Here is a 56,919-nt window from a genome sequence, read left to right as displayed (position 1 = left end):
GCGCGGGCCGAGCACGCCGTGGTCGGCGAGGAGCCGGGTGGGGGTGCGGCCGTGGGCCTCACGGCAGGCGTCGTTCTCGGCGGTCTGCTCCGAGAGGTGCACATGCAGCGGGGCCCGCCGCTGTTCGGCCCAGGCGGCGACGGTCGCCAGCTGGTCGGCGGGCACGGCCCGCACCGAGTGGATCGCCGCTCCGATCCGTGCGTGATCGTGTTCCTTGAGAAGTGAACAGCGTTCGGCCCAGGCCGCGGCGGTGCCGTCGGAGAAGCGCAGCTGGTGGGCGCTCGGCGCGGCGCCGAATCCGGCGGACAGGTAGCAGGTGTCCAGCAGGGTGATGCGGATACCGGCCTCGGCGGCGGCGGCGATCAGCGCCTCGCCCATGGCGTTGGGGTCGGTGTAGGGGGTGCCGCCGGGGGCGTGGTGGACGTAGTGGAACTCGCCGACGGCCGTGATGCCGGCCAGCGCCATCTCGGCGTACACCGCGCGGGCGAGGGCGTGGTAGGTGTCGGGGGTGAGCCGGTCGGCGACGGAGTACATCACCTCGCGCCAGGTCCAGAAGGTGCCGGAGCCGACCTGCACGGTGCCGCGCAGGGCCCGGTGGAAGGCGTGGCTGTGCGCGTTGGCTAGACCGGGCAGGGTCAGTCCGCGCAGGACCTCGGCGCCGGGCGGCGGGATGGCGACGCCGGTGTGGACGGCGGTGATGCGGCCGTCCGTGATGTCGAGGGCGACGCCCGGCTCGACGTTCGTGTCGAGCCAGGCGTGTTCCAGCCAGTACGTCCCGTGGGTCACCGGCAGGCCAGTCCTTCCAGTACGTCGGCGAGGGCGTGCACTCCGGCCACGCAGTCGTCCTCGGCGGCGGACTCGGCCGGGGAGTGCGAGACGCCCGTGGGGTTGCGTACGAACAGCATGGCGGTCGGGATGCTCCCGGACAGGATCCCGGCGTCGTGTCCCGCGCCCGTGCCGAGGACGGGCACGGTCAGCTCGCCGTCGTGGCCGAGGAGGCGGGCGAGTTCGTCGCGCAGGGCGTGGTCGAACTCGACGACGGGCGTGAAGGACTCACGGACCACGTCCAGGTCGACGCCGTGGGCGTCGGCGTACTCGCGGGCCGCCTTCTCGATGCCGGCGAGGACGGTGTCGAGGGTGTCCTGGCCGGGGGCGCGGGAGTCGAGCCAGCCGCGTACCAGGGAGGGGATGGCGTTGACGCCGTTCGGCTCGACGGCGATCTTGCCGAAGGTGGCCACGGCGCCGGCGAGTTCGGCCTCGCGGCGGGCGGCGAGGACCGTCTGCGCGTACGGCAGCATCGGGTCGCGGCGGTCCGCGAGCCGGGTGGTGCCGGCGTGGTTGGCCTCGCCGCGGAAGTCGAACCGCCAGCGGCCGTGCGGCCAGATGGCGCTGGCCACGCCGACGGCGTCGCCGCTCAGGTCGAGGGCGCGGCCCTGCTCGACGTGGAGTTCGACGAAGGCGCCGATGCGGGCGAGCCGCTCGGGGTCGGCTCCGATGGCGTCGGGGTCGTAGCCGGCGGCTTCCATGGCCTTCGCCAGGGTGACGCCGTCGCCGTCGGTGAGGCGGTGGGCCTGCTCTCGGGTGAGCTGTCCGGCGGTGAGCCGGGAGCCGACGCAGGCGAGGCCGAAGCGGGCGCCCTCCTCGTCACCGAAGTTGACCAGGGCGAGGGGCTTGGTGAACTGCGCTCCCCGGTCGCGCAGTTCGTCCAGGGCGGCGAAGGAGGACACCACGCCGAGGGGCCCGTCGAAGGCGCCGCCGTCGGGGACGGAGTCCAGGTGGGAGCCGGTGACGACGGCGTCCCCGGCGTTCGGGTCGCCGAGCCACGCCCACTGGTTGCCGTTGCGGTCGGTCTCGTAGGTCAGACCCCGGTCCAGCGCCTGCTGCCGGAACCAGGCCCGGCAGTCGGCGTCGGCGCCGGTCCAGGCGTAGCGCCGGTAGCCGCCGGAGGCGGAGTCGCGGCCGATCGGCAGCAACTCCGCCCACATGCTGTGGAAGCTCACGCCCCGTCACCCTCACGCATCGGCACCCGCACGCCGCGCTCGTCGGCGACGGACTCGGCGATGTCGTAGCCGGCGTCGACGTGCCGGATGACGCCCATGCCGGGGTCGTTGGTCAGGACGCGGCGGATCTTCTCGCCGGCGAGCGGCGTGCCGTCGGCGACGGTGACCTGGCCGGCGTGGATGGAGCGGCCCATGCCGACGCCGCCGCCGTGGTGCAGCGACACCCAGGAGGCGCCGGAGGCCACGTTGACCATGGCGTTCAGCAGCGGCCAGTCGGCGATGGCGTCGGAGCCGTCGAGCATGGCCTCGGTCTCCCGGTAGGGGGAGGCGACGGAGCCGCAGTCGAGGTGGTCGCGGCCGATGACGATCGGCGCGGCCAGCTCACCGGAGGCGACCATGTCGTTGAAGCGCTCGCCGGCCTTGTCGCGCTCGCCGTAGCCGAGCCAGCAGATGCGGGCGGGCAGGCCCTGGAAGTGGACGCGCTCACCGGCCATCTTGATCCAGCGGGCCAGCGACTCGTTCTCCGGGAACAGGTCGAGGATCGCCTTGTCGGTCTTGGCGATGTCGGCCGGGTCGCCGGACAGGGCGGCCCAGCGGAAGGGGCCCTTGCCCTCGCAGAACAGGGGGCGGATGTAGGCGGGGACGAAGCCGGGGAAGGCGAAGGCGCGGTCGTAGCCGGCGAGCTGGGCCTCGCCGCGGATGGAGTTGCCGTAGTCGAAGACCTCGGCGCCGGCGTCCATGAAGCCGACCATCGCCTCGACGTGCTTCGCCATGGACTCGCGAGCGCGGGTGGTGAAGCCCGCCGGGTCCTTGGCGGCGGCGTCGGCCATGTCCTCGAAGGCGATGCCGACGGGCAGGTAGGCCAGCGGGTCGTGGGCGGAGGTCTGGTCGGTGACGATGTCGATGGGGGCGCCCATCGCGAGCAGCTGCGGGACCAGCTCGGCGGCGTTGCCGAGGACGCCGATGGACAGCGGCTTGCGCTGGTCGCGGGCCTCGGTGGCGAGCGTCAGGGCGTGGTCGAGGGAGTCGGCCCGCACATCGAGGTAGCGGTGCTCGATGCGGCGGTCGATGGCGCGCGGGTCGCAGTCGATGCAGATGGCGACGCCGTCGTTCATCGTCACGGCCAGCGGCTGGGCGCCGCCCATGCCGCCGAGGCCGGCGGTGAGGGTGATGGTCCCGGCGAGGGTGCCACCGAACTTCTTCGCGGCGACGGCGGCGAAGGTCTCGTAGGTGCCCTGGAGGATGCCCTGGGTGCCGATGTAGATCCAGGAGCCGGCGGTCATCTGGCCGTACATGGTCAGGCCGAGCTGCTCCAGGCGGCGGAACTCCTCCCAGTTGGCCCAGTCGCCGACCAGGTTGGAGTTGGCGATGAGGACGCGCGGGGCCCACTCGTGGGTCTGCATGACGCCGACCGGGCGGCCGGACTGGACCAGCATGGTCTCGTCCGCCTTGAGGCCCTGGAGGGTGCGCACCATCGCGTCGAAGGAGCGCCAGTCGCGGGCGGCCTTGCCGGTGCCGCCGTAGACGACGAGCTTGTCGGGGTGCTCGGCGACCTCGGGGTCGAGGTTGTTCTGCAGCATGCGCAGGGCGGCCTCCTGCTGCCAGCCCTGCGCGCTCAGCTCGGTGCCGCGCGGTGCTCGTACGGGGCGGGGTCCCGACATGGTCTGCCTCCTGCTGGTACTACGACTATTCACATCCTCGCTTTCTGAATAGAACTAGTCAACACCGTGGAGCGGCCGCGTCCGCGCGCCGCGGGTGTTTGGCTGGAGACAGGCCCGGCAGGCACGGCGGGCACGTCGGGAAGAGACACCGGGACGGCAGGAGGGGCGATCCGTGGAGCACGACATCGACACCGACATCGACACCGGCGCTCGGGAGCGCGGGGCGCGGCGGGACGAGGCGGTAGCGGCGGCAGTGGAGCAGGGGCTGCTGGGCCCCGGCGCACCGCTGGTGGGGCTGCTCGACGTCACCGGCATCCGGGAGTCGGCGGCCGAGCTGCGGGCGGCGTTCGAGGCGGTGGCCGCGCCGGGCACCCCGGTGCTGCACGCCTTCGCGGTGAAGGCGACCCCGCTGGTGCCCGTGCTGCGGCTGCTGTGGGAGGAGGGCGTCGGGGCGGAGGTGGCGAGCCCGGGTGAACTGGCGCTGGCGCGGGCGGCCGGGGTGCCGTCCACGGCGACGGTGCTGGACTCGCCGGCCAAGACGCCGGCCGAGCTGCGCGAGGCGCTGGCGCTGGGCGTCGCGGTCAACGCCGACAACCCGCAGGAACTGGACCGCCTGGATGCCCTGATGCGGACCGCCTCCAGCGGCTCACCGCTCGGCATCCGGGTGAACCCGCAGGTCGGCGGAGGTTCCATCGAGGCGCTGTCGACGGCGACGGCCACCTCGAAGTTCGGCGTGGCGCTGCGCGACGAGGGTGCCCGTCAGTGGGTGGTGCGGGCGTATCTGGAGCGGCCGTGGCTGACCCGGCTGCACGCGCACACCGGGTCGCAGGGCATCCCGCTGACGCTGATGGCCCATGGGGTGGCCGAGACCTACGCACTCGCGGAGGAGATCAACGCGCGGGTGGGACGGCGGCAGATCGACACCCTCGACATCGGCGGGGGGCTGCCGGTGAACTTCGCCTCCGACGCGGCGACGCCGACGTACGCCGAGTACGCGCGGCTGCTGGCCGAGACCGTGCCGGGGCTGTTCGACGGGCGGTACGGGCTGGTCACCGAGTTCGGCCGGTCGCTGCTGGCCAAGCACGGCACGGTGGTGGCGCGGGTGGAGTACGCCAAGAGCGCGGGCGGGCGGCCGGTGGCGGTGACGCACGCGGGCGTGCAGGTGGCCACGCGCACCGTGTACGCGCCGGGCGCCTGGCCGCTCAGGATCGCCGCGTACGACGCGAAGGGGCGCCCGAAGGAGGGCCCGGCCGTCGTGCAGGACGTGGCGGGGCCGGCCTGCTTCGCCGGGGACCTGCTGGCCCGGGAGCAGGCCCTGCCCCTGCTGGAGCAGGGGGATCACGCGGCGGCGCTGGACACGGGTGCGTACTACTTCGCGCACCACTACGCCTACAACTCCCTGGCCCGGCCCGGCATCTACGGCTTCGCGCCCGAAGGGGAGAAAGGCGTGGCCTTCGCGGTCGTGCGGGAGCCGCAGACGCTCGCCGAGATCGTCGCCGAGTCCGGCGGGGCGCACGCCGAGGCGCTCACCACCCTGCGAGCTTCGGGGCGCGGCTGAACACCCCTCCCCCGAACGGGTCAACAGACCCGAACATGCGCTCAGTTGACCCACACTAGTCCGCGCTCCGCATGTTCCGCTGGAAAATGCCAGAACGCTCACCGGCCCTCCGTACGGTGCGTAGTGTCGTCGTCACTCGCCCGGATGCCAGGCGGAGGGGAGCGACGTGCCCGGAATCGACGAGTGCTTGCTGGAGGCCATGCGGCTGCCCGGCGCGCGCGGTGCGGCCCTGGTCGACTGGACCAGCGGACTGGCGCTGGGCGTGGTCGGGGAGTTCCCCGGGGGCGACCCCGAGGCCGCCGCCGCGGAGGTGGCGGAGCTGGCCCGGCTGGCCGCCGAACAGCCGGCCTTCGCCGCCGAGGACACCGGGGGCGGCGGGACGGACGACGCCGACCCGCCGGTGGAGGACGTGATCGTCAGCAACCGGGACGGCTACCACCTGCTGCGGTTCGTCCCGGCACCGTTCGACAGTGGCGCCGTGCTGCACCTGTGGCTGGGCCGCGCCGACGGCAATCTCGCCCTGGCCCGCATCCGGCTGGGCGAGATGGCCGGCCGGCTGGTGCTGGGATGACCGTGGTCGAGGCCCCTCCCCCGCTGCCGGTCCGGGACAAGGCGATGCACGAGCCCGCGGGCGGGGTGTCGCCGATGCTGACCCGGCTCGCCGCGGAGCGCGCCACCGGGGTCCTGGTCCGCGAGGGCGGCACGCTGCATCTCGCGGACGGGATGGTGGTGCACGCGGAGAGCCCCTACGCACCGGGCCCGGGCGTACTGCTCACCGCGCAGGGCGCGATCAGCGCCGAGCAGTGGTGGGCGGCGGCCGGCGTGGCGGGCGATCCCGCGGGCACCGCGCGGCTGCTGGTGGACGCCGGTCATCTGTCCTGGGCCGGGATGGAGATCTGCCACTTACAGGCGCTGTACGACGCCGCCTACTTCGCCCTCGCGCCGAGCAGCAGCCCGGGCCGCTTCCACTACGCCACCACGGCGCGGACCGGCACGCGGGCCGACGCGCGAGCCGACGACACGTGGGCAGACGAACGGGGCGGCGCACGACCCGACGACGCACTGCCCGGCGCACGACCGGGCGAGGCGCGGCTTGGCGCACGACCCGGCGACGCACTGCCCGGCGACGCGCTGCCCGTCCCACGAACCGGCGAGGCACAACTCGGCGACGCGCTGCCCGCGGTGCCGGTCGCCGCCGTGGAGCGGGAGGTGCTGCGCCGGCGGGCGCTGCTGCACCGGCTGTGGCCGGACCCGCTCGCCGACGGCGCGCCGCTGGTGCGCACCGACCCGGTCGCGGCACCGGCGGTCACCGCCCGCCAGGCGGCCGTACTGGCCCTGGTCGACGGGGTGCGCACGGCGCCGGACATCGCGCTGGCGCTGGGGCGGCGGGCCTTCCCGACGCTGGTGGAGGTGCGCCGGCTGGCCGCAGCGGGGCTGCTCTCGCCGCCGCCGCAGCCGCCGCCCGCGGCCGCGCCGCCGCCGGCCGTCGTCTCCGACGACTTCGATCCCCACATCGCCTTGCTGAAGAGGGTCAGGGATGCGCTGGAGGCCCTTTGACCGGCCACGCCCCCGTGGAGAGCCCACCACCGACTCACCGACCGAGAGGAGACACCTGATGGCGGCCGAGCCAGAGATCCTCGCCGAGCTCCACCGGCTGCGCGCCCGCCTCCCCCAGTTGACCGGCGCCATCGCCGCCGGGCGCGACGGCCTGGTCCTCGCCCATGACGCCCCCGGCGTCGAACCCGACGGGCTGTCCGCGCTCACCGCCACCACGCTCGCGGTCGCGATCCGCATGACCGACGCGACCGGCCGGGGCGAGTTCCGCGAACTGCTGATCCGCGGTGCGCAGGGCTACGTCGCGACCTACGCGGCCGGCCGTACCGCCGTGCTGACCCTGCTCACCGAGGACCGCGTCAACGTCGGCCGGCTGCATCTGGAGGGCCGCCGCGCCGGCGCCCGTGTCGGCGAACTGGTCGACGCCCACGAGGCGCTGGCACAGGCGCCCGCCCGTCCCTCGATCCCACCCCAGGAAACCGCGCGCCCGCTGCCCGTCCGGGCGGTCGATCCGCGCGCCACCACCGAAAGCTGAGAGGTAACCACCGTCATGGCCACCACTGAGACCGCGCTGAAGGAAGCCCTCGCCTCGATCGAAGGCGCGACCGGTGTCGCCCTCGTCGACTACACCAGCGGTATGGCGCTGGGCACGATGGGCGGCAGCAAGACGTTCGACCTCAACGTCGCCGCCGCCGGCAACACCGATGTGATCCGCGCCAAGATGCGCACCATGGAGATGCTCGGCCTCAAGACGGAGATCGAGGACATCCTGATCACGCTGTCCGACCAGTACCACCTGATCCGCCTGCTGAGCGGCCGCAGCGGCAACGGGCTCTTCCTCTACCTGGTGCTGGACGCCAAGCGGGCCAACCTGGCGATGGCCCGCCACCAGCTGAAGAAGATCGAGCAGGAGCTCGAGGTCTGAGAACCCGGTCGCTCAGACCAGCGCCGCGGGACGGCGACGGGCCCCGCCCGGGGCCGCGTCGCCGGCCGCGATGCCCGTGCCGCGCCAGGCCCTGACCACCGGGCCGGCGGGCCGCCCGCCGCGCCGGTCGAGCCAGTCCACGCGCACCCACAGCAGCGCTTCCCCGGCCCGCTCCCGCCGCCCGAGCCAGGCGGCCTTCAGCCACAGCCCGGTGCCGCACCCGGCGAGCAGCAGCCCGCCGGCGACCGGCACGGCGAACGCGGAGCCGAGGGCGGCGGCGAAGGCGAGCAGCAGCCACCAGCGGTGTCCCCGGCGCCAGGCGCGCACGGTCACCGCGCGGTCCCGCAGGATGTCGTACTTGCCCGCGCGGGCGGCCCCGCGGGCGAGGGCGGCGTAGCGCCCACGGCGGGCGAGTGCCACCCCGGCCGCGGCGAGCAGATACAGCGCCGCACCCGCGAACAGCCCGATCCGGCGGCCGGTCAGCCCCTGCGGCACCGCCCCGGCCCCGGCCGCGATCAGTCCGAGCCAGCCCAGTGGTGCCGCTCCCGCCCGTACGACGACGGCGACCCGGGCGAGTCCCTGTCCTCCGCGCGCCACGTCAGCCTCCCGTGTCACGTTCCTTCAAGCCGCCGGAAAAGGTAGCGGCAGAACGTGAGACGAATCTGAGAACGGGCGGAACTGCCGGGTCGTCACTCCACGAACAGCCCGCGCGCCGCGGCCTTCGCGTCGAAGTCCTCCAACCGGGCCTGCGCATCGGGGAGTTCGTCGGCCATCGCCTCCAGCAGCACCCGTCCGAGCAGCATCGGCGCGCAGGCGGTGTCGAAGGCGAGCCCGGTGCCGACGGCGGCCGGCAGCAGCAGGTCGGAGACCTTGGCGACCGGCGCGAAGGCGGAGTCGGCGACCGTGACCACGGTCAGTCCGGCCTCCCGGGCGTACTCCAGGGATTCGATGACCTCGCGCGGATGGCGGGGCAGCGCGAAGCACAGCAGGGCCGTGGCGCCGGCGTGCACGGCCGCGTCGACCCGGTCGTGGATCATCGTGCCGCCCTCGTTGAGCAGCCGGACGTCCGGGTGGACCTTGGCGGCGAAGTAGGCGAAGCCGTACGCCTGGGAGGCGGCGGCGCGCAGGCCCAGCACCGGCAGCGGCCGGGACGCGGCGAGGACACGGCCGGCCTTCTGCACGGGGCGCGGGTCGGCGAGGAGGTCGGCGAGGTGCCGGAGGTTCGCGATCTCCGCCTCGACGGCCTGCTGGTACTCGTTGTACGACGCGGAGTCGGCGGCCGGTTCGGCGGGGACGACCTCGCGCAGGTGCCGGCGCAGCGCCGGGTAGCCGTCGAAGCCGAGGGCGACGGCGAAGCGGGTCACCGACGGCTGGCTGACCCCGGCCAGTTCGGCCAGCTCCACGCTGGACAGGAAGGGCACGTCGGCGGCGCGGCGGACCATGCTGTGCGCGATGCGCCGCTGGGTCGGTGTGAGCCGGTGCCCTTCGAAGAGGGCCTGCAACCGGCTCGCCGGGCTGTCGGTCGCGCTCATGACGTGCTCCCCCTTCGGTTGGTCCTCGCCGCCTCGGGAGAGTACAGCGCCGAGGCATTGACAATTTATTCAGTCTAAGTGAACCCTGCATACGGTTATACAGCCCGACCGGGGAGTACGCATGGCTCAACTCGTCGAACTGCGCTCCATCGACGTCGTACCGGACGAGGAACGGCACGGCACGGCCTTCAGCCAGTTCACCCTCTGGCTCGGCGCCAACCTGCAGATCACCGCCGTCGTCACCGGCGCGCTGGCCGTCGTCTTCGGCGGCGACGTCGTCTGGTCGCTGGTGGGCCTGGTGCTCGGCAACCTGCTCGGCGGCGCGGTGATGGCCCTGCACTCCGCGCAGGGACCCAAGCTGGGCCTGCCGCAGATGATCCAGTCCCGCGCCCAGTTCGGCGTGCGCGGCGCGGTGGTCCCGCTGCTGCTGGTGATCGTGATGTACGTCGGCTTCTTCGCCTCCGGCAGCGTGCTCGCCGGACAGGCGGTGGGCCGGCTGACGCACACGGACGACACCACCGGCATCATCGTGTTCGCCCTGGTCACCGGGGTCATGGCGACCGTCGGCTACCGGATCATCCACACCCTCGGCCGGATCGCGAGCACCATCTGCGCGCTCGCCTTCGTCTATCTCGGCATCCGGCTCTTGGACCGCGCCGACCTGACCGCCCTGCTGCACGACGCGCACTTCTCGCTGCCGATGTTCCTGCTGGCGATGTCCCTGTCGGCGTCCTGGCAGCTGGCGTTCGGCCCGTACGTGGCGGACTACTCGCGCTATCTGCCGCGCACCACCTCCGCGAAGGCCACCTTCTGGTGGACGCTGTCCGGCTCGGCGCTGGGCAGCCAGTGGTCGATGACGTTCGGCGTGCTGGTCGCGGCGACGGCGGGCGAGAAGTTCCTGGACAGCCAGGTCGGCTATGTCGTCGCGCTCGGCGGCACCGGCATGGTGGCGTCCTTCTTCTACTTCGTCATCGCGCTCGGCAAGCTGACCATCAACGTGCTCAACACCTACGGCGGTTTCATGTCGATGGTGACCAGCGTCAGCGGCTTCAGCGGCAGGGCGGTGCTGTCACGGCGCGGCCGGGCCGCCTACATCGCGCTGATCATGGTGGCGGGCACCGCGGTCGCCCTCGCCGGCAAGGACAGCTTCCTGGCCTCCTTCAAGGACTTCCTGCTGTTCCTGCTGACCTTCTTCACCCCGTGGTCGGCGATCAACCTCGCCGACTACTACCTGGTCTCCCGCGAGCGCTACGACATCCCCGCCCTGTTCGACGCACGGGGCCGCTACGGCGCCTGGCGCTGGGGCACCCTCGCGGTCTACGGGGCGGGACTGGTGGCGCAGCTGCCGTTCCTGGCCACCGGCTTCTACACCGGCCCGCTGGTCGAGCCGCTCGGCGGCGCCGACATCTCCTGGATCGTCGGCCTGGTCGTCCCGGCCGTACTGTTCCTGCTGATCTCCCGGCGCCCGGCGGACCCCCGGGCGAAGACGGGGGTTGTCCCCAGTGCGCGGGAGGCCCGCACTCCCTAGCGTGGACGCCGGACCACGCGACGGGAGACGGTGATGGACGCCCACGACACGGAGCTGAAGAAGGAACTCGACGCCACCTTGCACGCGCGCAGGGAACTGGGCGAGGAGTACGAGTCGGCGCTGGTCGACTCCTTCCTGGAGAAGGTCGACCAGCGGGTCGACGCGGCCGTGGACCGCCGGGTGCGCCGGCAGCTGGCCGAGCAGCAGATGGCGCAGGCGCGCGGCGCCCGCTCGGCGCCGGCGTCGGACTCCTGGGCGGAGCGTTTCGGCTTCGGGATCATCTCGCTCGTGCTCGCCATCCCGCTGTCCGCGATCGCGGCCACCCAGGCAGGGCTGAGCGGCCTGGTCGTCTCCTGGGCGGGCGTCGTCGGGGTCAACTTCGTGCAGGCGGCCCGCTCGAACGCCGCCCTGTTCGGCCGCCGCCGTGCCGAGCGGGACTCCGACTGGCAGGAGTAGCGAACCCCGGCAGGAGGAGGGCAGGAGGAGCGGACCCGCTCCCGGCTCACGCCTGGCGGGTGGGCAGCACCATGATCTGCCGCAGGTTGATGTGCCGGGCGCGGCTGGTGACGTAGGCGACGACATCGGCGACCTCCTCGGCCGCCAGGCCGCCGAGCGCCTCGAACATGCCGTCCAGCTGCGTGGCCAGCTCCGCGTGGCTCACGTGCGTCTTCAGCTCGGTCTGGGTCAGCCCCGGCTCGATGTTGGTCACCCGCACGTCGCGCGGCCCGAACTCGGTGCGCAGGGACTGCGAGAGATAGGTGACCGCCGCCTTGGTGGCGCCGTAGACGGCGTAGTCGGGGAACGGGATGTGCGCGCCGATGGAGGAGATGTTCACCAGGTCCGCGGTGGCGCCCTCGGCGGCCGCTGCGACCAGGTCGGCGGTGAAGGCGCGGATCACCCGCAGCACCCCGGTGACGTTGGTGTCGAGCATGCGCTGCCACTCGTCGATGCGGCCGTCCTCGACGGGCCCGGGCAGCATGACACCGGCGTTGTTCACGACCAGGTCGACGCGGCCGTAAGCGGCGCGCACCGCGTCGGCGGCACGCGCCACGGACTCCTCGTCGGTGACGTCGGCGACGACGGCGAGGGCCTCGCCCCCGTCGGCGCGGATCTTCTCCACGACCGCCTCCAGCCGGTCCCCGCGCCGCGCCCACAGCGCGACCCGCGCGCCCTGGGCGGCCAGCAGCGCGGCGACGGCCTGCCCGATCCCGCTGGCGGCCCCGGTGACGACGGCGGTACGGCCGGAGAGGTTCTCGTACGACATGCGGTGCTCCTCGTGATCCGCGGCCGGGGCCTCTCCCCGGCGGCATGTGATCACTGTGGCGTCCCGCGCCCGCCGCACCCAGGGCTGCGCTCTTCCTGGGTCTGCCAGTACCAGGTTGCGGCCCCCCGGGCGCGCCTAGGATCGGCGCCATGAACGGGGACTGGACCACAGCCGGCATCGGTGACTTCCTGCGCTCGCGGCGCGCCCGCATCCAGCCGGAGGAGGTGGGGCTGCCCCCGCACGGCCGGCGCCGGGTGCCCGGCCTGCGCCGCGAGGAGGTGGCGCAGCTGGCCGGGGTGAGCGTCGACTACTACATCCGGCTGGAGCAGGGGCGCGGCAGCAACGTGAGCGATGCGGTGCTCGACGCCGTCGCCCGCGTGCTGCGCCTGGACGAGACCGAACACGCCTATCTGCGCACGGTGGCCCGCCCGCGCGACCGGCGCGCCGCCGCCCGCCCCCGCGCGCCCCGCGTGCGCCGTGGCGTGCAACTGGTGCTGGACGCCATGGAACGCAGCCCTGCCTTCATCCTGAACCAGCGGATGGAGGTCCTGGCCTGGAACACCCTGGCGGACGCGCTGAACGGCTTCAGCCGCATGGCGCCCGAGGAGCGCTGCGTCCCGCGCCAGGTGTTCCTCGACCCGGCGGGCCGGGAGCTGTACCCGGAGTGGCACGCGGTCGCCGCGCAGACCGTGGCGCATCTGCGGCTGAGCGCCGGTCTGCACGCGGACGATCCCGAGCTGTGCGCGCTGGTCGGGGAACTCTCCCTCAAGAGCGAGGACTTCCGCCGCCTGTGGGCCGATCACGAGGTGGCGGAGTGCGCGTGGGGGGTGAAGAAGATCCACCACCCGGTCACGGGCCTGCTCACCCTGCCGTACGAGACGCTGGTCCTGCCCGCGGATCCGGACCTGACGGTCGTCGTCTACACGCCCGAGCCGGGCTCGGAGAGCGCGCAGCGTCTGGCCCTGCTGGGCAGTTGGGTCTCAGCCGTCCCCGAAGCCACGGAACGTGCCTGAGGGGTCGGCCGCGTCGGCGAAGTCGGCGAAGTCGAGGTTGGCGATGGAGAGGTTGGCGGCGATCTCCGGGTACCAGCGCACCGGGACCCGGAAGGTGCGGCCCGGCTCGTCGTAGAGGTCGACGGCGAGCAGCGGCAGTTCGGGGTCGGCAAGGGTGGTGGCGTCGGCGACGAACACCTCGCAGATCCGCTCGTCCTCCTTGGCCGCCAGCTCCTCGTCGAGCAGCGCCTGGACGCTCGCCCCGGAGAACCGGGGGTCGCTGACGCGGCTCGCGCCGTCGGCGGAGTCGAGCGCCGCGCACAGGGCGTCCCAGGCGGTGTCGTCGGAGAAGTCGGTGCGCAGGACGAGCGTGGCGAGGTCGTCGGGCTGGGGAAGGGCCATGCCGGTGATCCTCTCACCCGGCACTGACAGCGACGGCCGGGGAAAGGGCACGGAAGAGTCGCGGATCCGTTCCGAAAACGTCATGCGCGGGGACGGAAGCATCCTGCCCGGGACGCGCGGGGACACAAGCGCCGTACGCGGCGAAAGGGGGACGCGCCGGGGGAAGTCGCGCGGGGCACGTCCGGGGCGCTGCGCGCGGGCGCGACGGGGGGTAGTTGCCGGCGGGCACGCCGGGGGACGTTGCGCACGGGCACGTCCGGGTCGTTGCGCCGGGGCGCGCTTTGGGACGCTGCGCCGGGCCGCGTCCGGGGCGTTGCACGCGGGCACGAGGGGGAAGTTGCCGGCGGGTGCGACGGCGGGAAGTTGCGCGCGGGCGCGACGGCGGGACATTGCCGGCGGGCACGCTGGGCCACGTTGCGCGCGGGCACGTCCGGGGCGTCGCGCGCCGGCGCGACGGCGGGCGTTGCGCCGGGGCGCGCAGGGGACGTTGTGCGCGGGGACCGCCGCACCCCCGTTGCCGGGGGGCGGGACGACGGCGGTCCCCGCGGGGACGCGGGCCGGGTCAGGACCGGGCTCCTGCGTCCATGGCGTCCGTGGAGGTCCGGGAGCCGCTCCGGAGGTCCGTGACGCCGTTTCACGCCGGTGAGGGGACGGGGAGCCGCTCCCGTCTCCTCCTTGCCGACACCCACTACTGTGCCGGGCGCTTGTTAAGCCGGTGCTGCGCGGACGTGTCGCCCTCGTACCACTTCCGCGACGGCCCGATCGGCCCAGGTCACCCCGAGTTCGCCGCCGTGGGCGGCGGTTCACCCGGGGTTCACCGTCTCGTTCAGTCCTTGGCGAGGAACGCCAGCAGGTCCTGCCGGGAGACGACCCCGGTCGGCTTGCCCTCGACCAGGACGATCGCCGCGTCGGCCTTGCCGAGCACGCTCATCAGGTCCGCGACGGGCTCGCCGGAGCCGACCTGCGGCAGCGGCGCCGACATGTGCTTCTCCAGCGGGTCCTCCAGCGAGGCCCGCTTGCTGAACAGGGCGTCCAGCAGCTCGCGTTCGACGACCGAGCCGACGACCTCGGCGGCCATCACGTCCGGGTGACCGGCGCCCGGCTTGACCACGGGCATCTGCGAGACGCCGTACTCGCGCAGCACCTCGATGGCCTGCCCGACGGTCTCCTCGGGGTGCATGTGCACGAGGGACGGGATCGCGCCGTGCTCCTTGTCGTTGAGGACGTCGCCGACGCGGGCGCTCGGACCCTCGTCCTCCAGGAAGCCGTAGTCGGCCATCCACTCGTCGTTGAAGATCTTGCTGAGGTAGCCGCGGCCGCTGTCCGGCAGCAGGACGACGACGACGTCGTCCTCGGTGAGCCGGGCGGCCACCTCCAGCGCCGCGACGACCGCCATGCCGCAGGAACCGCCGACGAGGAGGCCCTCCTCCTTGGCGAGGCGGCGGGTCATCTGGAAGGAGTCCTTGTCGGACACGGCGACGATCTCGTCGGCGACGTCGCGGTCGTAGGCGGTCGGCCAGAAGTCCTCACCGACGCCCTCGACGAGGTACGGCCGGCCGGAGCCGCCGGAGTAGACGGACCCCTCCGGGTCGGCGCCGACGACCTTCACCCGGCCGTCGCTGGCCTCCTTCAGGTAGCGCCCGGTGCCGGAGATGGTGCCGCCGGTGCCGACGCCCGCCACGAAGTGGGTGATCTTCCCCTCCGTCTGCTCCCACAGCTCGGGACCGGTGGAGTGGTAGTGGGAGAGCGGGTTGTTGGGGTTGGAGTACTGGTCGGGCTTCCAGGCCCCCGGCGTCTCGCGCACGAGGCGGTCGGAGACGTTGTAGTAGGAGTCGGGGTGCTCCGGCGCCACGGCGGTCGGGCAGACCACGACCTCCGCGCCGTACGCCCGCAGCACGTTGATCTTGTCGGTGCTCACCTTGTCGGGGCACACGAAGATGCACTTGTAGCCCTTCTGCTGGGCCACGATGGCGAGTCCGACGCCTGTGTTGCCGCTGGTCGGCTCGACGATCGTGCCGCCCGGCTTGAGCTCGCCGCTCTGCTCGGCCGCCTCGATCATGCGCAGGGCGATGCGGTCCTTCACCGACCCGCCCGGGTTGAAGTACTCCACCTTGGCAAGGACGGTCGCCTTGATGCCCTTGGTCACGCTGTTGAGCCGCACCAGCGGGGTGTTGCCGACGAGGCTGATCATCGAGTCGTGGAATTGCACCGTTGTCTCCGGATGCTGCAAAAGATGTGGTCGTGGTGTTCCGCCAGCCTATGGCCTGTGCGGCGTCCATGACGGGCGTTCACTCCTGGTGGAGATTGGACCACGGTCCGTACGGGGCAAGGAGTGGGTGAGGGCGCTTCGAGGAGGTGGCGGCGACGCATGACGAGCATGTCGAGGGCGCGGGTGGCCCGTCGCATCGCGGCGGGCGCCGCCTACGGCGGTGGCGGCATCGGACTGGCGGGCGCGGCCCTGGTCGGTCTGCTGGTCGCCGAGGCCCAGATGGCGCGCCGCCAGGTGAGCAACGGCACCACCAACCATGTACCGAACGCCGAGGGCCTGTACGGCCTGTCCTACGACACCCCGGGTGAACCCCCGCTGCGGCTGCTGATGCTGGGCGACTCCACCGCCGCCGGGCAGGGCGTCCACCGGGCCGGGCAGACGCCGGGCGCGCTGCTGGCGTCGGGGCTCGCGGCGGTCGCCGAACGTCCGGTGCACCTGCGCAACGTCGCCCTGCCCGGCGCCCGCTCCGACGACCTGGACCGCCAGGTGGGCCTGGCCCTGGCGGACCCGGGCCTGGTCCCCGACATCTGCGTGATCATGGTCGGCGCGAACGACGTCACCCACCGGATGCCGCCGACCCGCTCGGTGCGCCACCTGGCATCGGCGGTACGGCGGCTGCGCACCGCCGGCGCGGAGGTGGTCGTCGGCACGTGCCCGGATCTCGGCACCATCGAGCCGGTGCAGCAGCCCCTGCGCTGGCTGGCCCGGCGTGCCTCGCGGCAGCTGGCGGCGGCGCAGACGATCGGGGTCGTCGAGCAGGGGGGCCGCACCGTGTCCCTGGGCGACCTGCTGGGCCCGGAGTTCGCGGCGAACCCGCGTGAGCTGTTCGGCCCCGACAGCTACCACCCCTCCGCCGAGGGCTATGCGACGGCGGCGATGGCGGTGCTGCCGACGGTCTGCGCGACGCTGGGGCTGTGGCCGGCGGAGGAGGAGCGGCCGGACGTCACGCGCCGCGAGGGCATCCTGCCGGTCGCCAAAGCGGCGGCGGAGGCGGCGTCGGAAGCCGGCACGGAGGTCGCGGCGGCGCGTGGGCCCTGGGCGGTACTGAAGCGCCGGCGGCGCCGCCGGGTCCCCGAAACAGAGCCCCAGCCCGCGACCCCGTCGCCGTAGGCGGCGGGTGCGCCTGGACCGCGCGACGGGTACCCGTTACGGCGGTGGGCGGCGCGGGCCGCGCAGCCCGCCCCAAGGGGTCCCGCGCCTCAAGACGCAGGGCACCGCAGCCCACCCAGGGGCGCGGGGAACTGCGCGACCGGCCGCCCACCGACCCGCGCAGACAACGCACCGTCCGCCCCACGCACCCCACCCAGGGAGCCGTCGGCAGACAAAAAGCAAGCGCTTAGAAAGTTGCGGTCAAGGTCACACCTCGCCGCCCGTGACCTGAACCATACGGAGGGGTAACTTCCCTGGAAGTCCGCCCGATCCCCGCAAGCCCCTGGAGCCGTGATGCCCGAAGCCGTCATCGTCTCGACCGCCCGCTCCCCCATCGGCCGCGCCTTCAAGGGCTCCCTGAAGGACCTGCGCCCGGACGACCTGACCGCCACGATCATCCAGGCGGCCCTCGCCAAGGTCCCCGAACTGGACCCCAGGGACATCGACGACCTGATGCTCGGCTGCGGCCTGCCCGGCGGGGAGCAGGGCAACAACCTCGGCCGCATCGTCGCCGTACAGATGGGCATGGACCACCTGCCCGGCTGCACGATCACCCGCTACTGCTCCTCCTCCCTGCAGACCTCCCGCATGGCGCTGCACGCCATCAAGGCCGGCGAGGGCGACGTCTTCATCTCGGCCGGTGTCGAGACGGTGTCCCGGTTCACCAAGGGCAACTCCGACAGCCTCCCGGACACGCACAACCCGCTCTTCGCCGAGGCCGAGGCCCGCACCGCCGAGGTCGCCCAGCAGGAGGGCACCACCTGGCACGACCCGCGTGAGGACGGCCTGCTGCCCGACGCGTACATCGCGATGGGCCAGACCGCCGAGAACCTCGCCCGCCTCAAGGGCATCAGCCGCCAGGAGATGGACGAGTTCGGCGTCCGCTCGCAGAACCTCGCCGAGGAAGCCATCAAGAACGGCTTCTGGGAGCGCGAGATCACCCCGGTCACCCTCCCCGACGGCACGGTCGTCTCCAAGGACGACGGCCCCCGCGCCGGCGTCACCCTGGAGGGCGTCCAGGGCCTGAAGCCGGTCTTCCGCCCCGACGGCCTCGTCACCGCCGCCAACTGCTGCCCGCTCAACGACGGTGCCGCGGCTCTCGTCATCATGTCGGACACCAAGGCCCGCGAGCTGGGCCTGACCCCGCTGGCCCGGATCGTCTCCACCGGCGTCTCCGGCCTCTCCCCCGAGATCATGGGCCTCGGCCCGGTCGAGGCGAGCAAGCAGGCGCTGCGCCGCGCCGGTCTGGGCATCGGCGACATCGACCTGGTCGAGATCAACGAGGCGTTCGCCGCCCAGGTGATCCCCTCCTACCAGGAGCTCGGCATCGACCTCGACAAGCTGAACGTCAACGGCGGCGCCATCGCCGTCGGCCACCCCTTCGGCATGACCGGCGCCCGCATCACCGGCACGCTCATCAACTCCCTGCAGTGGCACGACAAGCAGTTCGGCCTGGAGACGATGTGCGTCGGCGGCGGCCAGGGCATGGCGATGGTCATCGAGCGCCTCAGCTGACCCCTGTGTAACCGGCGGGACACCTTGTGTGAGCCCATGGCCCGGAGTCCGCGAACTCACGCGGCTCCGGGCCGTTTTGTGATCCAATCTCCCCCATGATGTGACCTATATCCCTCCACCAGGGGAAAGCCGCAGGTCATCGTGGTCACACCAGCCACCGACGGCACAACGCCCTGTCCGTTTCGTGACGTTACGCACTGACAACTTGATGGTCCACCCTTCAAGCTGATGTAGGAAGTCGGGGGTCGACTTTGAACCTGGGAGTACGTCAGTGAGCGCCATGCCGATCGCGTTGCTGGTCACCACGGCCGCCACGGGCGCCGTGGGCCTCGCCGTCCTGCGCACCCTCGTCCTGCTGCGCCGGCAGGTGGCGGCCCTGCACACGCAGCTGACCGCGAACCACTCCGCGACCCACGGGCTGCTGCCCGCCGCACGCGCCGCGGCCGACGCGGAGGAGATACGCGCCGCCGTGGCCGACGCCCTCGCCGAGGAGCGCGAGCGCGAACTCGCCGAGGCGCGGGCGTTCTGGGCGGCGCAGGAGGCCCGCGACGCCTCCGACGCGCCCTCCCTGCTGGGTCTGGCCGACAGTGAGCTGTTCCTGCCCCGCCAGGTGGACTTCGTGGGCCTGGAGCCGGTGACCGAGCACGGCCCGGAGGCCGACGAGTTCTCCGGCGAGTCCCCGGAACTGGCAGCGGCCCGCCGCCGCCACCCCTCCCACCCGGACTTCGTGCCGATGCAGTCACCGATCGTGAACGACCATGAGCGCACGGTGGCCATCCTGGAGGAACTGGCCGCGGACCGCGTCCAGCTGACCGACGTCCGCCCCGGCCCGCTCGGCACGCTCGACGTCTATGTCTTCGCCGACGGCACCACGCTGTGCATGACCCCGGGCCACCGCGACACCGCGGACCGCCTGGCGGCCGCCCTGCGCGCCGGCGGCGCCCCGTACCTGCTCGGCGGCTCCGGCATCTCGGGCGCGTACACCCTGACCTTCGCCTGCGGCGAGGACAACGTCTACATCCTGGCGGACCGGGTCATAGCGAGCCTGTAGAGGCAGGGCGCGCAGGCGCCCGGAACAAAGGGGCGCGAGGGACGGCGCGACCGGCCACAGGCACCCCGCACCCGGCGACGCGGCCTCAGATCCCCGCCCTCTTCTGCGCCTCCTCCACCAACCGCACCGCCCGCTCCACGTCGGCCGGGGAGCCGAGCACCAGGGCCAGGTCCCGGCCGGCGACGGTCACCTGGTCGGCAGCCGCGAACATCCCCGCGTCGGGCATCTCCCGGGGTTCCTCCCCCGGAGACTCGACGGTCTGCGCCCACCCGGCCAGCTCCCTGGCCAGCGCCAGCGCCTCCGCGGCGGCTCCTCGTTGCAGACGGGACTGCGGTGCTGCCCGCAACCGGTCGGCGAAGTGATCAACAGCTCGGGTCAGAGACGTCGTATCCACCACGGCGTGAGCCTACGCGCCCGCTCGGGACTGTTGCCAACGAGCGAACACTCAGGCACGGTGACCTGAAGGACCGGCTTACATCCCATGCGTCCGGAGGCGCCGATGTCCCATGTCCTCTCCGAGGAGACCCACCGCAACATTCTCGCCCGCATCCCCCACTGCACCGGTCGTGAGATCGCCGACTGGCTGCGCACCGTCGAAGAAGGCCCCGCCCTCCGTTTCGAGGAGAAGGTCAGCTGGCTGCGGCACGAGCACAATCTCGCGTACGGCCACGCCAAGGCGATCATCCATGAGTACGAGCTGAGGAGGGCCGCGCGGAAGCTGCGCTGACCGCTCCGCTCCCCGTGAGCGAGCGTCGCGCGCACCCGTCGCCACACGCCGAAGGGCCCCGGGACACGCGTCCCGGGGCCCTTCCCGACGTCGGCCGGCGAGTGCCGGCCCGCGTCAGTCGTTGCTGCTGAAGATCGCCACCAGACGCAGCATCTCCAGGTAGATCCACACCAGGGTCATGGTGAGACCGAACGCGGCCAGCCACGCCTCGTTGCGCGGGGCGCCGTAGGCGATGCCGTCCTCGATCTGCTTGAAGTCGAGGGTCAGGAAGAACGCGCCGATCAGGATCGCGATGATGCCCACGACCGCGCCCAGCGGGCCCATGCTGCGCAGACCGCCGTCCCCGGCGACGCCGAACGCCACCAGCAGCAGGTTGACCGCCATGACCACCACGAACGCGATGGCGATGGCCATGCCGATGCGGGCGTAGCGCGCCGTGACGCGGATCCAGCCGGCCTTGTACACGAGCAGCGTGGCGCCGGAGACCGCCATGGTGCCGAGCACCGCCTGGAACGGGGCGCCGCTCCACGCGCTGTTGTACATCTCGCTGATCACGCCGAGGAAGACACCCTCGAACGCGGCGTAGCCCAGGATCAGCGCGGGCGACGGGGTGCGCTTGAAGCTCTGCACCATCGCCAGGACGAAGGCGATGAGCGCCGAGCCGATCGCGAGGCCGTAGGAACCGGGCGAGACCGGCAGGACGGCCCAGGCGAGGACCGCGCCGAGGACGACCACGCCGAGCGTGGTGGCCGAGCGCACGACGACGTCGTCCATCGTCATCCGGCCGGTGGTGGCCGGGGCCTGCGGGGCGCCGTACTGCGTGTCCTGCTGGGCGTACGGGTTGGTCGCGTAGGGGTTCTGCGCGTAGGGGTTGCCGCCCTGGGCGTACTGATCGCCCTGAGCGTAGGGGTTGCCCTGTGCGTACCCGGCCTGCGGTGCGGTGTTGAAGCCCGCGTAGCCGTTGTCGCGGCTGAACCCCCGTCGCGAGAAGACCGGGTTGCTGCTCCTCATTTCACTCCTCCATGGCCACCGAGCGTGGCCTTGGCTCAAGAGTAATGGAAAGGCAAAGGATCGACCCTAATACCTGGGAAGGATCTTTCCCGCCCTGTGCTGCGCAACACGCTACGCGCAGGGGTGATTCCCGCCACCGCCGGGCCCGGTTCATGACGAAGCCGGTACACGTCCGGAATCGACCGGAGATCCACCCGCCCGGCGGCTCAGTCGAGCGGGAAGCCGGTGTACGCCTCGGCGAGGTCGGTCCCGGCCGCGCGACGGCCGGCGATGCGCTCCGGGCGGGCGATCTCGTCCCAGACCGCCGCGTCGCTCCAGGACCGCGCGCCGGTGTCCGACGCAGGCGCGGTCGCGGCTCTCCGCGACCTGCCGTCGCCGTCACCCGCTGTCAAGGGGTGCGCGTCGCGTCGGGAAGGGTGCGGCCGAGGGTCGGAGGTGCCCGGAGCCGGACTTGAACCGGCACGCCCGCGAAGGGGCAGCGAGGTTTAAGCTCGCCGTGTCTGCATTCCACCATCCGGGCAGGCCATGGGCTCCGCATCGAGACTCCGACCCTATCGGCAGACGCCCCACGCACAGGGGGCGGGTAGCCCGATGTTGTCTTATTTTATTGAGGTCTGAGGGAGCATCAGCCACCGGAACGCGCCGTCCGCACTTGCCAACACCCTTGCGTGCGACGCCCCGCCGCGTACGCGAAATGACGGAATTTCACCGTACGAACGAGGGTGCGCCACCTGTTCTCACCATGACCCGTCCGGCCCGGCTTCTCAGGGACGTCCGTCATCCCCAGGTATGACACGCACACCCCGGGTCCGACCGCAGTCGGCCCCGGGAACCGGAACAGCGGGTGACTACAGGGCGTCGAACCGCCGGAACGATGGAACACGTCCCCTCGACCACCGTCGTATCCGCAAGGAGAGCTCTCCCGTGACCACCACATCCGCCGTCGGCCGGACCAGCGCCGCCGTGGCCGCACGCGCCACGGACCTGTCGAAGATCTACGGCCAGGGCGAGACCCAGGTGGTCGCCCTCGACCGGGTCTCGGTCGACTTCCACCAGGCCCAGTTCACCGCCATCATGGGCCCCTCCGGCTCCGGCAAGTCCACCCTGATGCACTGTGTCGCGGGTCTGGACACCTTCTCCTCCGGCTCCGTGCGCATCGGCGACACCGAGCTGGGCTCGCTGAAGGACAAGCAGCTGACCAAGCTGCGCCGCGACAAGATCGGCTTCATCTTCCAGGCGTTCAACCTGCTGCCGACGCTGACCGCGCTGGAGAACATCACCCTCCCGATGGACATCGCGGGCCGCAAGCCCGACCAGCAGTGGCTGGACGCGGTGATCAGGATGGTGGGCCTGGCGGACCGGCTCGGGCACCGCCCCTCGCAGCTCTCCGGCGGCCAGCAGCAGCGCGTCGCCGTCGCCCGCGCGCTCGCCTCCAAGCCGGAGATCATCTTCGGTGACGAGCCGACCGGCAACCTCGACTCGCGCGCCGGCGCCGAGGTCCTCGGCTTCCTGCGCAACTCCGTGCGCGAGCTGGGCCAGACCGTCGTGATGGTCACCCACGACCCGGTCGCCGCCTCCTACGCGGACCGGGTCGTCTTCCTCGCCGACGGCCGCATCGTCGACGAGATGATCCGCCCCACCGCGGACGCCGTCCTCGACTACATGCGTGTCCTTCCCGGTGGCGCCCCCCAGACCGCCGCGTCCGACGTGAAGGGCCGCACCCGCTGATGTTCCGCACCGCGCTGCGCAACGTCCTCGCGCACAAGGCCCGCCTGCTGATGACCGTCCTCGCCGTGATGCTCGGCGTGGCGTTCGTCTCCGGCACCCTCGTCTTCACCAACACCGTCTCCCACGCCTACCAGCAGAGCTCCGCCAAGGGCTTCGACCACGTCGACGTCGCCGTCGAGCCCCGCTCGAAGGCCGACACCGGCAACACCGTGGGCAAGCGTCCCGAGCTGACCCAGGCGGAGCTGGACACCAGCGCCGAGGTGCCCGGCGCCGCCTCCGCGATCGGGGTCGTCCAGGGCTTCACCGCCATCGCCGACCAGCACGGCAAGCTCATCGGCGGCGGCTTCCGCTCCGAGGGCGGCAACTACTGGGGGACCAAGGACCCGCGCTACCCGCTCGTCGAGGGCCGCGCCCCCACCGGCAAGGACCAGGTCCTCATCGACGCCAGGACCGCGGAGCGGGCCGGCTACGAGGTCGGCGACACCGTGCGCATCTCCGTCGACGGCCCGGTCCTGACCCCGGTGATCACGGGCATCTTCACCACCGACGACGGCAATGTGGCCGCCGGCGGCAGCCTCGCGCTGTTCGACACGGCGACCGCGCAGCGGCTGTTCGGCAAGGCGGGCACCTACGACGAGATCGACGTCAAGGCCGCCCCCGGCACCTCCCAGACCGCGCTGCGGGCCGCGCTGGACAAGGCGCTGCCGAAGGACGCCGTGGAGACCACCACCGGCAAGCAGCTCGCCGACGACCAGGCGCGGATGATCTCCTCGCAGATGGGCGGGATGCAGCAGGCGCTGCTGGTCTTCGCCGGCATCGCCCTGTTCGTCGGCACCTTCATCATCGCCAACACCTTCACCATGCTGGTCGCCCAGCGCACCAAGGAACTCGCCCTGCTGCGCGCGGTCGGCGCCTCCCGCCGGCAGGTCACGCGCTCGGTGCTGATCGAGGCGCTGGTGGTCGGCACGGTGGCCGGGGTGGCCGGTCTGGTCGCCGGCATCGGCATCGGGGCCGGGCTCCGGTCCCTGATGGGCGCCTTCGACGCGACGGTCCCGGACGGCCCGCTGGTGATCTCCCCGGGCACCGTGGTCGCCGCGCTCGTCGTCGGTGTCGTGGTGACCATGCTGGCCGCCTGGCTGCCCGCCCGGCGGGCCGCGAAGATCCCCCCGGTGGCGGCGATGAGCAGCGTCCACGCCAAGGCGTCCACCAAGTCGCTGGTGCTGCGCAACACCCTCGGCGCCCTGTTCGCCGCGGCCGGGGTCGCGGTGGTGCTCGCGGCCACCTCGATGGACGCCGACGCCGCCCAGGCGCCCATGGGGCTCGGCGCGGTGCTGCTGATCATCGGCGTGTTCGTGCTCACCCCGCTGCTGTCCCGGCCGCTGATCGCGGCCGCCGCGCCGGTGCTGCGCGCGTTCGGGGTGTCGGGCAAGCTCGCCCGGCAGAACTCGGTGCGCAACCCGCGGCGCACCGCCGCCACGGCCTCCGCCCTGATGATCGGGCTCACCCTGATCACCGGCATGACGGTGATGGCGGGCAGCCTGCAGACGTCGATCGACAAGATGGCCTCGGCGGCGATCCGCGCCGACTACGTCGTCTCCATGGCGAACGGCAACGAGCTGTCGCCGGGCGTCGAGAAGACGCTGCGCACGACCGAAGGCGTCACGGACGTCAGCCCGTTGCGCAACGCGCCCTCACGCATCGACGGGCGGACCGAGTACCTGACCGGGGTCCACGGCGCCGCGATCGGCAAGCTCACCGCGCTCAAGACCGAGGACGGCTCCTTCACCGTCGGCGGCGACAAGGTCGTCGTCGACCGGGACACCGCGAAGGACCACGGCTGGCGCGCCGGTTCCGGCTTCACGGTGCACTACGAGGACGGCAAGGCGCAGCGGCTGACGGTCGCCGGGGTGTACGAGGGCAACGACATGCTCCGCGGGATCATGCTCGACACCACCGCCCTCGCCCCGCACCAGCCGGCCGACGCCGGTGACATGCAGGTCATGGTGAAGACGGCCGACGGCACATCGGCCGCGACCAAGGACCGCCTGGTGAAGGCGCTGGGCGACAACCCGGCGATCAGGGTCCAGGACAAGCAGGACGTCTCCGACGAGATCGCGCAGATCTTCACGCTGATGCTGAACATGCTCTACGGCCTGCTCGGCATGGCGGTGATCGTCGCGGTGCTCGGTGTCGTCAACACCCTGGCGATGAGCGTCTTCGAGCGTGCGCAGGAGATCGGCATGCTGCGGGCGATCGGCCTGGACCGCTCGGGCATCAAGCGGATGGTCCGCCTGGAGTCCCTGGTGATCTCCCTGTTCGGCGGCGTGCTCGGCATCGGCCTCGGCGTGTTCTTCGGCTGGGCGGCCGGTGAACTGCTCGGCACCAAGATGCCGACGTACGAGCTGGTGCTGCCGTGGGCGCGGATGGCGCTGTTCCTGGCGGGAGCCGCCCTGGTGGGCGTCCTCGCGGCCCTGTGGCCGGCCCGCCGCGCGGCCCGCCTGAACATGCTGCAGGCCATCAAGGCGGAGTAGCGGGTACGGCATCGAGGGGCCCCGCTTCCTTCCGGGAGCGGGGCCCCTCGTGCCGGGTCAGTTCCAGGTGCGGGCGCGCAGCGGCATCCCGGAGGCGCCGGAGTCGGGTGTCTTCACGGCGAGGACCTGGTTGACGCCGATGCGGTTGCGCTCGAAGGACACCGCCGACGCGGCCATGTACAGCCGCCACACCCGGGCCCGGCCCGGGCTGGTCAGCCGGACCGCCCGGTCCCACTGCGCCTCCAGGTTGGCGACCCAGCCGCGCAGGGTGAGCGCGTAGTGCTCGCGGATCGACTCCACGTCGCGCACCTCGAAACCGGCCCGCTCCAGCTGGGTGACCGTGGTGCCGATGGGCTGCAGCTCGCCGTCGGGGAAGACGTAGGCGTCGATGAAGGCGTCCACGTCGTAGGCGCCCTCGTCGCGCTGCGGGCGGCGGCCGATCTGGTGGTTGAGCAGGCGGCCGCCGGGCCTGAGCAGGGCGTGCAGGCTCCGGGCGTACTCCAGATAGCGCTCGGCGCCGACGTGCTCGGCCATGCCGATGGAGGAGATCGCGTCGTACGGCCCGTCCCGCACGTCCCGGTAGTCCTGCACCCGGATCTCGATCCGGTCGGTCAGGCCCTCGTCGGCGGCCCGCTTGCGGGCGTAGGCGGCCTGCTCCTGGGAGAGCGTGATGCCGACGACGCTCACACCGTGCTCACGGGCCGCGTGGAGCGCCATGGACCCCCAGCCGCAGCCGACGTCGAGCAGCCGCTGACCCGGCTTCAGGGCGAGCTTGCGGCTGACGAGTTCGAGCTTGTCGCGCTGGGCGGTCTCCAACGTGGCGTCGGGGGCGGGCCAGTAGGCGCAGGAGTACACCATGGACGGGCCGAGGACCAGCTCGTAGAAGTCGTTGCCGACGTCGTAGTGGTGGCTGATGGCCTTCTTGTCGGTGCGGCGGGTGTGCAGATGGCCGCGGCGCCGGCGGACCTCCTCGGGGGGCGGCGCGGGCGGCAGCGGCGGCCCCGCGAGCTTCACCAGGCCGCGCACGGCCTGGCGTACGGACGGATCGCGCAGGGCCTCGCCGAGGGTTCGCGCGTCCTCGCCGCGGTCCCAGATCAGCTCGGCGAGCAGGTCGAGCGCGGCGTACAGGTCGCCCTCGATCTCCAGGTCGCCGGCCACCCAGGCACGGGCCAGGCCCAGTTCGCCCGGTTTGAACAGCAGCCGGCGCAGCGCGCGACGGTTGCGCACGACCAGTGTCGGGGCGCCGGGGGGACCGGCCTGTGAGCCGTCCCAGGCGCGGATACGGACCGGGAGCGGCACTCCCAGCAACTGCTCGAGCAGGCGCGTGAGCCGCAGCGCGGCGTCGGCCATGGTGCAACACCTCCGTGACAAGCGATCCCGGAATGTCGTGCACCACGTAAACACCTGCGCGGCGGCGCCGCAGTCCCCCACGCGCGTCACGGCTGGGTAAACCCTCCTAAGGGGCGGGTGGTCTCTTGGACACCGGGTCGAGTTCGTGGGTGCGCACCACGGGGTGCTTGCCCGCGCCGGAGGCCTCGACCAGCCAGATGTGCGGGATGCCCGCGGCGGCGTACTTCAGCAGTTCGATCATCCTGGCGTGGAAACGCCGCTGCGGACTGACGAGGACCAGGCTCCCGTCGATCGGCTCGGTGTGCGGCGGGAGGTCGGGCACGCCGAAGGGGCCGCCCGCACCACGGATGGCGGGCGGCCCCTTCGGGCTGTTCAGCGGCTGACCGGGAGGCCGGGCGGCTCGGCCTCGAGGGTCAGGAGGCCTTGGCCTTCTCCTCGGTCTTCACGGCGGCCTTGGCGGGAGCCGGGGCCGGCTTGGCGGCCTCGTAGAACTCCTCGCGCGGGGACTCCAGCGCGCCGAGGGAGACGACCTCGCGCTTGAGGAACATGCCGAGCGTCCAGTCGGCGAAGACCCGGATCTTGCGGTTCCAGGTCGGCATCGCCAGACCGTGGTAGCCGCGGTGCATGTACCAGGCGAGACGGCCCTTGAGCTTGATCTTCATCTTGCCCATGACGATCATCGCGACGCCCTTGTGCAGGCCGAGGCCCGCCACCGCGCCCTTGTTGGCGTGGCTGTACTCCTTCTGCGGGAAGCCCCGCAGGCCGGAGAGGACGTTGTCGCCGAGCACCCGGGCCTGGCGCAGCGCGTGCTGGGCGTTCGGCGGGCACCAGGCGTTCTCGTTGCCCGCCTTGCGGCCGACGAGGTCCGGGACCTGGGCGTTGTCGCCGGCGGCCCAGATGTAGTCGGTGCCCTGCACCTGGAGGGTGGGCGCGCAGTCGACGTGACCGCGCGGGCCCAGCGGCAGGCCGTAGCGGGCCAGGACCGGGTTGGGCTTGACGCCGGCGGTCCACACGATCGTGTTGGCGTCGACCTCGAGGCCGTTCTTCAGCACCACGTGGCCGTCGACGCAGGAGTCCATGGAGGTGGACAGGTAGACCTCGACACCGCGGGACTCGAGGTGCTCCTTGCCGTACTGGCCGAGCTTCGGGCCGACCTCGGGAAGGATCTTGTCGGCGGCGTCGACGAGGATGAAGCGCATGTCCTCGCGGGACACGTTGGTGTAGTACTTGGCCGCGTCCCGGGCCATGTCCTCGACCTCGCCGATGGTCTCGGCGCCGGCGAAGCCACCACCGACGAAGACGAAGGTGAGCGCCTTGCGGCGGATCTCCTCGTCCGTCGTGGAGTCGGCCTTGTCGAGCTGCTCCAGCACGTGGTTGCGCAGGCCGATGGCCTCCTCGATGCCCTTCATGCCGATGCCCTGCTCGGCGAGGCCGGGGATCGGGAAGGTGCGGGAGACCGCGCCGAGCGCGATGACCAGGTAGTCGAAGGGCAGCTCGTACGCCTCGCCGACCAGCGGGGCGATCGTGGCGACCTTGCGGTCCTGGTCGATGGTGGTGACCCGGCCGGTGAGGACCTCCGCCTTGGGAAGCACACGTCGCAGCGGGACGACGACGTGGCGCGGGGAGATGCTGCCGGCGGCGGTTTCGGGGAGGAAGGGCTGGTAGGTCATGTACGACCGGGGGTCGACGACCGTGACGGTCGCCTCTCCGTAGCGCATCTTCTTGAGAATGCGCCGAGCTGCGTACAGGCCTACGTACCCACCGCCTACTACGAGGATCCTGGGACGCTCCGTGGTGCTCATGGCATCGAGTATCCACCCGGTTGGAGGGGGTGGCTCGTGCGCCCCTTCACAAGCTCCGACACTACCTGTGCTACACTCCGCGGCCCGCGTGACGCAGGTCATGCCGGGCGACGGGAACCGTTGTCCGGTACAACCCGTTGTCAATGCCGCGTGAGCTGCCTCTCTGGGCGTCGGACGGCACCGTGAGCGAGCCGCGAGGCCCTGTCGGACGCGTGATCCGAAGGCGCGCCGGCCACCCCTTCTGAACATGTTCAAAGGCGAGTTCGGCCCCCGAAGGGGTGATCCGAAGGCGTTCGGGGGGCCTGCGGGACGGAATTCCTTGTGAAGAACTTCACGAACTTTCCCGACGGGCTGTGTCGCGGACCTGGGGACGCCTCTCATCTGCCGGGTTCGACTGCCCGGCGGGTGCGGGCCGGGGGTGGCTCGCCGGGCGGTTCCCCGCGCCCCTGACGGCGTTGCGGCGGCCCCCGCCACCGCAGCCCCGGGGCGCCGGCGGGGACGACCCGCCGGCGCCCCGGACGGCCCCTACCGGTGGCCCGGGCCCATGCCGCCGCGGTCGTCGCGGCCCATGCGGTCGCCGTACTCGTCGGTCTCCTCGGCGCTGCTCTCGATGCGCTCCTTGCGCACCTGTCCGCGCACCGTCTCCTGCTCGGTGTGCTCCTCGGTGGTCAGGCGTACCCGCTCCACCGGCACGGCCTCGGTCTCCACGACCGGCCGCTCCTCGTGCAGCACCACCTCGTGCTCGGCCTCGCCGATCTCCTGCCCGGAGAGCGCGGCGTCGCGGTTCGCCTCGGTGATCGGCTCCCGTTCGACGCGCACCTCCTCGTGCCGCAGCGGTACGACGCGCTCCTCCTCCTCGGTGACGACGTACTTGCGCAGCCGGGCGCGGCCCGCCTCACGGCGCTCCACACCCACGTGCAGGTGCTCCTCGGAGCGCGTCATCGCGTCGTCGTCCGGGCCTCGGCGCGCACCGGCGGCCGCACGGCCCTCCGCCGCACCGGCGGCACCCGCCGTGCCCCCGGCGCCGGCCACACCCGCGGCGCCCGCCGCACCCGCCGTGCCCGCCTGGTGGGCCCAGCCGCCCTCGCCGGGCCGGTTGGCGCGGGACCAGGACTCGTCCCAGTCGAGGCCGTAGTAGTCGTAGAGCCGGTGCTCCTCGTCCTCCGAGAGGTGGCCGCCGCCGTCGACGTCGACGTGCGGGGCGTCCTTGACCTTGCTCTTGGAGTACGGGACCTCGGTGTGCCCGTCCACCACCGCGGCGTCACGGATCGGCACGAAGGACTCGCTGCTGCCGAAGAGGCCGGTCTTGACCGACACCCACTCCGGCGCGCCGGTCGTGTCGTCGAGGAAGACGTGCTTGGCTTCGCCGATCTTCTTCCCGTCCTCGCCGAGGACCGGGTGGTCCAGGACCGAGTGGATCTGCTCTCTGGTGATCATGCTGTCTCACCCTTCTCGCGGAGCGACTCCCTGCGCGGGTTCACCAGACATATAGGGCGAAACGGAACAATGGCAACAGAGGGCACATACTTTTCGTAAGTGCCCTCTGTGCACATCAGTGCTCCGACGTCACGCCACCGACCAGGCGATGCCGTCCAGGATGTCGTGCTCGCTCACCACGACCTCCTCGGCGCCGATCCGGTCCATGATCGACAGCAGCACCAGGGAGCCCGCCGCGATCACGTCCACCCGCCCGGGGTGCATGGACGGCACGGCCGCGCGCTCGGCGTGCGTGGAGTGCAGCAGCCACTCGGTGATCTCGCGGACCTTGTCGCGGGAGATCCGGGAGTGGTGGATGCGCGCCGAGTCGTACTCGGGCAGCTCCTGGGCGATCGCCGACACGGTCGTCACCGACCCGGCGAGCCCGACCAGCGTCCGCGCCTCGCGCAGCGGCACGCTCGCCTCGGCGAGGTCGAGGGCGGCCTCGATGTCGGCCCGCATGGCCGCGATCCGGTCCTCGGTGGGCGGGTCCGTGACCGTCCCGCCGTCCACCAGGTGCCGTTCCGTCATCCGCACACAGCCGACGTCCACCGAGCGGGCCGCGCGCACGTGCTCCTCGCCGACGACGAACTCCGTGGAGCCGCCGCCGATGTCCACCACCAGGAAGGGGCGGTCCAGGTGCTCGTGCTCGGCCAGCTCCCTGGTCGCGCCGGTGAAGGAGAACTCCGCCTCCTGGTCACCGGTGATGACCTCCGGCTCCACGCCGAGGATGTCCATCACCCCGCGCACGAACTCGTCGCGGTTCTCCGCGTCACGGGAGGCGGAGGTGGCCACGAAGCGCAGCCGCTCGGCGCCGTACTCCTTGATGACCTGCGCGTACTCCCGGCACGCGGCGAAGGTCCGCTCCAGCGCCTCCGGGGCGAGCCGGCCGGTGCGGTCGACCCCCTGTCCGAGCCGCACGATCGTCATACGGCGGTCCAGGTCGACCAGTTCGCCGCTGTTCGGGTCACAGTCGGCGACCAGCAGGCGGATGGAGTTCGTACCGCAGTCGATGGCGGCGACGCGGGTCACTTGGCGTCCTCCTCGGTCTCCGTGCCGTCCTGTGCCGGCGTCACGCACGGGCCCTTGCGCCACCACTCGGGCAGCATCGCGATGGCCTCGTCGCCCAGCGGGTTCACACCCGGTCCGGCGGCCAGGGAGTGGGCGACGAGCACGTGCAGGCACTTCACCCGGTCCGGCATGCCGCCGGCGCTCGGGAAGCCGGTCAGCTCCTCGATCTCGTCCCGGCGCCGGATGTAGTCCTCGTGCGCGGCGCGGTAGGCGGCGGCCAGCTCCGGGTCGCTCTGCAGCCGCTCGGTCATCTCCTTCATCACGCCCTCGGCCTCCAGCGTGCCGATCGCGGAGGCGGCCCGGGGGCACGTCAGGTAGTACAGCGTCGGGAAGGGCGTGCCGTCCGGCAGGCGCGGGGCGGTCTCCACGACGTCGGGCTGCCCGCAGGGGCACCGGTGGGCGATCGCGCGCAGCCCGCGCGGCGGCCGGCCGAGCTGCTGCCTGAAGGCCTCGACGTCCGCGTCGGTGGGCTCGGTGCGCGGGGTGGACGGCGGGGGCGTTTCCACTACGAAGTTCTCTCTTGTCGAATTACTGGTCGGCGGCGTCGGCCTTGTCGACCCCGTCCCAGACGTTGGAGTACCAGGGGCGGTCCGCCGAGCCGGCGTCGGTGTGGGCCTGGGTGGCCGCGTCCGGGTCGACCACGACGTAACCGGTCTCCCCCGGCAGCACATAGTGCAGCCGCTTGCGGATCTGCTGCTCGGCGAAGGAGTCGTCCTGCCAGCGCGCCTTGAGGTCGCGCAGCTGCTCCACGCGCTGCGCGGCCTGCTGCTTCTGGCGCTGCAGGTCGGCGATCTCGGCGCGCTGCGAGACGTACTGGCGCATGGGGTAGGCGAGCGCCACGATCAGCGTGCACACCACCAGCGCGAGCAGCGCCGCGCGGCCGGTGAGCCGGGAGCGGCGGGCCTGCCGTTTGGTCTGGGAACGGTAGACGCGGGCCGCGGTCTGCTCGCCGAGCAGCCGGATCCTGGTCGCGGTGGAGAAACGGTCCCGGTCCTTCACCGCCATGGCCAGCCTCCCGTTCACACGCGCGTACGTCCCCGGACACGGTACGGGACCGAGTACGGGGACGTACGTACGACTGGCTGAGCCTTACGCCAGGTTGGCCCAGGCTCGAAGGCCGGCCTCGGGCTCAGCCGCCTGCTCAGCCCTTGGAGACGGTGCCACGGAAGCGCGGGAACGCGCTGCGGCCGGCGTACACCGCGGCGTCGTCGAGGATCTCCTCGATGCGCAGCAGCTGGTTGTACTTGGCGACGCGCTCGGAGCGGGCCGGGGCGCCGGTCTTGATCTGGCCGCAGTTGGTGGCGACGGCGAGGTCGGCGATGGTGACGTCCTCGGTCTCGCCGGAGCGGTGGGACATCATGCACTTGTAGCCGCTGCGCTGGGCCAGCTCGACGGCGTCCAGGGTCTCGGTGAGCGAGCCGATCTGGTTGACCTTGACCAGGAGCGCGTTGGCGGCGCCCTCGTCGATGCCGCGCTGCAGGCGCTCGGGGTTGGTGACGAACAGGTCGTCGCCGACGAGCTGGACCTTGTCACCGAGCTGGGCGGTGATGGTCTTCCAGCCGGCCCAGTCGTCCTCGAACAGCGGGTCCTCGATGGAGACCAGCGGGTAGGCCTCGACCAGCTCGGCGTAGTACTCGGTCATCTCGGCGGCCGAGCGGTTCTTGCCCTCGAAGAGGTAGGAGCCGTCCTTGTAGAACTCGGACGCGGCGACGTCGAGGGCGAGGGCGATCTGCTCGCCGGGCTCGTAGCCGGCCTCCTTGATCGCCTCGAGGATGAGGTCGAGGGCCTCGCGGTTGGAGCCGAGGTTCGGGGCGAAGCCGCCCTCGTCGCCGAGGCCGGTGGACAGGCCGCGGCCCTTCAGCACCTTCTTCAGGGTGTGATAGACCTCGGTGCCCCAGCGCAGCGCCTCGGAGAAGGACTCCGCGCCGATCGGGGCGATCATGAACTCCTGGATGTCCACGTTGGAGTCGGCGTGCGAGCCGCCGTTCAGGATGTTCATCATCGGCACCGGCAGCAGGTGCGCGTTCGGGCCGCCCAGGTAGCGGAACAGCGGCAGGTCGCTGGCCTCGGAGGCGGCGTGGGCGACGGCGAGCGAGACGCCGAGGATGGCGTTGGCGCCGAGGGAGCCCTTGTTGTCGGTGGCGTCCAGGTCGAACATGGCCTGGTCGATCAGGCGCTGCTCGGTGGCGTCGTAGCCGACCAGCTCCGGGCCGATCTGCTCGATGACGGCCAGCACGGCCTTCTCGACGCCCTTGCCCTGGTAACGGCTGGCGTCGCCGTCGCGGAGCTCGATGGCCTCGAAGGCGCCCGTCGAGGCGCCGGACGGAACGGCGGCACGCCCGGTGCTGCCGTCGTCGAGGCCGACCTCGACCTCGACCGTGGGGTTGCCTCGGGAGTCCAGGATTTCCCGGGCTACGACGACGTCGATGGACGGCACGAGCATCTCCTTCGTGGATGTGACGCTGAAAGTGCGGGGCTGGTGAGCCTTGCGACTAGAGCCTAACCGCCCCGGGGCCATCGGCCAGCCGACCGCCCGGCCCGTGGACAGACAGACCGTACCCATTGTTCACCGTCGGAACAAAGGGGGGTGACGTTCCGGCTGAACATCCGGGGAACGGACGGCAGAAAAAACCCCGTCCCGGTGCGTACGGGGGAAGACGCACCGGGACGGGAGCCCGTGGGGACGGGGAGCGGCCCTCGGCCGGCCCGCTGCCGCTTACTTCAGGTGCAGCTGCTGGCCCGGGTAGATGAGGTCGGCGTCCTCGACGATGTCCTTGTTCAGGTCGAACAGCTTCTTCCAGCCGCCGACGACGTGGTGCTTCTCGGCGATGGAGCTGAGGGTGTCACCGGTGACGACCTTGTACTCGCCGTCGCCCTTCTTGACCTTCTTGCCGGTCGGGGTGGTGACGGTCTTGGTGCTCTGCTTCTTCGGCGTCTGCGCCGGGCGCTCGCTGGAGCGGGAGGCGCTCTGCTGCTCGGTGGAGCGCGTCGTGGTGGTGCCCTGGGAGGAGCTGGAGGAGCTCGAGGAGCTGGAGGAGCTCGAAGAGCCGCCGCCGTTGTTCGGGGTGTTCGACAGGCCCGTGCCGCAGACCGGCCAGGCACCCTTGCCCTGGGAGGCGAGGACCTTCTCGGCCACGGCGATCTGCTGGGACTTGCTGGCCTGGTTGGCCTGCGGGGCGTAGGCGGTGCCGCCGTACGCGGCCCAGGTGGAGGCGGAGAACTGCAGGCCGCCGTAGTAACCGTTGCCGGTGTTGATGGACCAGTTGCCACCGGACTCGCACTGGGCGACCGCGTCCCACTCGGAGGTGGTGGCGGCGGAGGCGTTGCCGGCCGCCATCAGCGGGGCGGCGACGGCGGCACCGGTGACACCGGCGAGCGCGATGACACGGGTGGTCTTGGACGGACGACGGTGCTTGCCCTTGCCGGAAAACAGCATGGTGGATCCCCTCACCGACGCCTGCGAGGTGAGCTGTCGGGTTCGGGCCGGTTGAGTTGCCCGGCCACCCCTCCCCTGGGAGGCGTGGCTTCACCCCTAGCCGCTCCGGCTCAACCGCCGGGCACGGCACTTACCTTGGGTCCCCCGCTCCTGCCTGCGGCGCGTGATGCGACGACTGTTCCCGTACGGCCGCTGGCAGGATTCGGCGTTGCGGCCGCCGGGGCTCGCGATGGCGAGCGGTCATGACCGTAGACAGGCGCTCGGCCGAATTTCAAAGACGATCACGGCTTCTGAGACTCATCCCACACTTTCACCAAAGCGGACATCAGTCCCAAAACAGGGCGTCAACTCCCGCTACTTTTGGCCCGTTTCGCCACCGACAAGCAGGGTCTGACCGGGCACGATGCGGCTCGGGTCGGCCCCGATCGCCTCACGGTTCTCGGCGTACAGCGCGCGCCATCCGCCCTCGACGCCAAGGGAGTCGGCGATGGACGTCAGGCTGTCCCCGTCGCGCACCGTGTAGCGCGAGGCGTGCCGGCCCGAGGCCGGCGCCGCGCCCGCTTCGGCGGTGTCCTCCTCGGCGCCGGCGCCGCGGTGGCGGCCGCCGCCGTCGACCGCGCCGGTGTCGACGAGCCCCGAATCACCGACGATCTGGCGCAGGTTGTCCGGATCGTCGCTGTTTGCGTCACCCGTGGACGTGCTGCCGGACGGCTGCGAGGTGCCGGGTCCGGACGTCGCGGGCGCGCCGGTCTCGGCAGCGCCCCCCGCGGACGGGGTGGTGGACGACGGCCCGTCAGAGGGCCGCGCGGGGGTGCCCGTGGAGGGCGTGCCGGACGGTGTACCGGAGGAGTCGGGCAAGCCGGGCGAGTCCACCGAACCGGAGGTTCCGGATGTTCCGGAGGTACCGGTGGATCCGGAGGTACCGGCCGAAGCGGAGGAGTCGGACGGGGCGCCGGCCCCGGCCTGGCCGGAGGAGTCCGCGCCGGTGGTGGAGCCGCCGGCCGCCGAGCCGCTGCCCGGGGTGTCGCCGGCGACACCCGTGTCGACGTCCGGCGCGGAGGTGTCGCCGGACAGGCCCGAGGTCAGCCCGCACAGCGTCCAGTGGCCGACGCCCTGGTCGGCGAGGACCTTCTCGGCCACGGCTATCTGCTGCGAACGGCTCGCGAGGTCGGGCCGGGCCGCGTACTCCAGGCCACCGTGCCCCTCCCAGTCCTCCTGCGACAGGTGCAGGCCGCCGTAGAGCCCGATCCCGGGGTTGTCGCTCCAGCGGCCCTGGCTCTCGCACTCGGCCACCTTGTCCCACGTCGCGCCGTCGGCCGCGTGGGCGCTCGCCGCGCCGAGCAGCGGGATGGCGATGGCGGAGCCGGTCACTCCGGCCGTGACGAGGAGGGCCGGAGCCTGACGGGGGCGACGGTGTCGACCGTTCCCGGAGAGCATGCGGTGACCTTTCGCGAGACAGCACTGACCGGCGCGGCGCCTTGAGGCACCGGCGTCGCGCTGACGAGTGAACGTATCGGCAGACGATCGCCAGTCACAAGTTCATGCCGCGCAGATCACGTGAAGATCACATAGTTGAAGATGCGTCAGTTTTCTGTGCGGGTGCGGGCGTGAACGTCACGGGCAACTGCCGCAGACCCCGCATGATGAGCCCCCCGCGCCAGCGCAAGTCGGCCGGTTCGGCACCCAGTTGCAGGTCGGGCAGCCGGGTGAGCAGGGTGGCGAGGGCGGTCTGGCCCTCCAGACGGGCCAGCGGGGCGCCCAGGCAGTAGTGGATGCCGTGGCCGTAGCCGAGGTGCTGGTTGTCACGGCGGGCGAGGTCGAGCAGGTCCGGCTCGGGGAAACGCTCCGGATCGCGGTCGGCGGCGGCCAGGACGACGAGGACGGGATCGCCGGGCGCGATGTCCTGCCCGCCGACGGTCAGCGGCTCGGTGGCGAACCGCCAGGTGGCCAGCTCCACGGGGCCGTCGTAGCGCAGCAGTTCCTCCACGCCCGTCTCCAGCAGCGCGCGCTCGCCCCGGGCGAGGGAGTCCTGCAGCCGGTGCCGCTGCCCGGGGTGGGTCAGCAGGGCGTAGGTGCCGTTGCCTATGAGGTTGACGGTGGTCTCGAACCCGGCGAACAGCAGGATGAACGCCATCGCCGCCGCCTCGTTCTCGGTGAGATGCTCGCCGTGGTCGGAGGCGCGGATCAGGCCGGAGATGAGGTCCTCGCCCGGTGCGGGCTCGGCGGGCAGGGCCTGCCGCTTGCGGTGGATCAGCTCGGCGAGGTACCCGCGCATCTTCTTCACCGACCGGGCGACCCCGCCCCTGGGCCCTCCGCCGTGCCGGATCATCATCCCGGCCCAGTCCCGGAAGTCGTCCTGGTCCTCACGGGGAACGCCGAGCAGGTCGCAGATGGCGTAGATGGGCAGCGGGAAGGCGAACTCGTGGATGAGGTCGGCAAAGCCCCGCTCGGCGAACCCGTCGATGAGGTGGTCGGTCAGCTCCTGCACACGCGGCGCGAACTCGGCGACCCGGCGGGGCGTGAACGCCTTGCTGACCAGCCGGCGCAGCCGGGTGTGGTCCGGCGGGTCGATGTTCAGCAGGTGCGTCATCAGCTCCGCCTTGCGCTCCCCGGGGATGCCGGTCTTGCCCTTGGCGTGCGCCGGCTCGTCGTGGTGCGCCGGGTTCTTGCTCAGGCGCTGGTCGGCGAGGGCCTGCCGGGCGTCGGCGTACCGGGTGACCAGCCAGGCCTCCACCCCGCTGGGCAGCCGGGTGCGGTGCACGGGCGCGTGCTCGCGCAGCCAGGCGTACGCGGGGTAGGGGTCGGCGGCGAACTCCCAGGTGAAGAGTTCGGGGGCGGGGCCGTCGGGGCGGAGCTGCTCGGTCACTCCTCGACCGTATCCGTCTCCGGGTGGGCCTCCGCGTCACGGTGGGCGGCGGGCACGGCGGACGGCGCTTCGGGGGCGACGCCCTCCGCCTCGCGGATCGCGTCGCGGTAGGCGCGGGCCGCGGCGCGCAGCGACGTCTCCGGGTCGACGCCCTCCGCCTCGGCGCGCGCGGCGAGCGCCAGCAGCTGGTAGCCGATGCCGTCACCCTGGGGCAGCTCGACGTCCAGGCCGGCCGTGCGGGTGCGGGCGGCGAGCTTGGCGGCGAGGGAGAGGGCGGGCTGGTGCAGCGGGATGCCCTCGGTGACGGAGGCGCGCCGCTTCTCCTGCGCCTTGGTGCGCAGCCAGTGCGCCTTGACCTCCTCGGGCGTGGTGGCGGTGGCGTCCCCGAAGACGTGCGGGTGGCGGTGGATGAGCTTGGCGACGATGCCGCCGGCCACGTCGTCGACGGAGAAGGGGGCCTCGGGGTCCTCCTCGGCGATCCGGGCGTGGAAGACCACCTGGAGCAGGACGTCGCCCAGCTCCTCGCGCAGTTCGTCGCGGTCGCCGTCCTCGATGGCCTCGACCAGCTCGTACGCCTCCTCCATGGCGTACTTCGCCAGGCCCTCGTGGGTCTGCCGGGACGACCACGGGCAGGCGACGCGGATACGGTCCATGACCTGCACGAGGTCGAGGAGGCGGGCGCCGGGCAGGTCGTAGGAGGCGGGCAGCAGTTCCAGCTCCGGCATCGTGACGCGGCCGGAGCCGGCGAGCCGGGCGAGGCCGTCGGTCAGCGCGGGCTCGCCCTCGCCGGCCGCCAGCACCACGACCGCGCGGCCGCCGACGCAGGCCTCGAGGAGCTCGTCGGCGCTCGGGGCGGCCTCCTCGACGACGACGCCCGCCTCGCGCAGATAGGGCAGCTGGGGGTGATGGCCGTCCGCGCACAGCACCCGGTCGGCCTCCCGCAGCGCCTGCCAGGCGGGCCAGGACAGCAGACCGGGCGCCACGCGGTGGCTGGTGGTGAGCAGGACGATACGGCCGGGGCCGGCGGAGTCTTCGAGGCGCGGTGCGTTCACGCTTCGAACGTACCGCGCGCCGGGAGATGGCTCCGCCCGTTGTCCACAGGGTGGGGGCGCGGTGTGATGATCTGCCCGCCCGAAGGGCCGTTACGTCGGCTGCTGCCCCGCCGCCGTGACCTCGCGGACCCACGGGGTCTTCGTGTCGACGCGGCCGACCTTCTGGGCGTCCCAGGTGCCGTAGCGCGGGTTGAGGTCCACACCCAGTTCCCGTGACGCCGTGGACAGGGCCTTCCAGAACGCCGGCTGGTTGGTGTCGGTGCCCAGCTTCGCGGCGAGCTTCTGGGCCTCGACCTGCAGGCGCAGGTTGTCGTCGACGCGCTGCGGCGGGATGCCGTACTCGCGCAGCCAGGTCGCCTCCAGCGCCTTGGCCCCGCCGAGCTGCTGCTCCGCGCCCGTGCGCAACTGCTGCACGTCGTGGCGCGTGACGGCGACGCCCGCGTCCTGCGCGGCACGGTGCAGCACCTGGTCCAGAACCATGCTGTGCAGGGTCTGCCGGGTGAGGTTGCCGGAGCCGGACACCACGCGCGCGTAGTTCGCCTGGTCGCCCGCCGCCGCGCGCTGCGCCGCGCGGACCTCGTTCACCCGGTCCTCGAGCTGCGACACCGTGATCTTCCGGCCGCCGACGACGGCCGCCGCACCGGGATGCGAGTCGCTTCCGCAGGCGGTGAGCAGAGGGGCCGCGGCGATCGCGGCGGACAGCAGGAGCGCGGTGCGGCGGCGGTGCAAGGGAACCTCCCGAGGAGATTGTGCGACGGTGCACAAAGTCTTGCGGTGATCGATGGTAGGCAGTGGGGCTGCTGAGGCCAACCCATTCGACCAACGATTCACCGCCACTTCCGGCACCGCCGCGCGCACCCCCGGGGGAAGGAGTGTCAGCCGACGATGGCGACCGGCGCGTCCCACGCGTCGCGGTCCACGGTGATCGTGTAGCCGCGCCGGGTCTCCTTGCTGTTCACCAGGTACTGGTGGCCGCGGCTGTGGTCGGTGTACTGCGAGGCGCCCCACGGCCAGTCCGCGGTGGTCGTCTCCTTCTTGTCCCACAGCGCGTACCAGAGGTTGCCCGGCAGGTCCGTCTTGTTCGCGGCGGTGGCGATCGCCTTGGCGCTGGAGCTGGTGAAGCCGTAGAAACCGGCCCGGTAGGTCTTGGCCCGCAGCCCCTTCGTGAAGGCACGCACGTACGTCAGCACGGCGTCGTTGCACGACTTGTTCGTGATGTCGTACGGCTCCATGTCGAGGTAGATCGCGCTGCCGGCCTTCATGCCGAGCGCGGCGGCCTTGGCCACGGCGTCCTTGGCGTCGGCCGCGCCGAGGGAGGCGGCCGTGGCGGCCGTCAGCTTCTCGGGGTTGCGGCTGGTCTGGCAGGGCGGCTGGGCGCCGACGTAGAGCGGGATGAGCTTCCAGCCCTGGGAGTTCACCGACTTCACCCAGGACGCGGTGAGGTTGGGCTGGTTGCAGCCGCGGTTCTTGCCGCCGATGTAGACGGCGGCGCCGCCGTAGTAGCCGTCGGCGCGCCAGGCCTTCATCGCGCTGAGCGAGGGCGCGGTGCAGGTGTCGAAGGCGCGGCCGGTGTACGTCTTCTGCGCGGGCCAGGCGGTGGCCGCCATGGACTGCTGGGCCGCTATGCCGCCCCCGGCGACGACGGCGGCACCGGCGACCGCCCAGGTGACGTATCTGCGCTTCTTGGACTGACGATGGCTGGACATGCTCGACCCACCCCTTCGATGTACGTGACCGCTCGGTGTCCGCGACACCCACGAGCGGCTCGTACGTTAGCCCCTGCCGCGCCTAGCCCCGCACCTGCCCCAGCCATTGCAGGGTGCGGCGCACGTCCGCGGCCAGCGGATGCCCGGGGCCGTGCAGCCGCTCCACGTCGTGCAGCAGGCGCATCAGCGTGTCGTGCGCGGCGGGCCGGTCGCCGAGGGCGAGCAGCAGATGGCCGATGCGGCGGCGCAGCTCGTGGGCGAGCGCGGGATCCCCGGAGACGTACTGGTTCTCGTAGTACGGCAGCAGCGCCCGGTACTCGGCGAGCGCGGCCCCCGGTTCGCCGAGCTGTTCCAGGCACTGGGCGGCGTCGTAGCGGAAGCGCAGGGACTGCGGGTCGGACGCTCCGGCCTCGGCGGCGCGTTCGTCGGCGAGGCGACGCAGTTCGGGCAGGGCGCGCCGGTACTGGCCGTCGTCCATGAGCGTGGCGGCGTACTGCTTGCGCAGGGTCCGAACGACCGGGGAGTGCTCGCCGTGTTCCCCGGCCGCGACGGGCAGGATCGCGCCGAGGATGTCGACGGCCTGCGTGATGCGGCCCTGGCCGAGCAGCCGCTTGACCTCGTCGACGGCGGCGGCCACATCGGGCTTCCCGGCGGCGGGGGGATCGGTGGCGGGCGCGGGTCGCGGTGCGGGCGTGCGCGCCCGGTCCGGCCAGGGGGCGTGCGGACGCAGGAAGGGGCGCGTGGGGTCCAGCGGCGCTCCGCTCGGGACGCCGCGCCCGGGCAGCAGCGGCACCAGCTGCTCGTACACCTCCTGCGCGGACGCGGGCCGGTGCAGCGGGTCCTTGGCGAGCAGCCGCAGCACCAGGGTCTCCAGCGCCTCGGGGACCTCGGGGCGGAAGCGGCGCACCGGCACCGGCGGCTCGTACAGTTGCCGGTGCAGCACGCCGAGCGCGGTGGAACCGGCGAACGGGACGTTGCCGCTGAGCAGTTCGTGCAGCAGCACACCGAGCGCGTACAGATCGGTGTACGGGCCGACCGCGCCGCCCATCGCCTGCTCGGGGGCCATGTAGGCGGGCGAGCCGATGGGGGAGCCGGTGTGCGTCAGGCGCGTGGTGTCGCTGTCCATCACGGAGGCCACGCCCAGGTCGAGCACGGTGACCGTGCCGTCCTGCTTGACCATCACGTTGCGCGGCTTGAGGTCGCGGTGGACGATCGGCACGGCGTGCACGGCGCTCAGCACGGCGCACAGCTGCGCGGCCACGGCGACCGCCCACGGCCACGGGTACGGGTCGTGCTCGGCGAGGTGGTCGGAGAGGTCGGCGCCGTCGACGTACTGCATGACGAGGAACAGCTCCTCGCCCTCGCTGCCCGCGTCGTGCACGGTCACCAGGCCCGGGTGGTCGACCTGCGCGGTCACCCGGCACTCGCGCAGGAACCGGCGGCGCAGCTCGTCGGCCTCCTGACCGGCCACCTTGTCGGGGCGCAGCAGCTTCACCGCGACGCGCCGGTCGAGCCTGCGGTCGTAGGCGGTCCACACCTGGCCCATGCCGCCCTGGCCCAGGAGGGCGGCCAGTTCGTAACGGCCGGCGATCATCCGCCCCGTCGTCACGGTCACCTTCCGCCCTCGCCGTGGCCGTCACCGCGCCGCAGGTAGTCGCTGAGCTCGTCGAGTTCGGCGCGCACCTGGTCGATCCGGGCGGGCGCGGGGCGCTGCGGGGGCGGCGGGGCGGGGGGAACGGCGGGGGTGACGAGCGGCACCGCGGGCGTCTGCGGGAGCGTGGCCGCGTACGGCGACGGGGGCTGCGGGTAGCCGTAGTTCAGCGCCGGCGGCCCGGGAAGGCCGCCGGGGCGGTGGTGACGTATGTCGGCGTACAGGTAGTAGCCGACGCAGGCCACCATGTTGAGCAGCATGAGGATCATGCCCATGGTGCCCTTGGGCGTGCTGAAGTCATCCGTGTGGTCGGTGGCGAACAGGCTGAAGCAGACGACGAGAACGGCCACCGAGCCCGCGAAGATCCACCAGTCGCCCCGCTTTCGGGTCACGATCGCCGCCCGCAGCGTCGCCACCCACGCGAGGAATCCGATGCTGAGGACCGCCACCGCAACGAAGATCACGCGCAGCAGGACCAGCACCCCGGTCGACGGGCGACGGGGCGGGGGCGGGACGTAGCCGTGGCCCTGCATGGCTGCTCCTGAAGGCCTGATGGGACGGAAACTGATACCGCGTACGAGCGTATAGGCCGACACGGACGACACGGCACGGGTTGTACCGAACCGTTGTCACACTGATCACTCCGGCGCGACCGTGCCGTCCGTCAGCCCGTCGTACATGCCGCGCACGAGCTGTTCGCCGAGCCGGCTCGCGTGCCTGAGCGCCCGCTCGAACTCCTCGAGGGCGCGGAACCGCTCGCCGTAGCGCCGCTGTTCCTCCAGCGGCAGCCGGGGCAGTTGCAGGCGGCGCACGTCGAGCCGGGTGGCGGTGGAGGCGTAGCTGCTCGCCTGGCGGTTGTTGGCGGTGCCGCGCAGGAACCCGGCGAGGAACCACGGGTCGAGCGACTGCCGGTCCGGGCGCAGCAGGACCAGGTTGCGGCCGAGGGCCGCGCCCCGGGTCTCGTCGTCGATGACGCGCGCCACCGCGCCGCCGCCGACCACCGGCACCACCACGTCACCCGGCTCCGTCAGCACCGCCTCCTCGTCGCTCTCCGGCAGGGAGCCCGACGGTGCCGTGCCGGCGAGCACGTCGTGGTCGGTGAGCACCCGCACGCGCGTGGGGCCGCCGCTGCCGCCGGTCCGCATCTCCAGGGCGCCGCCGCGGGCCAGCTCCCCGACGGTGGTGAGCGGCCAGCGGGCGCGCCGGGGCGCGTCGACCGGCGCGGGCGTGAGGTCCCCGGCCAGGCGCAGCGTCTCGCCGAGGCGTTCCCCGACCGCCGCGAGCGTCCCCGCGTCGTCGGCCGGCGTCGCGGGCGGCAGATGGCGGGCGGGCGCCAGGTCCACGTCGTCGTCGAGGAGGTCGATCACGGGCAGGGAGCGGGCCAGACCGGGCCGCTCCTCGAGGCCGCCCGCGCGGTCGAAGGCGGCCCAGGCGTCCAGCACCGCCTCGCGCACGGCCTGCCAGTCGGGGCCGCCGCGCCCCTCCCCCGCGAACTGCCCGGCGTCGGCGAGCAGCACCTCGGGCTGCGCGGTCACGGCGGCGGGCCGGCGCAGCAGCCACAGATGCAGCGGGATGTTGTACGGCGGTGCCGCGCCCACCGGCAGGGCGATCACGGCCCGCAGCGCGCCGCGCCGCAGCAGGTCGGCGCGGATGCGGCGCCCGGAGCGGCGGGAGGCGGCGGCGGGCGGCATCAGCAGCACCGCGGTGCCGCCGTCGCGCAGGCGGGACAGCGCGTGCTGCACCCAGGCCAGCTCGGACTCGGCGCGGGCCGGGAAGCCGTACTCCCAGCGCGGGTCGTAGGCGAGTTCGTCGTGGCCCCAGTTGCGTTCGTTGAACGGCGGATGGCAGAGCACCGCGTCGGCGCGCACCGCGGGATGGGCGTCGGCGCGCAGGGTGTCGCCCACGGCGGCGTTCACCGCGGCCGGGGAGTGCAGGGCGAGCCGCAGCGCGGTGAGCGCGGCCAGTTCGGGCGCGCTGTCCTGGGCGTACAGCTCCTGCCCGGGGCGCGGGGCGACGGCGCGCAGCAGGGCGCCGGTGCCGCAGGCCGGGTCGAGCACGGTACGGGCGGTCCCTGCCAGGTCGGCCATGAGCGAGGCCAGTTCGGCGGGGGTGAGCGTGTACTGGCGCGGGTTGGCGTCCAGGTGCCGGCCGAGCAGGAACTCGAAGGTCTGCCGGGCGCCGAGTTCGGCGGCGAGTTCCGCGGCTCCCCGCAACAGGGGTGCGGACGGCAGCAGTCGGGGGCCGGTGGGGGTGCGTACCGCGGGCGCGGGGCTCCGCGGGCCGGTGAGGCGCGGGGTGAGGACCTGCTCCAGGGCCGGCGGCAGCATCGCGGCCAGGCGTTCGTCGGAGCCGGCGCTGATGTCCAGCCAGACGGTGGGGCGGTCGTGGAGGAGGAGCAGGGCGCAGCCGGCGTGGGTGAGGGCGGTGACGGGGCCCTCGGGGTGGCCGGCGAGCTGCTGCCAGACGCGTTCGCGCAGCGGGACCTCGGCGAGCTTGCCCTGACGGCGCAGCCAGCCCTCGACCTCGGCGAGCGCGAACGACGGGCTGGTCTCGGTGCCGCCGACGGGCTTGGGGAAGTCGGCGTGCCGGCGGCGCCAGTTGCTGACGGCGGCGCGGCCGACGCCGGCGAGGCGCGCGATGCCGGCGGCGGTCACCTCGGTGGTGCTGTCGGCGGCGGGTGCGCTTCCCGCGCCGGTGCGGGCGCCGGTGGAGGCGTCGCGCGGTCCGGTGCGGGCGCCGGTGGAGGCGTCGCGCGGTCCGGTGCGGGCGCCGGTGGAGGCGTCACCGGTGCCCGCGCCTGCCGCTTCTGCCGCCGAGCGCGGGTCCGCCCCGTTCGTCGCCGCCTGGTCTGCCGCCCTGTCCCGCACCGGCCGGGCTCCCCTCGTCCGCGCTGCGCGACCGCCCCGTACGGCTGCGCCTGTGACGCCGAGGATACCGACGAATGCCGGATCCGACGCTTCACAGGCGTGTACTCGCCCCTCCCTGTGAATCGTGTTGACTCGGTTCACAGCGCATGCTCTTATTGACCCAGCGAACGAACGGCCGCCTCACGAGGGGCGGTCACACCGTCCGAGGGGGACACAGTCATGGGCACGAAGGCCAAGGTCGCGCTGGGCGCCGTCGTGGGGATCGTCGTCATCGGAGCCGTGTCGGCGAACGCCGGCAGCGACGGCGGCGACTCCGGCAGCAAGGACAAGGGGTCGTCGGCCTCCGCCGGTCCGAGCGCGGGGGGCAAGGGCTCCGGCGGGCAGAAGGCCGGGGCCGAGGCGGCCGGGGAGAAGAAGACCGCGTTCGACGGGGACGGCGAGTTCCGCGTCGGCTCGGACATCAAGCCCGGCACCTACCGCACCAGCGGCAACAGCGACGGCACCTGCTACTGGGAGCGGGCCAAGGACGCCTCCGGCGAGACCGACGCGATCCTCGCCAACGACAACGTGACCGGCACCAGCTATGTGACGGTCAAGCCCGGCGACAAGCTGTTCAAGTCCACCGGCTGCCACGACTGGGAGGCCGTCGACGCGAGGGCCAAGGGCACGCCCGCCACCGCGATGAAGGGCGACGGCGGCATGTTCAAGGTCGGCACCGACATCGCCCCCGGCACCTACCGGTCCACCGGCAACACCGACGACTCCTGCTACTGGGAGCGCACCAAGGACGCCGGCCACTCCATCGAGTCGATCATCGCGAACAACAACGTGAGCGGCTCGGCCGTGGTGACCATCAGCGCCTCGGACGCCTACTTCAAGACCGCCGGCTGCAAGGACTGGAAGAAGTCCGGCTGACCGTCCCCGGCCGCACCCCCTCCGGCCCTGAGGCCGTCAGGGCCGGAGCCCCGGACCACCCGCGTCCGGCGGGCACCCCACCCACAGCCCCACTCCACTCCACCCCACCCCACCCACCCCACACCACCCCACCGAGGAACCCCCATGCGTCGCACCGCTCTCGCCGCCACCGCCCTCTGCCTGGTCACCGCGACCGCCGCGGTCCTGACCGGCTGCCAGTCCGGCCAGGACTCGGCCGACGGCAAGCCGGCCGCCGCCTCCGGCGCACCGGCGAAGGCCCAGGACCCGAACGCCGGGCTGCTCACGGGCGCCCGGCTCAAGCAGGCCCTGGCCCCGGCGTCGGTCTTCCCGGCCGGGCTGGCCCCGGTCGCCGACGGGGCGGCGGACAGCGGCAAGGACTTCCTCGCGCCGAGCAGCCGCAGCACGGCCAGGACGGACTGCACCAAGCTGGAGAACACGACCTGGCTCGACGTCACCGGATACAAGGGCGGCGTGTCGTTCGCGCAGGACGACTACGCCAACCAGGACCGCAGCGAGGAGATGACGCAGGAGGTCGACGCCTTCCAGGGCACGACCGCGCAGGCCGTGATGGAGCGGATCCGCGGCGTGGCGGCCGAGTGCGCCACGTTCACCGACAGCACCCAGCACGTCAAGGTGCGGGTCAGGGCCAAGTCCGCCGACGGGCTCGGTGACGAGGGCTACACGCTCACCCTCACCAGCCCCACCTGGGAGACCGGCACCACGCTGGTCGCCGCCCGGGTCGGCAGCTCGGTCATCACCGTCATGTCCACCGCCGGCTCCCACAACGGCGCGGCCTCGGCCGAGAAGCTGGCGAAGCACCTGGTGGAGTCGGTGCGCAAGGCCGGCCGGACGTCCTGACCGGCGGCCGAAGGGGGTGGGGGGCGCAGGTGTCACCTGCGCCCCTCAGGCGCACTGACGCAGCATCATCTGCTTGTCGGCGACGGTGACGGGCAGGGCGTACTTCAGCGACACCTGCGCGAAGCGCACCACGTAGGCGCACCGGATCGCCTTGTCCGGCGGCAGCCAGGTCGCCGGGCCGGAGTCGCTCTTGGCGCCGTTGGTGGGCCCGTCCACCGGAACGAGGTTGAGCGGGTCGTTGGCGATGGCCTCCCGCTTGTCCTTGGCCCAGCGCGAGGCACCCATCTGCCAGTCGTACGACAGCGGCATGACGTGGTCGATCTGCACCGTGGTGGCACGGGACTTGGTCCACGCGATGGTCTTGCCGGTATAGGGGTCGTGCAGCGTCATGGAGACGACCACGCAGTTCGAGCCCTTGCGGAAGCGGACGTCCTGACCGTCGCGCTTGAGCAGGTCGTTGCGGGTGTCGCAGCCGTTGTGGGCGTAGGGCACGTCACCGGGCACCGCGTCCATCCAGGCGTAGCCGAACTTGTCCCGCTCGTACCCGGTCTTCGGGCCGCGTCCCTTGGTCGCCACCTTCTGGATGAGCGCCCGGGCGTCGGCGCGGCCGGCCGCGTCGGTGACGGGCGCCAGCCCCGGTTTCGTGCCGTCGGGATTGGCCAGCGGACTGACCGCGTGCCCGTCACCGGCGGACCGCTCCGGTCCCGGCGACCCCGGCGTCTGCTGCGTGCAGCCGGTGATGCCCAGCGCCAGCACGGCGGCGACCGCCGCCCCGCCCCTCACACACCTCACGGTGCGCCCCTCCCCTTGTTCGACCGGTTCCGCCCCGCACCCGCGAGTCTTCCCGCACGGTCCCTGTGTACACACCGTAACCGCACAGAGGTTCAGACCATATCGCCTCTCTTTTGGGCATTCCAGGCATCGCGGGCGTATCGTCGGAAGGGAGTTCTCACCGGAAGGAGCTTCCGCATGGGCCTCTTGGACAGGTTCCGCCAGAACAAGCAGGCACAGGACAAGGCCGGGCAGATGTCCGACGCCGGCGAAAAAATGGCCAACGACAAGACTGGCGGCAAGTACGAGGACCAGGTCGACGCCGCGCAGCGCCAGGCCGAGCAGCGCCTCGGCATGAACCGCGACCGCCCCGACCAGCAGTAGGCCCCCGACCCGAGGCCGAAGCCGCCCACGGAACCCCTCTCCGCCGGGCGGCTTCGCCCGTTCCCGCCCGGCGGGCTCCACGTGGACACCGGCGGCGGGCTTGACCTTGACACCGGCGTCAGGGTTCGACGATCCCGGCATGACCAGCACCGCCCACACCCCTGCCCGCACCCCTGCCCCTGCCCCTGCCCGCACCCCTGCCCGCTCTCCTCGCACCGTCCTCGTCACCGGTGCCGGAACCGGCATCGGACGCGCCACCGCGCACGCGTTCGCCGACGAGGGCGCACACGTCGTCGCCGTCGGCCGCCGCCCCGCGCCACTCGCCGAGACCGCCGCCCACGCACCGGACCGCATCACGCCCCTGGCCTGCGACATCACCGACGAGGACGGCCCGCGCACCGCGGTCGACGCCGCCCTCGAACGCCACGGCCGCCTCGACGTCCTCGTCAACAACGCGGCCGTCGTGGACCCGTCGTCGCTGCGCACCTACACCCGGCCCGCCATGCAGGCCCAGCTGACCACGAACCTGCTCGCCCCCGTCCTGCTCGCGCAGGCCGCACTGCCCGCCCTGGAGGAGAGCCGGGGCGTGATCGTGAACGTGTCGACGTCCGTCGGACAGCGCGGCTGGCCCGGCAACTCCCTGTACGCCGCCGGGAAGGCGGCCCTGGAGGTCCTCACCCGCAGCTGGGCCGTAGAACTCGCGCCGCTCGGCATCCGGGTCGCGGCCGTGGCGCCCGGCGCGATCGACACCCCCATCGCCGACCACTCCGGCTACACCCCCGAGCAGCGCGTCGCGATCCGCGCCTGGCAACTGGCGCACACTCCGCTGGGGCGCGTGGGCCGCGCCGCGGAGGTCGCCTGGGCGATCCGGCAACTGGCCTCTGCGGAGGCCGCGTTCGTGACGGGCGTGGTGCTGCCGGTGGACGGCGGCGCGGTCGTCGCATGAGACTGGCGCGCATGCAGCGTCCCTTGCGTATCGGCGAACTCGCCGCCGCCACCGGAGCGTCGCCGCGCGCCCTGCGCCACTACGAGCAGGCGGGCCTGCTGACGTCGGAGCGCGCCGCCAACGGCTACCGGCTGTACGACCCGGGCGCCGTCGTCCGGGTCCGCAACATCCGGCACCTGGTGGACGCCGGGCTGACCCTGGACGACGTACGCGTGTTCCTGCCGTGCCTGGACGCGGACGTGACGGCGTCCGCGCCGACCGGGCGCACGCTGGAGGTGGCGCTCCGGCGGCTGCGCGCGATGGACGAGCGGATCGCGGCGCAGATCGCGGTGCGCGACCGGCTCGCGGGCGCGCTGGACCGGGCCACCGGCGGACGCGTCCGGCCGGTGGCCTGAGCCGTCCCGGTCAGGAGTCCAGCACCGACGTCAGGAACTCGCCCACCCACGCCAGCAGTTCGCGTCCGACGAGCGGCTTGCCGCCGACCTTGGCCGTCTTCGGGCGCGGGACCAGCACCTGGTGCGTGGCCGGCTTGATGACGCTGCCCGGGTAGAGCCGCTTCAGGCGCAGCTCCTGCGACTCGCGCAACTCCACTGGCGCGAACCGGATGTTCGTGCCCTGGAGCACGACCTCGCCGACCCCGCAGGCCCGCGCGAGCATCCGCAGACCGGCGACCAGCAGCAGGTTCTCCACCGGCTCGGGCAGCTTGCCGTAGCGGTCGGTGAGCTCCTCGCGGACGTGCCGGACGTCCTCCTCGCTGTTGGCGGAGGCGATGGCCCGGTAGGCCTGCAGGCGCAGCCGCTCACCGGGTGCGTAGTCGTGCGGGACGTGCGCGTCGACCGGCAGCTCGATCTTGACCTCCAGCGGCGCCTCTTCCTCGATCTCGCCCGTCTCCAGCTGCCTGCGGTAGTCGGCGACCGCCTCGCCGACCATGCGCACGTACAGGTCGAAGCCGACGCCCGCGATGTGCCCGGACTGCTCGCCGCCGAGCAGGTTGCCCGCGCCGCGGATCTCCAGGTCCTTCATCGCCACGTACATGCCCGCGCCCATCTCGGTGTGCTGCGCGATGGTCGCGAGCCGCTCGTGCGCGGTCTCCGTCAGCGGCTTCTCCGGCGGGTACAGGAAGTACGCGTAGCCGCGCTCCCGGCCACGTCCGACGCGGCCGCGCAGCTGGTGCAGCTGCGACAGGCCGAAGGTGTCGCCGCGCTCCACGATGAGCGTGTTGGCGTTGGCGATGTCGATGCCGGACTCGACGATCGTCGTGGAGACCAGCACGTCGAACTTCTTCTCCCAGAAGTCGACGACGACCTGTTCCAGCGCCGCCTCCGACATCTGCCCGTGCGCGGTCGCGATCCGTGCCTCGGGCACGATCTCACGCAGGCGGGCCGCGGCCCGGTCGATGGACTCCACCCGGTTGTGGATGTAGAAGACCTGGCCCTCGCGCAGCAGTTCACGCCGGATCGCCGCGCCGATCTGCTTCTCCTCGTACGGCCCGACGAAGGTGAGCACCGGGTGCCGCTCCTCCGGCGGGGTGGTGATCGTCGACATCTCGCGGATGCCGGTGACCGCCATCTCCAGGGTGCGCGGGATCGGGGTCGCGGACATCGTCAGCACGTCGACGTTCGCGCGCAGCTTCTTCAGCTGTTCCTTGTGCTCGACGCCGAAGCGCTGCTCCTCGTCGACGATGACCAGGCCGAGGTCCTTGAACTTGGTCTCTGAGGAGAACAGCCGGTGGGTGCCGATGACGATGTCCACCGAGCCGTCGCGCAGGCCCTCCAGGGTCGCCTTCGCCTCGGTGTCGGTCTGGAAGCGGGAGAGCGCACGCACGTTCACCGGGAACTGCGCGTACCGCTCGGAGAACGTGCCGAAGTGCTGCTGCACCAGCAGTGTCGTCGGGACGAGGACGGCGACCTGCTTGCCGTCCTGGACGGCCTTGAACGCGGCCCGCACCGCGATCTCGGTCTTGCCGTAGCCGACGTCGCCGCAGATCAGGCGGTCCATCGGGACCGTCTTCTCCATGTCCTCCTTGACCTCGGCGATGGTGGTGAGCTGGTCCGGGGTCTCGGCGTAGGGGAAGGCGTCCTCCAGCTCGCGCTGCCAGGGCGTGTCGGAGCCGAAAGCGTGCCCCGGGGCGGCCATGCGGGCGCTGTACAGCTTGATCAGGTCGGCGGCGATCTCCTTGACGGCCTTCTTCGCGCGCGCCTTCGTCTTCGTCCAGTCGGCGCCGCCCAGGCGGTGCAGCGTGGGTGCCTCGCCGCCGACGTACTTGGTGATCTGCTCCAGCTGGTCGGTGGGGATGTACAGCCGGTCGCCGGGCTGGCCCCGCTTGGCGGGCGCGTACTCGACGACCAGGTACTCGCGCGTGGCGCCCTGCACCGTGCGCTGCACCATCTCGATGTAGCGGCCCACGCCGTGCTGCTCGTGGACGATGTAGTCGCCCGCCTCCAGGGTGAGCGGGTCGATGGTCTTGCGGCGCCGCGCGGGCATGCGGGCGCCGTCCTTGCCAGCCGCCTTCTGCCCGGTCAGGTCGGTCTCGGTGAGCACGGCCAGCTTCAGGCCCGCGTCGACGAAACCGTTGTCGATGCAGCCGCACGCCACGTGCACCAGGGACGGGGACACCTCGCCGAGGTCGGCGTCGAGGCGGGCGGCGATGCCCTCCCCGCCGAGCACCTCGACCGTGCGCGCGGCCGGACCGTGGCCCTCGGTGACGTACACCGTGCGCCAGCCGTCGGCGAGCCAGCCCTTGGTGTCGGCGAGCGCCCGCGCGGTGTCGCCGCGGTAGGCCTCGGGGGCGTGCATGCCGAGCTTGAGGGTGTCCGCGTCCAGCTCGGCGTCGGCGGCGAACGGCGACACCGACCACCACATCATGTCCAGCTCGCGGGCCCGGTCGCGCACGTCCGCGATGGACCACAGAGAGGCCGCGCCGACGTCGATGGGCGCCTCACCGCCGCCGGCCGTGGCCGCCCAGGACGCCTGGAGGAACTCCTGGCTGGTCGCCACCAGGTCCGCGGCGCGGGAGCGCACCCGCTCGGGGTCGCAGACGACGGCCATCGCGCCCTTGGGCAGCACGTCGAGCAGCAGTTCCATGTCGTCGACGAGGACCGGGGCGAGGGACTCCATGCCCTCGACCGCGATCCCCTCGGCGATCTTGTTCAGCAGTTCGCCGAGTTCCGGGTGCTCCTCGGCGAGGGCACGCGCGCGGGCCCGGACGTCCTCGGTGAGCAGCAGCTCACGGCAGGGCGGCGCCCACAGTCCGTGCTCGGCGACCTCCAGGGAGCGCTGGTCGGCGACCTTGAAGTAGCGGATCTCCTCGATGTCGTCGCCCCAGAACTCCACCCGCAGCGGGTGTTCCTCGGTGGGCGGGAAGACGTCGAGGATGCCGCCGCGCACGGCGAACTCGCCACGCTTCTCCACCAGCTCCACGCGGGTGTACGCCGCCGCCGCGAGCGCCTCGACGACGGTGTTGAGGTCGGCGCTCTGCCCGGTTCGAAGGGCCACCGGTTCGAGGTCGCCGAGGCCCTTGACCTGCGGTTGCAGCACCGAGCGCACGGGGGCGACGACGACGGAGACCGGGCCGGTCTCGGGGTCGTCGGGGCGGGGGTGGGCGAGGCGGCGCAGGACGGCGAGGCGGCGGCCGACGGTGTCGCTGCGCGGGCTGAGCCGCTCGTGCGGCAGGGTCTCCCAGGAGGGGTACTCCACGACGCCCTCGGACGGCAGCAGGGAGCGCAGCGCGGCCGCCAGGTCCTCCGCCTCACGTCCGGTCGCGGTCACCGCGAGGACCGGGCGGGCGGCCTCGCGGGCGAGCGCGGCGATCGTGAAGGGGCGGGCCGCCGGGGGGCCCACCAGGTCGACGTGCATGCGGTTGCCGTCGGTGGCCGCCGAGATCGCTTCCGCGAGGGCGGGGTCCTTGACGACGGCGTCGAGCAGACCGTGCAGGCTCATGGAGGGGCTTTCCGTCCTGGGGTGGGCAACGCAAGCAGCCCGGCGCGGTGAGCGGCCGGGGGTGTCCAGCGTACGACTTGCCCGCACCGAACGCCGGGGGCTGTGGACGACGCGGGGGGCTGTGGACGACTCCGGGGGCCGGTGAGGCGGCGCCGGGGGCCCGGTGAGGCGACACCGGGAGGCCGGTGAGGCGACACCGGGAGGCCGGGTGAGGCGACACCGGGACGCGCAACCGGTGCCGGAGGACACCCCTGGAGAACTGGGCGTCAGGGCCCACGCCGGCGCCGGGAAGCCCCCCAAGGCTTCCCGGCGCCGGCTGATCGCCCCCGTGACCCCCGTCCACGGTGGCCGTTCGGGTCAGTCCGTCGCGATGGCGTTCAGGACGTTCATGCGGCCCGCGCGGAAGGCCGGGACCAGGGCGGCGAACAGGCCCACGAAGGCCGAGCCGACGAAGACCGCGGTGATCGTCGGCCAGGGGATCTCCAGAACCTTCAGCCCCTCCAGGGCGAGCAGCTTCTGGGCCGTGGCGCCCCAGCCCATGCCCAGCCCCAGGCCGAGCAGGGCACCGAAGAGGGCGATCACCACCGACTCGAGGCGGATCATCCGGCGCAGCTGGCGCCGCGAGAGGCCGATGGCACGCATCAGGCCGATCTCCCGGGTCCGCTCGACCACCGACAGCGCCAGGGTGTTCACGACACCCAGGACCGCGACCACGATCGCCAGGGCCAGCAGGCCGTAGATCATGTTGAGCAGCTGCCCGATCTGGTCCTTCAGCGCCTGCTTGTAGTCGGTCTGGTCGCGCACGGAGTACTGCGGGTAGTCGTGCAGCGCCGACTTCAGCGCCTTGTAGGCGGTGTCCTGCTGCCCGTCCTTGGCGGTGGCGAAGAGCAGCATGTCCAGCGGCATCTTCTCGGCCGGCACATATGCGGACACCGTCGCGATCGACGCGTACATCGCGCCCTTGTCGATCACCACGTCGTCGCTGGTGATCGCGCGGACCGTGAGCCGGGCCGTCGTGCCGTCCCGGAAGGCGACCGCGACCGTGGAGCCGAGCTTGACGCCGTGATCCTTGGCGAACCCCTCGAAGACGGACATCGAGCCGGGCCGGTAGGCGTCCTCGAGGCGGCCGGCGACCGTCTTGGTGCGCACGTCCTGCGCGTAGGTCGGGTCGGCGGCGTTGATGGTCTCCTTCTTCGTGGTGACGCCGTCGGGCGTGGTCAGCGTGGCGTCGAGGACCTTGTACTCGGTGACCCGCTCGAGACCGGGCACGGCCTTCGCCGCCTTCACGGCCTGCGCGGTGATCCGCTGCCCGCTGTCGGACTGGACGATGAAGTCCGTGCCGACGCTCTTGTCGAGCTCGTCCGTGGCGGAGGCCACCATGGAGGAGCCGACCACCGACAGGCAGGCGACCAGCGCCAGCCCGATCATCAGCGCGGCACCCGTCGCCCCGGTGCGCCGCGGGTTGCGCAGCGCGTTGCGCTCGGCCATCCGCCCGACCGGCCCGAAGACCCGCAGCAGCAGCGCGCCGAGGACCCGGACGACGACGCCGGCGAGCAGCGGGCCGACGACCACGAACCCGATCAGGCTCAGGACCACGCCGAGCCCCAGCCACAGCGAGCCCTCGCTCGCCTTGTCCGCGTGGGCGGCGACGTACAGGCTCGCGCCGCCCGCACCGGTCAGTACGACGCCGAGCACGCCGCGCACCAGGCCCGCCTTGACGTCGGCGGGCGTGCCCGCGTCGCGCAGTGCGGCCATGGGCGAGATCTTCCCCGCGCGCCGGGCCGGCAGATAGGCGGCCAGGACCGTCACCACCACGCCGAGCACCAGGCCGACCACCGGAGTGGTCCAGGCGACCGTGAGGTCGTCGGTGGACAGGTGCATGCCCATCCGGCCCATGAGCTTCATCAGCCCGACGGCGATGCCCACGCCCGCCGCCGCGCCCAGCACCGAGCCGACGACGCCGAGGAGCAGCGCCTCGATCAGCACCGAGCGGTTGACCTGCTTGCGGGAGGAGCCGATGGCCCGCATCAGGCCGATCTCCCGGGTGCGCTGGGCGACCAGCATGGAGAAGGTGTTGATGATCAGGAAGATGCCGACGAGGAAGGCGATCCCGGCGAAGCCGAGCATCGCGTACTTCATGACGTTCAGGAAGCTCTCGACGCTCTTCTGGTTGGCGTCGGCGACCTCCTTGGCGGTCTGCACCTTGTAGCCCGCGCCGAGCCCGGCCGCGACGTCCTTCTTCAGCTGGTCGTCGCCGACCCCGGGGGCGGCGGTGACGTTGACGTTGGTGTAGACGTCGCGCTGTCCGACGAGGGTGTCCTGCGCGGTCTTCGTGTCCAGGTAGAAGATCGCGGCGCCGGGGTTGGTGACCTGGAACGCGGCGACCCCGGAGATCTTCGCGGTGTGCGTGCCGACCGCGCTGATGACGCCGATGTCGTCACCGAGCTTCAGGTGGTGCTTGTCGGCGGTGTCCTCGTCGACCATGACCTGGCCGGGCCCGTGGGGCGCCGCACCCTGGGTGATCTTCATGGTGCGGGCGTCCTGGCCGTTCCAGCTGCCGACGATGGTCGGGGCGCCGGAGGACGGCGACAGGTTCTCCTTGCCGGCGTCGACGACGGTCACCGAGGTGGAGAACACCGTGCCCTCGGCGGCCTTGACGCCGTGGACGCGGCGCACCTTCTCCAGCACGGAGGCCGGCATGACCGGCGGCTTGCCGGTGTCGGACGTGGTCTCACCGGTGTCCGAGGCGCCCTGGGCGGTGACGGTGACGTCCGAGGAGGTGGCCGCGAACAGCTTGTCGAAGGTGGTGTTCATGGTGTCGGTGAACACCAGCGTCCCGCACACGAACGCCACCGACAGCAGCACCGCGACCGCCGACAGCGCCATGCGGCCCTTGTGCGCGAAGAAGTTGCGCAGGGAGGTCTTCAGCACGGTCATGACGTGCGCCCCCGGGCGTCGAAGTCCTTCATCCGGTCGAGGACCTGGTCGGCGGTCGGCTGGTACATCTCGTCGACGATGCGGCCGTCGGCGAGGTACAGCACCCGGTCCGCGTAGGAGGCGGCGACCGGGTCGTGGGTGACCATGACGATGGTCTGGCCGAGTTCGGTGACCGAGCGGCGCAGGAAGCCCAGCACTTCGGCGCCGGCGCGCGAGTCGAGGTTGCCGGTCGGCTCGTCACCGAAGATGATCTCCGGCCGGGCGGCGAGCGCCCGGGCGACGGCGACGCGCTGCTGCTGGCCGCCGGAGAGCTGGTTGGGCCGGTGCTTGAGCCGTCCGGCGAGCCCGACGGTGTCCACCACGCGCGCCAGCCACTGCTGGTCGGGCTTGCGGCCGGCGATGTCCATCGGCAGCGTGATGTTCTCCAGCGCGCTCAGCGTCGGCAGCAGGTTGAACGCCTGGAAGATGAACCCGATGCGGTCCCGGCGCAGTTGGGTGAGCTTCTTGTCCTTCAGCCCGGTGATCTCGGTCTCGTCCAGGTGGATCTGCCCCGACGTCACGGTGTCGAGCCCGGCGAGGCAGTGCATCAGCGTGGACTTGCCGGACCCGGACGGGCCCATGATCGCGGTGAACTGCCCGCGGGCGATGTCCACGTCGACGTGGTCCAGCGCGACGACCCGGGTCTCCCCCGCCCCGTACGCCTTGACGACCTGTCGCGCCCGTGCGGCGACGGCCGTTGTCCCTCCAGTGCCCCCGTGCCTGGGAATGGTCACAGCCGAAGTCACGGTATGTCTCCTATATCGGTCGGCAGAATCGACGAGCGTGTCCGGTACGTCGCGTCCGGCCCTGCGTGGTTACGGGTTCGAGTCTCGCGGGCGGCAGGGGTGCCGCGCGCTGGTGTGGGACCCCGTCTTCGGGCGGGGGATAACCCCACCCCGACGGTTCGGTCAGCCGCTCCCCGGCGGCGTGAAGCCAGACTAGGGACGGCAGCCCGGCCCGCTCGTCCTCCGGCGGGACGAACCCTCCCCGGGCCGTAGTACGGAGGAACCCCTAGGGGCACTCCACCGCCGGGTGGAGTGGCCCTGGGGGTCGCTCTCCACCCTCAGGTGCACCCAGGCTGCGCCCTGCCGTCGCGTCAGGGTCAAGTGGGAAGCTGTCCCCGGCAGATAGCTGCAAGGGGCACGGACACGTGGCACGGCGAAGGGGCACCCGGTGGACACTGCGAGACCTGCGATACGCGACGGCGTCGTCCGGCGGCCGGGCACCCGGCAACGGGCGGCGGTGGTCGCGGCGCTGATGCTGGCGATGGCGCTGGCCGCCCTGGACTCCACCGTCGTCGCCACCGCCGTACCGCAGATCGTCGGCGACCTCGGCGGCTTCTCCGTCTTCTCCTGGCTGTTCTCCGGCTACCTGCTCGCCGTCACGGTCACCCTGCCGGTGTACGGCAAGCTGTCCGACACCTTCGGCCGCAAGC

General features: G+C 72.4%; 51 protein-coding genes, 1 tRNA gene, 1 pseudogene and 1 riboswitch (2 of these 54 only partly in view). Of the genes and pseudogenes, 20 read left to right on the top strand and 33 right to left on the bottom strand.

The window, feature by feature from the left end; genetic code table 11:
* The 3 genes in view from AB0E88_RS13170 to hutU are tightly spaced (each overlapping or abutting the next) and all read right to left on the bottom strand, a layout consistent with a single transcriptional unit that may run on beyond the window.
* A protein-coding gene (locus AB0E88_RS13170) for a formimidoylglutamate deiminase (protein WP_361628605.1) crosses the window boundary here: on the bottom strand, window positions 1-786 show its 5' portion. 552 nt of this gene lie to the left of the window's left edge; 786 of the gene's 1,338 nt are visible here — the first part of the coding sequence; the start codon lies at window positions 784-786; the stop codon falls past the left edge of the window.
* Window positions 783-2,000, bottom strand: a complete 1,218-nt coding sequence (locus AB0E88_RS13165; RefSeq protein ID WP_361628602.1) for an allantoate amidohydrolase — start codon at window positions 1,998-2,000, stop codon at window positions 783-785. The genes AB0E88_RS13170 and AB0E88_RS13165 overlap by 4 nt, the downstream gene beginning before the upstream one ends.
* A complete protein-coding gene (gene hutU, locus AB0E88_RS13160) occupies window positions 1,997-3,661 on the bottom strand; it encodes a urocanate hydratase (RefSeq protein ID WP_361628599.1) in 1,665 nt (554 codons plus the stop codon). The genes AB0E88_RS13165 and hutU overlap by 4 nt, the downstream gene beginning before the upstream one ends.
* Window positions 3,662-3,833: 172 nt before the next feature.
* On the opposite strand from hutU, the gene AB0E88_RS13155 reads away from it, so the two are divergent.
* The 5 genes from AB0E88_RS13155 (at window position 3,834) to AB0E88_RS13135 (ending at window position 7,698) form a co-directional block, all read left to right on the top strand.
* Window positions 3,834-5,219 (top strand): diaminopimelate decarboxylase, encoded by a 1,386-nt coding sequence (locus AB0E88_RS13155; RefSeq protein ID WP_361628596.1) that lies wholly within the window; start codon window positions 3,834-3,836, stop codon window positions 5,217-5,219.
* Window positions 5,220-5,385: 166 nt separating this feature from the next.
* Window positions 5,386-5,790: a hypothetical protein gene (locus AB0E88_RS13150; protein WP_361628593.1), complete on the top strand. Its 405-nt coding sequence runs from the start codon at window positions 5,386-5,388 to the stop codon at window positions 5,788-5,790.
* Window positions 5,787-6,776 (top strand): transcriptional regulator, encoded by a 990-nt coding sequence (locus AB0E88_RS13145; RefSeq protein WP_361628590.1) that lies wholly within the window; start codon window positions 5,787-5,789, stop codon window positions 6,774-6,776. Before AB0E88_RS13150 ends, AB0E88_RS13145 begins: the two co-directional genes overlap by 4 nt.
* A gap of 58 nt (window positions 6,777-6,834) precedes the next feature.
* On the top strand, window positions 6,835-7,308 hold the full coding sequence (locus tag AB0E88_RS13140) for a roadblock/LC7 domain-containing protein (RefSeq protein WP_361628587.1): 474 nt from the start codon (window positions 6,835-6,837) through the stop codon (window positions 7,306-7,308).
* Window positions 7,309-7,323: 15 nt separating this feature from the next.
* Window positions 7,324-7,698, top strand: coding sequence for a hypothetical protein (locus AB0E88_RS13135; RefSeq protein ID WP_361628584.1), 375 nt, complete (start codon window positions 7,324-7,326; stop codon window positions 7,696-7,698).
* Between the two features lie 12 nt (window positions 7,699-7,710).
* Here the strand turns inward: AB0E88_RS13135 and AB0E88_RS13130 are convergent, their stop codons facing one another.
* Window positions 7,711-8,295: a hypothetical protein gene (locus AB0E88_RS13130; RefSeq protein ID WP_361628581.1), complete on the bottom strand. Its 585-nt coding sequence runs from the start codon at window positions 8,293-8,295 to the stop codon at window positions 7,711-7,713.
* 92 nt (window positions 8,296-8,387) lie between these two features.
* Window positions 8,388-9,230 (bottom strand): MurR/RpiR family transcriptional regulator, encoded by an 843-nt coding sequence (locus AB0E88_RS13125; protein ID WP_361628578.1) that lies wholly within the window; start codon window positions 9,228-9,230, stop codon window positions 8,388-8,390.
* 121 nt (window positions 9,231-9,351) lie between these two features.
* On the opposite strand from AB0E88_RS13125, the gene AB0E88_RS13120 reads away from it, so the two are divergent.
* Window positions 9,352-10,758, top strand: coding sequence for a cytosine permease (locus AB0E88_RS13120; protein ID WP_361628575.1), 1,407 nt, complete (start codon window positions 9,352-9,354; stop codon window positions 10,756-10,758).
* A gap of 33 nt (window positions 10,759-10,791) precedes the next feature.
* Window positions 10,792-11,214 carry a hypothetical protein gene (locus AB0E88_RS13115; protein ID WP_361628572.1) on the top strand — a complete coding sequence of 141 codons (423 nt, stop codon included), beginning with the start codon at window positions 10,792-10,794 and terminating at the stop codon, window positions 11,212-11,214.
* A 46-nt stretch (window positions 11,215-11,260) separates the two neighbouring features.
* Here the strand turns inward: AB0E88_RS13115 and AB0E88_RS13110 are convergent, their stop codons facing one another.
* A complete protein-coding gene (locus AB0E88_RS13110) occupies window positions 11,261-12,022 on the bottom strand; it encodes an SDR family oxidoreductase (RefSeq protein WP_361628569.1) in 762 nt (253 codons plus the stop codon).
* Between the two features lie 149 nt (window positions 12,023-12,171).
* Between AB0E88_RS13110 and AB0E88_RS13105 the strand changes: the two genes are divergently transcribed.
* Window positions 12,172-13,035, top strand: a complete 864-nt coding sequence (locus AB0E88_RS13105; RefSeq protein WP_361628566.1) for a helix-turn-helix transcriptional regulator — start codon at window positions 12,172-12,174, stop codon at window positions 13,033-13,035.
* Here the strand turns inward: AB0E88_RS13105 and AB0E88_RS13100 are convergent.
* Together AB0E88_RS13100 and AB0E88_RS13095 are read right to left on the bottom strand one after the other, a co-directional pair.
* Window positions 13,003-13,416, bottom strand: a complete 414-nt coding sequence (locus tag AB0E88_RS13100; protein ID WP_361628563.1) for a hypothetical protein — start codon at window positions 13,414-13,416, stop codon at window positions 13,003-13,005. The two genes, AB0E88_RS13105 and AB0E88_RS13100, sit on opposite strands and share 33 nt — an antisense overlap.
* A gap of 826 nt (window positions 13,417-14,242) precedes the next feature.
* Window positions 14,243-15,625, bottom strand: a complete 1,383-nt coding sequence (locus AB0E88_RS13095) for a cystathionine beta-synthase (protein ID WP_361628560.1) — start codon at window positions 15,623-15,625, stop codon at window positions 14,243-14,245.
* Window positions 15,626-15,784: 159 nt separating this feature from the next.
* Here AB0E88_RS13095 and AB0E88_RS13090 point away from each other — a divergent pair, with 159 nt between their 5' ends.
* From AB0E88_RS13090 to AB0E88_RS13080, 3 genes are all read left to right on the top strand, one after another.
* Window positions 15,785-16,795, top strand: a complete 1,011-nt coding sequence (locus AB0E88_RS13090) for an SGNH/GDSL hydrolase family protein (protein WP_361628557.1) — start codon at window positions 15,785-15,787, stop codon at window positions 16,793-16,795.
* A 333-nt stretch (window positions 16,796-17,128) separates the two neighbouring features.
* A complete protein-coding gene (locus AB0E88_RS13085) occupies window positions 17,129-18,349 on the top strand; it encodes an acetyl-CoA C-acetyltransferase (RefSeq protein WP_361628554.1) in 1,221 nt (406 codons plus the stop codon).
* Between the two features lie 271 nt (window positions 18,350-18,620).
* Window positions 18,621-19,400 (top strand): hypothetical protein, encoded by a 780-nt coding sequence (locus AB0E88_RS13080; RefSeq protein ID WP_361628551.1) that lies wholly within the window; start codon window positions 18,621-18,623, stop codon window positions 19,398-19,400.
* An 85-nt stretch (window positions 19,401-19,485) separates the two neighbouring features.
* On the opposite strand, the gene AB0E88_RS13075 is transcribed toward AB0E88_RS13080, so the two are convergent.
* The gene (locus AB0E88_RS13075; RefSeq protein WP_361628548.1) at window positions 19,486-19,797 is read right to left on the bottom strand and encodes a hypothetical protein; all 312 of its coding nucleotides are present in this window, start codon (window positions 19,795-19,797) and stop codon (window positions 19,486-19,488) included.
* Window positions 19,798-19,899: 102 nt separating this feature from the next.
* Between AB0E88_RS13075 and AB0E88_RS13070 the strand changes: the two genes are divergently transcribed.
* Complete coding sequence (locus AB0E88_RS13070) at window positions 19,900-20,127, top strand: DUF4287 domain-containing protein (protein WP_361628545.1); 228 nt, start codon at window positions 19,900-19,902, stop codon at window positions 20,125-20,127.
* A gap of 114 nt (window positions 20,128-20,241) precedes the next feature.
* Here the strand turns inward: AB0E88_RS13070 and AB0E88_RS13065 are convergent, their stop codons facing one another.
* The 3 genes from AB0E88_RS13065 to AB0E88_RS13055 form a co-directional block, all read right to left on the bottom strand.
* Window positions 20,242-21,138 (bottom strand): Bax inhibitor-1/YccA family protein, encoded by an 897-nt coding sequence (locus tag AB0E88_RS13065; RefSeq protein WP_361628542.1) that lies wholly within the window; start codon window positions 21,136-21,138, stop codon window positions 20,242-20,244.
* A 206-nt stretch (window positions 21,139-21,344) separates the two neighbouring features.
* On the bottom strand, window positions 21,345-21,530 hold the full coding sequence (locus tag AB0E88_RS13060) for a hypothetical protein (protein ID WP_361628680.1): 186 nt from the start codon (window positions 21,528-21,530) through the stop codon (window positions 21,345-21,347).
* 44 nt (window positions 21,531-21,574) lie between these two features.
* Window positions 21,575-21,658 (bottom strand) — tRNA-Leu (locus AB0E88_RS13055).
* A 404-nt stretch (window positions 21,659-22,062) separates the two neighbouring features.
* Between AB0E88_RS13055 and AB0E88_RS13050 the strand changes: the two genes are divergently transcribed.
* Together AB0E88_RS13050 and AB0E88_RS13045 are read left to right on the top strand one after the other, a co-directional pair.
* Window positions 22,063-22,866, top strand: coding sequence for an ABC transporter ATP-binding protein (locus AB0E88_RS13050; protein ID WP_361628539.1), 804 nt, complete (start codon window positions 22,063-22,065; stop codon window positions 22,864-22,866).
* A complete protein-coding gene (locus AB0E88_RS13045; RefSeq protein WP_361628536.1) occupies window positions 22,866-25,397 on the top strand; it encodes an FtsX-like permease family protein in 2,532 nt (843 codons plus the stop codon). Before AB0E88_RS13050 ends, AB0E88_RS13045 begins: the two co-directional genes overlap by 1 nt.
* Before the next feature lie 57 nt (window positions 25,398-25,454).
* Here AB0E88_RS13045 and AB0E88_RS13040 read toward each other — a convergent pair whose 3' ends face one another.
* From AB0E88_RS13040 to AB0E88_RS12960, 17 genes and pseudogenes are all read right to left on the bottom strand, one after another.
* Window positions 25,455-26,747, bottom strand: coding sequence for a cyclopropane-fatty-acyl-phospholipid synthase family protein (locus AB0E88_RS13040; protein WP_361628533.1), 1,293 nt, complete (start codon window positions 26,745-26,747; stop codon window positions 25,455-25,457).
* Between the two features lie 124 nt (window positions 26,748-26,871).
* Window positions 26,872-27,075: pseudogene (locus AB0E88_RS13035) on the bottom strand (hypothetical protein); the annotation flags it as partial.
* 85 nt (window positions 27,076-27,160) lie between these two features.
* Window positions 27,161-28,549: an NAD(P)/FAD-dependent oxidoreductase gene (locus AB0E88_RS13030; protein WP_361628530.1), complete on the bottom strand. Its 1,389-nt coding sequence runs from the start codon at window positions 28,547-28,549 to the stop codon at window positions 27,161-27,163.
* Between the two features lie 525 nt (window positions 28,550-29,074).
* A complete protein-coding gene (locus AB0E88_RS13025; protein WP_361628527.1) occupies window positions 29,075-29,986 on the bottom strand; it encodes a PRC and DUF2382 domain-containing protein in 912 nt (303 codons plus the stop codon).
* A gap of 129 nt (window positions 29,987-30,115) precedes the next feature.
* Entirely contained in the window at window positions 30,116-31,057 is a 942-nt protein-coding gene (locus tag AB0E88_RS13020; protein WP_361628524.1) for a Ppx/GppA phosphatase family protein, read from the bottom strand.
* Window positions 31,054-31,602 carry a DUF501 domain-containing protein gene (locus AB0E88_RS13015; RefSeq protein WP_361628521.1) on the bottom strand — a complete coding sequence of 183 codons (549 nt, stop codon included), beginning with the start codon at window positions 31,600-31,602 and terminating at the stop codon, window positions 31,054-31,056. The genes AB0E88_RS13020 and AB0E88_RS13015 overlap by 4 nt, the downstream gene beginning before the upstream one ends.
* A 22-nt stretch (window positions 31,603-31,624) precedes the next feature.
* Window positions 31,625-32,101: a septum formation initiator family protein gene (locus AB0E88_RS13010; protein WP_361628518.1), complete on the bottom strand. Its 477-nt coding sequence runs from the start codon at window positions 32,099-32,101 to the stop codon at window positions 31,625-31,627.
* Between the two features lie 136 nt (window positions 32,102-32,237).
* Window positions 32,238-33,533 carry a phosphopyruvate hydratase gene (gene eno, locus AB0E88_RS13005; RefSeq protein ID WP_361628515.1) on the bottom strand — a complete coding sequence of 432 codons (1,296 nt, stop codon included), beginning with the start codon at window positions 33,531-33,533 and terminating at the stop codon, window positions 32,238-32,240.
* 279 nt (window positions 33,534-33,812) lie between these two features.
* A complete protein-coding gene (locus tag AB0E88_RS13000) occupies window positions 33,813-34,532 on the bottom strand; it encodes a transglycosylase family protein (RefSeq protein WP_361628512.1) in 720 nt (239 codons plus the stop codon).
* A 3-nt stretch (window positions 34,533-34,535) separates the two neighbouring features.
* Window positions 34,536-34,704: riboswitch (cyclic di-AMP (ydaO/yuaA leader) on the bottom strand.
* A gap of 182 nt (window positions 34,705-34,886) precedes the next feature.
* A complete protein-coding gene (locus AB0E88_RS12995; protein WP_361628509.1) occupies window positions 34,887-35,903 on the bottom strand; it encodes a transglycosylase family protein in 1,017 nt (338 codons plus the stop codon).
* 193 nt (window positions 35,904-36,096) lie between these two features.
* Window positions 36,097-37,398: a cytochrome P450 gene (locus AB0E88_RS12990; protein WP_361628506.1), complete on the bottom strand. Its 1,302-nt coding sequence runs from the start codon at window positions 37,396-37,398 to the stop codon at window positions 36,097-36,099.
* On the bottom strand, window positions 37,395-38,450 hold the full coding sequence (locus AB0E88_RS12985; RefSeq protein ID WP_361628503.1) for a nucleoside triphosphate pyrophosphohydrolase: 1,056 nt from the start codon (window positions 38,448-38,450) through the stop codon (window positions 37,395-37,397). Before AB0E88_RS12985 ends, AB0E88_RS12990 begins: the two co-directional genes overlap by 4 nt.
* Window positions 38,451-38,540: 90 nt before the next feature.
* Window positions 38,541-39,179, bottom strand: a complete 639-nt coding sequence (locus AB0E88_RS12980; protein ID WP_361628500.1) for a SurA N-terminal domain-containing protein — start codon at window positions 39,177-39,179, stop codon at window positions 38,541-38,543.
* 146 nt (window positions 39,180-39,325) lie between these two features.
* Entirely contained in the window at window positions 39,326-40,156 is an 831-nt protein-coding gene (locus AB0E88_RS12975; protein WP_361628497.1) for a glycoside hydrolase domain-containing protein, read from the bottom strand.
* Between the two features lie 82 nt (window positions 40,157-40,238).
* Window positions 40,239-41,750 carry a serine/threonine-protein kinase gene (locus AB0E88_RS12970; RefSeq protein ID WP_361628676.1) on the bottom strand — a complete coding sequence of 504 codons (1,512 nt, stop codon included), beginning with the start codon at window positions 41,748-41,750 and terminating at the stop codon, window positions 40,239-40,241.
* Window positions 41,751-41,767: 17 nt separating this feature from the next.
* The gene (locus AB0E88_RS12965; protein WP_361628494.1) at window positions 41,768-42,340 is read right to left on the bottom strand and encodes a hypothetical protein; all 573 of its coding nucleotides are present in this window, start codon (window positions 42,338-42,340) and stop codon (window positions 41,768-41,770) included.
* Between the two features lie 105 nt (window positions 42,341-42,445).
* On the bottom strand, window positions 42,446-44,461 hold the full coding sequence (locus AB0E88_RS12960) for an N-6 DNA methylase (RefSeq protein ID WP_361628673.1): 2,016 nt from the start codon (window positions 44,459-44,461) through the stop codon (window positions 42,446-42,448).
* A 432-nt stretch (window positions 44,462-44,893) separates the two neighbouring features.
* On the opposite strand from AB0E88_RS12960, the gene AB0E88_RS12955 reads away from it, so the two are divergent.
* Together AB0E88_RS12955 and AB0E88_RS12950 are read left to right on the top strand one after the other, a co-directional pair.
* Window positions 44,894-45,589 carry a hypothetical protein gene (locus AB0E88_RS12955; protein WP_361628491.1) on the top strand — a complete coding sequence of 232 codons (696 nt, stop codon included), beginning with the start codon at window positions 44,894-44,896 and terminating at the stop codon, window positions 45,587-45,589.
* Window positions 45,590-45,733: 144 nt separating this feature from the next.
* On the top strand, window positions 45,734-46,468 hold the full coding sequence (locus AB0E88_RS12950; protein ID WP_361628489.1) for a hypothetical protein: 735 nt from the start codon (window positions 45,734-45,736) through the stop codon (window positions 46,466-46,468).
* Window positions 46,469-46,513: 45 nt separating this feature from the next.
* Here the strand turns inward: AB0E88_RS12950 and AB0E88_RS12945 are convergent, their stop codons facing one another.
* Window positions 46,514-47,215: an HNH endonuclease family protein gene (locus AB0E88_RS12945; protein WP_361628670.1), complete on the bottom strand. Its 702-nt coding sequence runs from the start codon at window positions 47,213-47,215 to the stop codon at window positions 46,514-46,516.
* A 222-nt stretch (window positions 47,216-47,437) separates the two neighbouring features.
* Between AB0E88_RS12945 and AB0E88_RS12940 the strand changes: the two genes are divergently transcribed.
* The 3 genes from AB0E88_RS12940 (at window position 47,438) to AB0E88_RS12930 (ending at window position 48,964) form a co-directional block, all read left to right on the top strand.
* Entirely contained in the window at window positions 47,438-47,623 is a 186-nt protein-coding gene (locus tag AB0E88_RS12940; protein WP_361628486.1) for an antitoxin, read from the top strand.
* Between the two features lie 139 nt (window positions 47,624-47,762).
* Window positions 47,763-48,569 carry an SDR family oxidoreductase gene (locus AB0E88_RS12935; RefSeq protein WP_361628483.1) on the top strand — a complete coding sequence of 269 codons (807 nt, stop codon included), beginning with the start codon at window positions 47,763-47,765 and terminating at the stop codon, window positions 48,567-48,569.
* Between the two features lie 23 nt (window positions 48,570-48,592).
* On the top strand, window positions 48,593-48,964 hold the full coding sequence (locus AB0E88_RS12930; protein WP_361628667.1) for a MerR family transcriptional regulator: 372 nt from the start codon (window positions 48,593-48,595) through the stop codon (window positions 48,962-48,964).
* Between the two features lie 10 nt (window positions 48,965-48,974).
* Here AB0E88_RS12930 and mfd read toward each other — a convergent pair whose 3' ends face one another.
* From mfd to AB0E88_RS12915, 3 genes are all read right to left on the bottom strand, one after another.
* A complete protein-coding gene (mfd, locus tag AB0E88_RS12925) occupies window positions 48,975-52,508 on the bottom strand; it encodes a transcription-repair coupling factor (RefSeq protein ID WP_361628480.1) in 3,534 nt (1,177 codons plus the stop codon).
* A gap of 357 nt (window positions 52,509-52,865) precedes the next feature.
* Window positions 52,866-55,445: an FtsX-like permease family protein gene (locus AB0E88_RS12920; protein WP_361628477.1), complete on the bottom strand. Its 2,580-nt coding sequence runs from the start codon at window positions 55,443-55,445 to the stop codon at window positions 52,866-52,868.
* Window positions 55,442-56,230 (bottom strand): ABC transporter ATP-binding protein, encoded by a 789-nt coding sequence (locus AB0E88_RS12915; protein WP_361628474.1) that lies wholly within the window; start codon window positions 56,228-56,230, stop codon window positions 55,442-55,444. Before AB0E88_RS12915 ends, AB0E88_RS12920 begins: the two co-directional genes overlap by 4 nt.
* Window positions 56,231-56,657: 427 nt before the next feature.
* Here AB0E88_RS12915 and AB0E88_RS12910 point away from each other — a divergent pair, with 427 nt between their 5' ends.
* Window positions 56,658-56,919, top strand: the start of a protein-coding gene (locus tag AB0E88_RS12910) for an MFS transporter (RefSeq protein ID WP_361628471.1). The gene runs 1,235 nt beyond the window's last position; the window shows 262 of its 1,497 coding nt (coding positions 1-262); the start codon lies at window positions 56,658-56,660; the stop codon falls past the right edge of the window.

The sequence above is a fragment of the Streptomyces sp. NPDC028635 genome (assembly GCF_040637635.1).
In the GTDB taxonomy this organism is placed as follows: Bacteria; Actinomycetota; Actinomycetes; order Streptomycetales; family Streptomycetaceae; genus Streptomyces.
This window is presented reverse-complemented; position numbering and strand designations above follow the sequence as displayed.

Bases quoted from the DNA above. Each gene is read 5' to 3' on its own strand.
- hutU (WP_361628599.1), bottom strand. From the start codon at position 3,661: ATGTCGGGACCCCGCCCCGTACGAGCACCGCGCGGCACCGAGCTGAGC.
- AB0E88_RS13145 (WP_361628590.1), top strand. From the start codon at position 5,787: ATGACCGTGGTCGAGGCCCCTCCCCCGCTGCCGGTCCGGGACAAGGCG.
- AB0E88_RS13140 (WP_361628587.1), top strand. From the start codon at position 6,835: ATGGCGGCCGAGCCAGAGATCCTCGCCGAGCTCCACCGGCTGCGCGCC.
- AB0E88_RS13135 (WP_361628584.1), top strand. From the start codon at position 7,324: ATGGCCACCACTGAGACCGCGCTGAAGGAAGCCCTCGCCTCGATCGAA.
- AB0E88_RS13125 (WP_361628578.1), bottom strand. From the start codon at position 9,230: ATGAGCGCGACCGACAGCCCGGCGAGCCGGTTGCAGGCCCTCTTCGAA.
- AB0E88_RS13120 (WP_361628575.1), top strand. From the start codon at position 9,352: ATGGCTCAACTCGTCGAACTGCGCTCCATCGACGTCGTACCGGACGAG.
- AB0E88_RS13115 (WP_361628572.1), top strand. From the start codon at position 10,792: ATGGACGCCCACGACACGGAGCTGAAGAAGGAACTCGACGCCACCTTG.
- AB0E88_RS13110 (WP_361628569.1), bottom strand. From the start codon at position 12,022: ATGTCGTACGAGAACCTCTCCGGCCGTACCGCCGTCGTCACCGGGGCC.
- AB0E88_RS13105 (WP_361628566.1), top strand. From the start codon at position 12,172: ATGAACGGGGACTGGACCACAGCCGGCATCGGTGACTTCCTGCGCTCG.
- AB0E88_RS13100 (WP_361628563.1), bottom strand. From the start codon at position 13,416: ATGGCCCTTCCCCAGCCCGACGACCTCGCCACGCTCGTCCTGCGCACC.
- AB0E88_RS13090 (WP_361628557.1), top strand. From the start codon at position 15,785: ATGACGAGCATGTCGAGGGCGCGGGTGGCCCGTCGCATCGCGGCGGGC.
- AB0E88_RS13085 (WP_361628554.1), top strand. From the start codon at position 17,129: ATGCCCGAAGCCGTCATCGTCTCGACCGCCCGCTCCCCCATCGGCCGC.
- AB0E88_RS13070 (WP_361628545.1), top strand. From the start codon at position 19,900: ATGTCCCATGTCCTCTCCGAGGAGACCCACCGCAACATTCTCGCCCGC.
- AB0E88_RS13065 (WP_361628542.1), bottom strand. From the start codon at position 21,138: ATGAGGAGCAGCAACCCGGTCTTCTCGCGACGGGGGTTCAGCCGCGAC.
- AB0E88_RS13045 (WP_361628536.1), top strand. From the start codon at position 22,866: ATGTTCCGCACCGCGCTGCGCAACGTCCTCGCGCACAAGGCCCGCCTG.
- AB0E88_RS13040 (WP_361628533.1), bottom strand. From the start codon at position 26,747: ATGGCCGACGCCGCGCTGCGGCTCACGCGCCTGCTCGAGCAGTTGCTG.
- AB0E88_RS13030 (WP_361628530.1), bottom strand. From the start codon at position 28,549: ATGAGCACCACGGAGCGTCCCAGGATCCTCGTAGTAGGCGGTGGGTAC.
- AB0E88_RS13025 (WP_361628527.1), bottom strand. From the start codon at position 29,986: ATGATCACCAGAGAGCAGATCCACTCGGTCCTGGACCACCCGGTCCTC.
- AB0E88_RS13010 (WP_361628518.1), bottom strand. From the start codon at position 32,101: ATGGCGGTGAAGGACCGGGACCGTTTCTCCACCGCGACCAGGATCCGG.
- AB0E88_RS13000 (WP_361628512.1), bottom strand. From the start codon at position 34,532: ATGCTGTTTTCCGGCAAGGGCAAGCACCGTCGTCCGTCCAAGACCACC.
- AB0E88_RS12975 (WP_361628497.1), bottom strand. From the start codon at position 40,156: ATGTCCAGCCATCGTCAGTCCAAGAAGCGCAGATACGTCACCTGGGCG.
- AB0E88_RS12970 (WP_361628676.1), bottom strand. From the start codon at position 41,750: ATGATCGCCGGCCGTTACGAACTGGCCGCCCTCCTGGGCCAGGGCGGC.
- AB0E88_RS12965 (WP_361628494.1), bottom strand. From the start codon at position 42,340: ATGCAGGGCCACGGCTACGTCCCGCCCCCGCCCCGTCGCCCGTCGACC.
- AB0E88_RS12955 (WP_361628491.1), top strand. From the start codon at position 44,894: ATGGGCACGAAGGCCAAGGTCGCGCTGGGCGCCGTCGTGGGGATCGTC.
- AB0E88_RS12950 (WP_361628489.1), top strand. From the start codon at position 45,734: ATGCGTCGCACCGCTCTCGCCGCCACCGCCCTCTGCCTGGTCACCGCG.
- AB0E88_RS12940 (WP_361628486.1), top strand. From the start codon at position 47,438: ATGGGCCTCTTGGACAGGTTCCGCCAGAACAAGCAGGCACAGGACAAG.
- AB0E88_RS12935 (WP_361628483.1), top strand. From the start codon at position 47,763: ATGACCAGCACCGCCCACACCCCTGCCCGCACCCCTGCCCCTGCCCCT.
- mfd (WP_361628480.1), bottom strand. From the start codon at position 52,508: ATGAGCCTGCACGGTCTGCTCGACGCCGTCGTCAAGGACCCCGCCCTC.
- AB0E88_RS12920 (WP_361628477.1), bottom strand. From the start codon at position 55,445: ATGACCGTGCTGAAGACCTCCCTGCGCAACTTCTTCGCGCACAAGGGC.